Source organism: Aromatoleum evansii (assembly GCF_012910805.1).
GTDB classification, from domain to species: domain Bacteria; phylum Pseudomonadota; class Gammaproteobacteria; order Burkholderiales; family Rhodocyclaceae; genus Aromatoleum; species Aromatoleum evansii.
Genome location: NZ_WTVK01000001.1, coordinates 111,660 through 168,306, shown reverse-complemented (window position 1 = coordinate 168,306; position 56,647 = coordinate 111,660). Strand labels below are relative to the sequence as shown.

The following is a 56,647-nucleotide window of genomic DNA, read 5'->3' as shown; positions in this document are numbered from 1 at the left end:
ATCGCGATCCGGCAGCTGTCCGGGAGGGTGATCGGCCGGGCGGTAAGGGCGTGCGGACACAGCGGCACGAGGGCGATGCCGCCGACCGTGGGATGCAGGATCGGGCCGTTGGCCGACAAGGCATAGGCGGTGGACCCGGTCGGCGTGGTGATGATCATGCCGTCCGAACGCTGCGTGTAGACATACTCGCCGTCGATCGACAGATCGAACTCGATCATGCGGCCGAAATCGCCCTTGTTCACGACGACGTCGTTGAACGCGAGCGTGTGGAAAACGCGCTGCCCGCCGCGAACGACTTCGGCGTCGAGCATGGTGCGCGCCTCTTCGACAAAACGTCCGTCGAGGATCTCGGCAAGCTTGTTCAAGGCTTCCTTGCGCGGGATATCCGTGAGAAAGCCCAGCCTGCCCTGGTTGATGCCGACGAGTGGCACCGCATGTTCGGACAACCGGCGGGCGGTATTCAGCATCGTGCCGTCGCCCCCGAGGACGACGGCAAGATCGGCCTGGGCGCCGATCTCGTCATAGGTCACGGTGGCGAACTCGCCGACGAGCCCGATGGAACTTGCGGTACCTTGCTCGATCCATACAGCCAGCCCCCTTTCGCGCAGGAAACTGGCTATCGAGAGGACCGCGCCAGCGACATCCGGGCTCTGGTATTTGCCGATCAGGGCAATGGTATTGAAGCTCTGGCTCATGCCGCGGATTAAACCACAATCGCCGAGAACCTTGGCAGAGGCGCCGGCACTTCCATAGAATCGGGGAAATTACTTCTTACCGTCATGAAACCGCTCGACCCGCGCTCCCAGATCCTGCTCAAGACCCTCATCGAACGCTACATCGTGGAAGGGCAGCCGGTGGGCTCGCGTGCGCTTTCGCGCTACTCGGGTCTCGAGCTGTCGCCCGCAACGGTACGCAACGTGATGAGCGACCTCGAGGAAATGGGCTTCATCGCGAGCCCCCACACTTCGGCCGGGCGCATTCCGACGGCACTCGGCTACCGCTTCTTCGTTGACTCGCTGCTGACCGTGCAACCCCTGGAACAGGCGCAGCTGCGCGAACTGAAGGGGCAGCTGCAGCCCGACCAGCCCCAACGCCTGATCAGTTCCGCATCGCACCTGCTGTCGGAGCTCACGCAGTTCGCCGGGGTCGTCGTTTCGCCGCGTCGCGACCTGATCAAGATCCGCCAGATCGAGTTCATCAGCCTGTCGGAAAACCGCATCCTGCTGATCATCGTCACGACGGCAGGGGACGTGCAGAACCGCATCATCCATACCCGGCGCTCGTACTCGCCATCGGAACTGGTGGAAGCAGCCAACTATCTCACCGAACACTGCGCCGGACTGGGATTCGACGACATTCGCACCCGCATCCGGGCCGAGCTGAAGCAGCTGCGCAGCGACATGAGCGAGCTGATGAACGCGGCGGTCGAAACCGGCAGCGCGGCAGTCCAGGACGACAGCTCCCGCTACGTGCTGTCGGGAGAAACCAATCTGCTCGACATCGAGGACCTGTCGTCGAACATGGCGCGGCTGCGCGAGCTGTTCAAGCTGTTCGAGCAGAAGACGGGACTCATCCAGCTCCTCGACCTGTCCAATCGCGCCCAGGGGGTGCAGATCTTCATCGGTGACGAATCGGGACTGTCGCAGCTCGACGGCTGCAGCGTCGTGACCGCCGGCTACGAGGTCAACGGTCGCATCGTCGGATCCGTCGGCGTGATCGGACCGACGCGCATGGCTTATGATCGCGTGATACCCATCGTCGACATCACGGCCCGCCTGCTCTCGAACGCGCTGTCGAACGCCAACTGAGCGGCGCGCAACACTCACACAAGGATCAGCATGGCCCGTTACTGGCCCGAACCCGCCTGGACGCATGGCACACCCGTACGCACCGGCGTCTTGCTCGTCAATCTGGGATCGCCCGCGGCCCCTACTGCCGCAGCCGTTCGCCCGTACCTGAAGCAGTTCCTGTCCGACCCGCGCGTGGTCGAGATCCCGGCGCCGATATGGTGGCCGATCCTCAACGGCATCATCCTGAACACCCGCCCGCGAAAGTCGGCCGCGAAATACGCGACGATCTGGATGGACGAAGGCTCGCCGCTGAAGGTGCATACGGAACGTCAGACGAAGCTGCTTGCGGGCTACCTCGGCCACGCAGGCATCACCGGGCTGCAGGTCGAGTGGGCGATGCGCTACGGTTCGCCATCCGTGCCCGAGATGCTCAACCGCATGAAGGCAGACGGCTGCGATCGCATCCTGATCGTGCCGATGTATCCCCAATATGCCGCAAGCACGACTGCGAGCGTGCTCGACGAAGTCGCGGATTGCCTTGCACACTGGCGCAACCAGCCCGAGATCCGCTACGTGCGCAATTTCCACGACCACCCTGGTTATATCGCGGCACTCGCGCAGAGCGTGCGCGACCACTGGATGAAGAACGGCGAGGGCGACAAGCTGGTGATGAGCTTCCACGGCATCCCGCGGCGATCGCTCGATCTCGGCGATCCCTATCACTGCGAATGCCATGTGACGGCGCGCCTTGTCGCCAGAGAACTCGGACTGACGGATGACCGCTGGCAGCTGACCTTCCAGTCGCGCTTCGGCAAGGCCGAATGGCTGAAACCCTACACCCAGCCGACGCTCGAATCGCTGGCGCGCCAGGGCACGGCACGGGTGGACGTGATGTGCCCGGGTTTTCCGGCAGACTGCCTGGAAACCCTGGAGGAGATCGCGATGGAATGCCGCCATGCGTTCCTGTCCTGCGGCGGAAAGGAATTCCATTACATACCCTGCCTGAACGAACGGGACGACTGGATCACCGCGCTGCGCGACATCGTGCAGGACAACCTCGGCAACTGGCTGACCCGTCCATCAGTCGAGCCGCAGGCACTCGCCGCCAGCGCCCAACGCGCACGCGTCGCCGGTGCCAAGTGCTGACGATGAATCCGCAGTGATGCTCATGCCTGAGCTCATCAACCGCTTGCGGGTCGACCGCCTGGCGGCCGTGCGGGAGAGCATGCGCCGACGTCGATTTTTCTTTTTGCGGACAACCTGAAGTTTTTCGGAAATCTGCCGTTAAAACCTGCACTTAAGCAGCCCGCAGGGGATCGCAATGAAGATTGCATCGGCAGACGTTCAGCTCCAGGCTTCGCACCTATCCTTCCATCGCCGCGAGGTCTCCGAGCGGCTCGAGATGTGGGTCGGCGAACGCCCGGCCGGCGGCATGAACCTTGGCATCGGCGCCCTCGCAGCAGCGGGTGCGCGCCCTGAAGTGGAGATCTCGGCCGATGCCCTCGCCGCCCGCGAGGCCGAGGCTGCCACGGACGAATCGGGCGAAGAGGCTCTCGACCCGCGCTTGCGCTTCCTCAAGCATCTCATCGAGGCGCTTACGGGACGTGCGATCAACACCCTACACCCCGGCGACCTCCGCCTCGACGAGGCGGCTGAGGTAAACATCGGTCAAGCACCCGCCGCAGGCCGCGGCGCGAACGCCACGCAACGCGCCGGATTCGGCGTCGAGTATGAATACCACTCGCTATCCGAGGAATACGAATACACGAACTTCAAAGCGGAAGGCGTGATCAGGACCGCCGACGGGCGCGAAATCCGTTTCGATCTGGAACTCGAGATGGAGCGCAGCTACGTAGAGGCCTCCAGCGTCCAGGTGCGCCTTGGCGACGCACGCGTAAAAGACCCCCTGGTGCTTGATTTTGCCGGCACGTCGGCCCAGCTTTCGGACATGCGCTTCTCCTTCGACCTCGACACCGACGGTCAGGCCGAAAACGTACCAATGCTTGGCGGCGGCCGCGGCTACCTTGCCATCGATCGCAACCAGAACGGACGCATCGACGACGGCCGCGAGCTCTTCGGCCCGACCACCGGGGACGGATTCGCCGAACTGGCAAGCCTCGACACCGACGGCAACGGCTGGATCGATGAAGCCGACGCAAGTTTCGGCGACCTGCGCGCCTGGCTGCCGGCAGCCGACGGCACTGGCAGCGTCATGACGGCAGCTGAAGCCGGGGTCGGCGCCCTCTACCTCGGACGGGTCGCCACGCCGTTCGCGCTGCGCGGCGCGGCGAACGACACGCTGGGCGAGATGCGCTCGACCAGCCTATATCTGCGCGAGGACGGCACAACCGGCACGCTCAGCCAGATCGACCTGAGCGTGTAGGGCGACCTGAACCCGCGCCTCAGTCCTCGACCAGTTGCAGGTCGAGCCCGGAGGCCGTGAACTTGCTGGCCACAGCCGGCTCACCGTCCGCCGAGAGTGCGTGCAGCGCTTCGCCGAGGCGCCGGACGGCAATCGTCGCCAGCATGACCCGGAACAGTTCGCGCAGTTCGTCCGTCGCAAGCGCCAGCGCGGAAGGGTTGACCTCGAGATAGGTGGTCTGACTCACCGAGGTCACCGTCGTCATGTGCCTGTGGCGGACGCTGTCGAGCCATGCGATCTCGCCGAACACCTCGCCCGCACCGAGCAGGCTCACACGGCGCCCGTCGACAGACACTTCGATCTCGCCATCGACGACGACGCCGAAGCGCTGGTCCGCGTCCCCTTCGCGAATCAGGGTCGTCCCGCAGTCGACGACACGCCACGCCGACAGGCGCAACACTTCCCACAGCTCGATATCGTCGAACTCGGTGAAGAACGCCAGCTTGCGCAGCAGCGAAAACCGACTGGTGTCGGGCGGCACGTAGGTGTCGTCCACCAGCTGGTAGCGCACCGCCGACAGCTCCTTCGCGAACTCGGCACCATTCTTGTAGCGCGAATACAGATCCTTTTCGAGCGCCTTGCGGATCACCGCATCCATCTGCTCGGGCAGTTCGGGATTGAGCTGCGAGACGCGCGGCGGATCCGCATTGATGATCTTGTAGATCAGCTGGGCCGGGTTGCTCGCCCGGAACGGCAGGCGCCCGGTGAGCAGGTTGAACAGCACGACCCCGAGCGAATAAAGATCCGTCTTCTGGTTGAGCTGATAGCCCTTGATCTGCTCCGGGCTCATGTAGGCGGGCGAACCGACCCCCATGATGAAGGTCGAGTCCGACTCCACCTTCTTGCTGATGTTCAACGCGAGGCCGAAGTCGGTGATCTTCACGTTGTCCTGATCGTCGACGAGGATGTTCGCGGGCTTGATGTCGCGATGGACGATACCCTGGCGATAGGCGTAATCGAGCGCCATGCAGCACTTGAAGACGATCCCGATCGCCCGGTGGACCGGCAGCATGCGCTCGAAGCTGCAATAGCGCTCGAGCGATTCGCCCGGGAAATACTCCATCACCACATAGGCCTGCTCGGCCTCGATCACGACGTCGTGCACATGGATGATGTGCGGATGATCAAGGCGCGTCGAGACGGCCTTCTCCGCCTTGAGCAGCTTCAGCAGGCGCCGGTTCCACTTCGACTCATCCTTCGACTTGTCATTGAAGCGGATCAGCTTGAGGGCGATCGGTACCGGCCAATCGGCAGATTCCGCCATATAGACGACCGCCGTCGCACCGCGCCCCACCTCCTTCACGATGCGGTACTTCCCGATTGTCAGCGGCATCTCGCTCATGTCTGGTCCGACCCGGCCTCCCGCGCCTCTGTCTGGCACCGCGCGCGGTTGAATCCTGACACACGCGGGCGCGCATCGGCAACCCGGCGAACTATTTGTAACCAAGCCCTTGAAACGACGAGACCCGCCCCCATGTTCCGCCCGTCGAAAGAACATAGGGAGTTCTACCCCATGCAGGAAAACAAGCCCTCCGCCGAGGCCCCCGAAGAGCTGCTGCAGGCCCCCACGGGACAATCCGGCGACGCCCCGCAAGTCGAAGCGGCCGACGAACGCGCGGGCGACTCGATGCCCAGCCTGGAGGAATCTCTGCGGCAGGCGGAGCTCAAGGCCGCCGAACATCACGATGCGTGGCTGCGCGCCAAGGCCGAGGCCGAGAATATCCGTCGTCGCGCACAGGAAGACATTGCCAAGGCATCGAAGTTCGCCGCGGAAAAATTCGCGAATGCCATGCTGCCGGTCAAGGACAGCCTCGAAGCGGCACTTGCGACCGAGAACCAGACCATCGAAAGCCTGCGCGAAGGGGTCCAACTGACCCTGAAGCAGCTCGCATCGGCATTCCAGACCGCAGGCGTGACGGAGGAAAATCCGGTCGGCAGCAAGTTCGACCCCAACCGCCACCAGGCCATCGCGATGATCGAGGCGGAAGGCGAGGCGAACACCGTGGTGAATGTCCTGCAGAAAGGCTATCTGCTGCATGAGCGCGTGCTGCGTCCTGCCATGGTGACCGTTTCCAAGGGCAAGAGCGCCTGAGTTCGCCCCCCTTGAAATCGACGACCTCACCCCTAAATAACTGACAGCGCAATCCGGCAAGCCGGCCCCCGGGCGGAACAAACCGCCCGCCACCCCGGCTTCCCCAAAACGAAAGGAACTGACATGGGCAAGATCATCGGTATCGACCTGGGCACCACCAACAGCTGCGTTTCCGTGATGGAAGGCGGCAAGCCCAAGGTCATCGAGAACTCCGAAGGGGCACGCACGACCCCGTCGATCGTCGCATACGCGGAAGACGGCGAAATCCTCGTCGGAGCGCCGGCCAAGCGCCAGGCCGTCACGAACGCGCGGAACACCCTGTTCGCGGTGAAGCGCCTCATCGGCCGCCGCTTCGAGGAAAAGGAAGTGCAGAAGGACATCGACCTGATGCCCTTCACGATCGCCAAAGCCGACAACGGCGACGCGTGGGTCGAAGTGCGCGGCAAGAAGATCGCCCCGCCGCAGGTTTCGGCCGAAGTGCTGCGCAAGATGAAGAAGACCGCCGAAGACTACCTCGGCGAGGAAGTCACCGAAGCCGTCATCACCGTGCCGGCCTACTTCAACGACAGCCAGCGCCAGGCGACCAAGGACGCCGGCCGCATCGCCGGCCTCGAAGTCAAGCGCATCATCAACGAACCGACGGCCGCTGCGCTCGCCTTCGGCATGGACAAGAAGCCGGGCGACTCGAAAATCGCCGTCTATGACCTCGGCGGCGGTACCTTCGACATCTCGATCATCGAGATCGCCGACATCGACGGCGAACACCAATTCGAAGTGCTGGCGACCAACGGCGACACCTTCCTCGGCGGCGAGGACTTCGACCAGCGCCTGATCGACTACATCGTCACCGAATTCAAGAAGGAACAAGGCGTCGATCTGAAGAACGACGTGCTCGCGCTGCAGCGCCTGAAGGAAGCCGCCGAGAAGGCCAAGATCGAGCTCTCCTCCTCGCAGCAGACCGAGGTGAACCTGCCCTACATCACTGCCGACGCCACCGGTCCGAAGCACCTTGCGATCAAGATCACCCGCGCGAAGTTCGAGTCGCTGGTGGATGACCTCGTCGAGCGCACGATCGAGCCGTGCCGCATCGCACTCAAGGATGCCGGCGTGAAGGTCTCCGACATCGACGACGTTATCCTCGTCGGCGGCATGACGCGCATGCCCAAGGTCCAGGAGAAGGTCAAGGAGTTCTTCGCCAAGGAGCCGCGCAAGGACGTGAACCCGGACGAAGCCGTCGCGGTCGGCGCCTCCATCCAGGGCGGCGTGCTGCAGGGTGAAGTCAAGGACGTGCTGCTGCTCGACGTCACCCCGCTGTCGCTGGGCATCGAGACCCTCGGCGGCGTCATGACGAAGCTGATCCAGAAGAACACCACGATCCCGACCAAGGCCTCGCAGGTGTTCTCGACGGCCGACGACAACCAGAACGCGGTAACGATCCACGTACTCCAGGGCGAACGCGAAATGGCGGCCGGCAACAAGAGCCTCGGCCAGTTCAACCTGTCCGACATTCCGCCGGCGCCGCGCGGCATGCCTCAGATCGAAGTTACCTTCGACATCGACGCGAACGGCATTCTGCACGTCTCGGCCAAGGACAAGGCCACCGGCAAGGAAAACAAGATCAAGATCCAGGCCAACTCGGGCCTCTCGGACGACGAGATCCAGCGCATGGTGCAGGACGCCGCCGCGCACGCCGAAGAGGACAAGAAGGCCCACGAACTGGTCGACGCCCGCAACCAGTGCGACGCGCTGGTGCATTCGGTGAAGAAGTCGCTCACCGAATACGGTGACAAGATCGATGCCGACGAGAAGGCCAAGATCGAAGCTGCGATCAAGGACGCCGAAGAGTCGCTCAAGAGCAACGACAAGGCGACGATCGAAGCCAAGACCCAGGCCCTCGCAATGGCCAGCCAGAAGCTCGGCGAACAGATGTACGCCCAGGCCCAGGGCGCCGAAGCCGGCGCCGCAGGTGCAGCCGGCGGTTCGTCGGGGAGCTCGAAGGCGGCCGATGCCGACGTCGTGGACGCCGAGTTCACCGAAGTAAAAGACAAGAAGTGATCGCTCGCCGGGCGGCGAGATGATGGCCGAGCCGACGCCGGAGCAGCACTTCCGGCAGGCTCGGCCTTTGCATGACAGGGCGGCCCGCGCGGCCGCCCCAGCCTGAGCGACAGGAAATGGCAACGAAACGGGATTACTACGACGTACTTGGCGTCAATCGCGACGCCGCGGACGACGAAATCAAGAAGGCCTACCGCAAGCTGGCCATGAAACACCATCCGGACCGCAATCCGGACAACAAGGAAGCCGAGGAGAAGTTCAAGGAGGCCAAGGAGGCCTACGAGATCCTCTCCGACGCACAGAAGCGCGGCGCATACGACCGTTACGGCCACGCCGGCGTCGATCCCTCAGCCGGGGCCGGTCCGGGCGGCCAGGGCTTTGACGGCTTTGCCGACGCGTTCTCCGACATCTTCGGCGACATCTTCGGCGGAGGCGGTGGTCGCGGCCGCTCGAACGTCTATCGCGGCGCCGACCTGCGCTACAACCTCGAGATCTCGCTCGAGGAGGCCGCACGCGGCGCCGAGAAGACGATCCGCATCCCGACCGTCGAAGAGTGCGATACCTGCCACGGCAGCGGCGCAAAGCCCGGCACGCAACCCAAGCCCTGCCCCACCTGCGGCGGCGCCGGCCAGGTGCGCATCCAGCAGGGCTTCTTCTCGATCCAGCAGACCTGCCCGAAGTGCCACGGCACCGGCCGCATCATCCCCGACCCCTGCCGCGACTGCGGCGGCGCCGGTCGCGTGAAGCGCCAGAAGACGCTGGAAGTGAAGATTCCTGCCGGCATCGACGAAGGCATGCGCCTGCGCCACGCCGGCCACGGCGAGCCCGGCGTCAACGGAGGCCCTCCGGGCGACCTCTACGTCGAGATCCACATCCGGCAGCACGCCGTGTTCCAGCGTGACCACGACGACCTGCTGTGCGAGATGCCGATCAGCTTCACGACGGCCGCACTCGGTGGCGAGATCGAAATTCCGACGCTGGAGGGCATGGCACGCCTCAAGATCCCGGCCGAGACGCAGAGCGGCCGTCTGTTCCGCCTGCGCGGCAAGGGTATCCGCAACGTGCGCTCGCAGGCGCACGGCGACCTGCTGTGCCGGGTCGTCGTCGAAACCCCGGTAAACCTCACCGAGCGCCAGAAGGAACTGCTGCGGGAATTCGAGGAAGTCTCACGCGGGGACGTGGATCGCCACAACCCCAAGGCGAAGTCCTGGATGGACAAGGTTAAGGAGTTCTTCGGCGGCTGACGCCACGCACGGATCGGCCGCGGCGGACAAGCTGCGCTGCGGCCGATCCTGAATCGCCCGAATCCGCCCTGTTGCGCTCCGTAGCGCGGAGAGCAACAGGCTCAGGCGTTCAGGCGCGCCGCCACAGGGTTCCCTGCGGGGTATCCTCGAGTGCGATGCCACGCGCCAGCAGATCGGCACGGATACGGTCCGCCTCGGCAAAATTCCTCGCCTTCTTGGCCTGCGCGCGCTGTTCGATCAAGGCCTCGATCTCGTCGGCCTCGTCTGTCCCTGCCTCCGCAGCCCCCCCCTGGAGGAAGGCCACCGGATCGCGCCCGAGCAAGCCCAGCACCCCGCCCAAGCCCTTCAGCTGCGCCGCCATGGCCGCCGAGCCGCTGCGGTTCGCCTCGTTCGCGAGATCGAACAGTACGGCAACGGCCTCGGCAGTATTGAAGTCGTCATCCATCGCCTCACGGAAGCGCTGGGCGTGCGCCTCCTCCCAGTCGATCGCCACATCCGCCGGCGCGACGTTGCGCAGCGCCGTGTACAGGCGCGTGAGCGACTGGCGCGCATCCTCGAGATGAGCATCCGAGTAATTGAGCGGACTGCGATAGTGCGCGCGGAGGATGAAGAAGCGCACCACTTCCGCGTCGTACTTCTTCAGCACATCACGGATCGTGAAGAAATTTCCGAGCGACTTGGACATCTTCTCGTCGTCGACGCGAACGAAGCCGTTGTGCATCCAGTAGTTGACGAAGGTGTGGCCGTGGGCCCCCTCGGACTGCGCAATCTCGTTCTCGTGATGGGGAAACTGAAGATCCTGCCCGCCGCCATGGATGTCGAAATGATCGCCCAGCAGGTCCGAACTCATTGCGGAGCACTCGATGTGCCAGCCGGGACGCCCCGCGCCCCAAGGCGAGGCCCACTTCACCTCTGCCGGTTCGTCCGTGCGCGCATGCTTCCACAGCACGAAATCGAGCGGATCCTGCTTCTCGCCAGCGATCTCCACGCGCTCCCCTGCGCGCAGCTCGTCGAGCGACTTGCCGGAAAGCTTGCCGTAGCCGTCGAACTTGCGCACCGAATAGCATACGTCGCGATTCTCGGCCACGTATGCGAGGCCCTTTTGGCGAAGGCGCTCGATCAGGGACTGCATCTGCCCCACGTACTCCGTCGCGCGCGGTTCGTGGTCGGGCCGCATCACGCCGAGCGCGTCGGCGTCCTCGTGCATCGCGGCGATGAAGCGGTCCGTCAGCGCACGGATCGACTCGCTATTCTCGCCGGCACGGCGAATGATCTTGTCATCGATGTCGGTAATGTTCCTGACATAAACGAGATCAAATCCGCTCGCGCGCAACCAGCGCGCCACCATGTCGAACACAACCATTACGCGAGCATGGCCGAGGTGGCAAAAATCATACACAGTCATGCCACACACATACATCCGAACCTTTCCGGGCTCGATCGGGGCAAAAATTTCTTTTTTTCGCGTCAATGAGTTGTGAATCTGAAGCATGGCATTTTCCGCAAGGCGGCGCAGAAGGACAGCATTCGACGGGACGCCTGTCCGCTCGCGGCAACACCGCGATCCGGAAAGCACGGGGAACACCCGCAGCGCTCGCACAGCGACCACCGCCCCACCGTGATGCAGCTCCCGTTATTTGATAGAATGTCGCGTTAAATCCGCGTGGATCAACGGAAACCGACCGATTCTAACACAATGAACATGCGTCCCAATTCCGCCCTGGCCGTGATGGCCCTCATCGTCGGTCTCGGCGCGGCTCCGCTGCTGCAGGCAGCCGACAACGTCGCCCAGATTCAAACGCTCGTCAATCAGGGCCAGCATGCGCAGGCGCTGGCGATGGCCGACCGGGTACTTGCCGGCAATGCCAAGGAGCCGCAGGCACGTTTCCTGAAGGGAATCGCGCTCACCGAGCTTAACCGCGCGGACGAAGCGGTCGCGGTATTCCAGAAGCTCACCGAGGACTTCCCCGAACTTCCGGAGCCCTATAACAACCTCGCCGTCCTTTATGCCCAGCAGCGCCAGTACGACAAGGCGCGCTCGGCCCTGGAAATGGCGATTCGCACCCACCCGAGCTATGCGACCGCGCACGAGAACCTCGGCGACGTCTACGCGCGCCTGGCGAGCCAGGCCTATGACAAGGCCCTGCAACTCGACTCGGCCAATACGGCGGCGCAGTCCAAGCTCGCGCTGATCCGCGAGATGATGTCCTCCGGCTCCAGAACCCGCACCGCCGCACAGGGCGCGCCGACGCGCACCGCGGTCGCGTCGGCGCCTGCCGTCACACCCGCACCGGCTCCGGCTCCGGTCACAGCGCCTGCTGCATCCCCTGCGGCTGCCGCGGCGGCAGCTTCCGCGCCAGCCTCCGCCACGGCCGCCCCTGCGGCGAAGCCAGCCACCACTGCCGCGGCTCCAGCCGCTGCGGCGGCGCCGACGCCCCCGGCCGCTTCGCCCGCCCCCATGGCGCCGTCACGCCCCGCAGCGCAGGAGCCGGCGACCGTCGCTGCAGCCGGCACCGAGCACGAAGTGCTGCAGGCGGTGGAAGCCTGGGCCAAGGCGTGGTCACGCAAGGACGTGAAGGCGTATCTCGGCTTCTACGACAAGGAGTTCCGAACCCCGGGAGGAACGTCCCGCAAGGCATGGGAGAACGAGCGCGCACAACGCGTGGGCAAGCCCGGCCGCATTGCCATCGACATCGAGAAGCCCGATGCCAAGGTGGACGGCGAAGTGGCAACGGTGCGCTTCCGCCAGAACTACGAATCCGCCGGCTTCAGCTCCAGCACGACCAAGACGCTCGAGCTCGTCAAGCGTAACGGCTCGTGGCGCATCCGCCAGGAGCGCGTCGGAGGATGAAGGTTCTGACAATCGGACGAGCTGCGTTCGTCCGAATGATCGCAACGCTCGCCGCTGCGGCGCTGCCGCTGGCGGCCGCCGCAGCACCCGCTCCGCGCGGCATTTCCGACTCCGGCCCGGACGCGTCGCTCGAGTACGTTTTCACCGAAATCGAAGCCAACCGGCTCGACGCGGCGCTCCAACGCACCGAGGAACTGCTGCGGGTCTACCCGAACTTCCGCCTGGCCCATCTGATCAAGGGCGACTTGCTGCTGGCGCGTGCCAAGCCGATCGCTACGTTCGGCAACGCATCGGCTCCGGCCGAACGTGTCAACGAACTGCGCGACGAGGCGACCGCGCGCCTGCGTGCATATCGCGAACGCCCCGCCGCAGCCAGCTACATCCCGCGCTACCTGTTGCAGATGGGACCGGACCAGCGCTTCGCGGTCGTCGTGGACACCAAGCGTGCGCGCCTGTACGTGTATGCAAACGAGGGCGGAAAGCCGCGCTTCGTAGCCGACTACTACATCAGCCACGGCAAGGCTGGCGCGGACAAGCGCGTCGAGGGCGACAACAAGACCCCCCTCGGCGTCTACGAAGTGACGTCCTTCATCGAGCAGGCCAAACTTCCCGACCTGTACGGCAGCGGGGCCTTCCCGATCAACTACCCGAACGAATGGGACCGGCGTCTCGGACGCACGGGGCACGGAATCTGGCTGCACGGAACGCCGAGCGACACCTATGCTCGCCCGCCGCTCTCCTCAGAGGGCTGCGTCACGCTCGCGAATCAGGATTTTCTCAAGCTTTCCAACTTCGTCCAGCCGGGGCTCACGCCGGTGATCATCAGCAACGAGATCGAGTGGCTGTCGCTGGACGACTGGCAAGCCGAGCGGCGCAACCTGCAGCTCGCAATCGAGGACTGGCGGCGCGACTGGGAGAAGACCACGGACGTGACCCGTTACCTCTCCCACTATTCGAAGGACTTCCGCAGCGACACTCAGAATCTTGCGGAATGGTCGGAACAGAAACGCAAGATCGCTGCGAGCCGCGATTGGATCAAGGTGCGTCTCGACAAGCTGAGCATGTTCCGCAATCCGGGGCGCGACGACATCGTGGTCGTGACCTTCGAACAGGACTATCGCAGCGACGACCTGTCCGACCGTGTCCGCAAGCGCCAGTACTGGCTCAAGGAAGGCGGTCGCTGGAAGATCGTCTATGAAGGCAAGGCCTGACGGCCGTCCGAAAAGTTAACTCCCCCGAACGGAAGCTAGACATGAAACGCGTTTTCGCAAGCCTCATCCTCTTCGTCTGCTGCGCCGTGGCGCAAGCCGCCAATCCCGTAGTCGAGATGCGCACCAACCAGGGTATCGTCGTACTCGAGTTGTTTGCCGACAAGGCCCCAAAATCTGTCGAGAACTTCCTCGAATACGTGAAAAGCGGCCACTATGACGGCACGATCTTTCATCGGGTCATCGATGGCTTCATGATCCAGGGCGGAGGCTTCGACGGATCGCTGAATCAGAAGCCGACCCGCGCGCCGATCCAGAACGAGGCCAAGAACGGGCTGCGCAACGACGCCGGGACGCTCGCCATGGCACGGACCTCCGACCCCCACTCCGCCACCGCGCAGTTCTTCATCAACCTCGTCGACAACAGCTTCCTCGACTACCCGTCGCGCGACGGCTGGGGCTACACCGTGTTCGGCAAGGTGAGCAGCGGCATGGACGTCGTCCGGAACATCGGCAAGACGCGCACCGGTGTCGTTCGTGGCATGCGCGACGTCCCGACCGAACCGGTCATCATCGAATCGGTCCGCCTCATCGAGGCTGCGAAGACCGGCCAAACCAAGTAACGAATCCCAAGGAGCTCCCAATGGCTGTCAAGCTGCATACGAACCACGGTACGATCACGCTCGAACTGGATGCCGAGAAGGCCCCCGAGACGGTCAAGAACTTCCTCGACTACGTCAGCGCCGGCCACTACGACAACACGATCTTCCATCGCGTGATCAAGAACTTCATGATCCAGGGCGGAGGGTTCGAGCCGGGCATGAAGCAGAAGCCCACCCGCGAGCCGATCAAGAACGAAGCCGACAACGGCCTGAAGAACCTCACGGGCACGATCGCCATGGCGCGCACCCAGGCTCCCCACTCGGCCAGCGCCCAGTTCTTCATCAACGTCGTCGATAACGACTTCCTCAATTTCCGCGCACCGGACATCCAGGGCTGGGGCTACTGCGTGTTCGGCCGCGTCACGGAAGGCATGGATGTCGTGAACAGCATCCGCGCGGTCCGCACCGGCTCGAGCGGCTTCCACCAGGACGTGCCGGTCGAGGACGTCATCATCGAACGCGCAGAGATCGTCTGATCTCGCCGGGCCGACCCGTTTCAACCGTCCAGTCGCACATGTCGGCCCTGTTTATCGCGGATCTGCACCTGTCCGGGAACTGCCCGGACAACACCCGCGCTTTCCTCGACCTGATCGCGGGGAAGGCGCGGGAGCTGGACGCCGTGTACATCCTCGGCGATCTGTTCGAATACTGGGCGGGCGACGACGACCGTGACGCCCCCCTGAACCGGGAGGTCGCGGAGGCCCTTGCCGCACTTGCCGACCATGGCACGCGGGTCGGCTTCGTCGCAGGCAACCGCGATTTCCTCGTCGGCACGGATTTCGCCCGGGCTGCCGGGCTCACCATCCTCCCCGACCCCAGCGAGATCGACCTCGACGGCCGCCGGGTGCTGATCACCCACGGCGACAGCCTATGCACCGACGACCACGCCTATCAGGCGTTTCGGCAGCAGGTGCGCGATCCGCAATGGCAGCGCGCATTTCTAGCCCGCCCCCTTGCGGAACGCAGGCTGGTCATCGAGGGGCTGCGCAAGCACAGCGAAACCGCAAAGCAGGAAAAGGCCGAGGAGATCATGGACGTTAACGCCGCAGCCGTTGACGCCCTCTTGCGCGCTCACGATTACCCGACCCTCATCCACGGCCACACGCATCGGCCGGCGCTCCATCTGCATCGGGTGGACGGACGGCAGTGCGAGCGCTGGGTCCTCTCCGACTGGCGCGGGAGGGCGAGCTGGCTGCAGTGGGACGGGCAGGCCTTCCGCACCGGCCCCTAAGGGAATTACCGGCGCACGTAGGCGAGCACGACGCGCTCGCCTAGGTTGAGCGCTTCAGCCGGCCAGACCGCGCGCGAGATCCGCGCGCAGATCCTCGACCGACTCGAGACCGACGGCGACCCGCAGCAAGCCCTCGGTAATGCCCGCGGCAGCACGCGCTTCGGCGGTGATGCGCCCATGCGTGGTGGACGCCGGATGGGTGATGGTGGTCTTGGTGTCGCCGAGGTTGGCCGTGATCGACATCAAACGCGTCGAATCCACGACCCTCCATGCCCCCTCGCGCCCCCCGGCGACTTCGAAACTCACGATCGCGCCCCCCGACTTCTGCTGACGCATCGCAAGATCGTGCTGCGGATGGGAAACCAGGCCGGGATAATAGACCCTCTCCACGCCTGCCTGCTGCTCGAGCCAGCGCGCCAGCTCGAGGGCAGTGGCAGACTGCGCCTCCATGCGGATGCGCAAGGTTTCCAGCCCCTTGAGAATCACCCACGCGTTGAACGGCGAAATCGAGGGACCGGCCGTGCGCAGGAATTTCAGCACGTCGTCGACGATGACCTTATTGCCCACCACCGCACCACCGAGCACCCGCCCCTGGCCATCCAGGTATTTGGTGGCCGAATGCACGACGACGTCGGCACCCAATTCGAGCGGACGCTGCAGTGCCGGCGTGCAGAAGCAGTTGTCGACGGCGAGGATCGCACCGCATGAATGGGCGATGTCGGCCACCGCGGCGATGTCGATCACCTCGGTGAGGGGATTCGACGGCGTCTCGATGAAAAAGAGCCGCGTGCGCGCCTTGATCGCAGCACGGTACGCGTCCGGGTCGGTCGCGGGCACGAAGCTCGTCTCGATGCCGAATTTGGCCAGGATCGTGCCGAAGAGCTGCTGCGTGGCGCCGAAGAGCCCCATCGACGCGACCACGTGGTCGCCGGCCTGCAATGTAGCCATCGCGAGCGACAGGATCGCCGCCATGCCCGAGGCCGTCGCGACACAGGCTTCGCCCCCTTCCAGCGCAGCAAGGCGCTGCTGCATTGCCGTCACGGTCGGATTGGTGAACCGCGCGTAGACGTTGCCGTCGTCGGCCCCCGAGAAGCGTGCCGCCGCCTGGGCGGCGCTCTCGAAGACGAAGCTCGAGGTCAGATAGAGGGCTTCGCTGTGTTCATTGAACTGGCTGCGCGCAATGCCTGCGCGCACAGCCAGGGTGTCAAACTCGTACTCGCTCATTTCCGCTCGGTCGTTCTGCTCAGTTGTCCTGATTTGCCACCAGGTTCAGGTCGAGCTGGCCGCCTTCACCGTCGTCGCCCGATTTACTCTCGCCGCGCTGGTTCTCGACACCGTTCAGGTACTCGGGAGTGATGTCGCCAGTGACGTAGCAGCCGTCGAAACAGGAGGTCTCGAAGAACTTGATGGCAGGATTGACCGCGCGCACGGCAGCCTTGAGATCGTCGATGTCCTGGTAGATCAGTCCATCCGCGCCGATCACGCGGCAAATCTCGTCCTCGTTGCGGTCAGCAGCGATAAGTTCGGCGCGGGTCGGCATGTCGATACCATAAACGTTGGCATAGCGGACCGGAGGCGCAGCCGACGCGAGATACACCTTCACGGCGCCCGCATCACGGGCCATCGTGACGATCTCGCGGCTCGTGGTGCCGCGAACGATCGAATCGTCGACCAGCAGAACCTTCTTGCCCCTGAACTCCTGCGGGATGGTGTTGAGCTTCTGGCGCACCGACTTACGCCGGGTGGCCTGGCCGGGCATGATGAAGGTGCGCCCGATATAGCGGTTCTTGACGAAGCCTTCGCGATAAGGGAGACCCAGTCGGTGCGCCATCTCCATCGCAGCGGGGCGGCTGGAGTCCGGGATGGGGATCACCACGTCGATATCGGCGTGGGGCACCACGCGCTTGAGCTTGTCGGCGAGGAACTCGCCCATCTTCACGCGCGACTCGTATACCGACACTCCGTCGATCACCGAGTCGGGACGCGCCAGATAGACGAACTCGAACATGCAGGGCGCTTCGACGGTCCGTTCGGCGCACTGGCGGCTACGGAAATTGCCTTCGGTATCGATGAGGATCGCTTCACCGGGCGCCACGTCGCGCAATGTCTTGAATCCGAGCACATCCATCGCGACCGACTCGGAGGCCACGAGCCACTCATGACCGCCGTCGACGTCATTGCGCCCCACGACCAGGGGTCGTATGCCATACGGATCACGGAAGGCCAGCAGGCCGAAACCCGCGATCATCACGACGACCGCGTACGCGCCACGACAGCGGCGATGCACGCCCGCCACGGCGCGAAAGACTGCGTCTTCGTCGAGCTTGAAGCCCTTGGCTGCAGCCTGCAGCTCGTGCGCGAGCACGTTCAGCAGCACCTCCGAGTCGGAGTTGGTGTTGATGTGACGCAGATCCGACAGGAACATCTCGCGCTTCAGTTCCTCGGAATTCGTCAGATTGCCGTTGTGGGCCAACAGCAGGCCGAACGGCGAATTCACATAGAACGGCTGCGCTTCGGCGGGATTGCATGCCGAGCCTGCGGTCGGGTAGCGGACGTGGCCGATACCCCAGTTGCCGACCAGATTGCGCATGTTGCGGGTGCGGAACACATCACGCACGAGCCCAGGCCCCTTGTGCATGAGGAAGCGCCCGCCCTCCGACGTCGCGATGCCTGCCGCATCCTGTCCGCGGTGCTGCAGCACCTGCAGGCCGTCATAGAGCAACTGATTGACCGGGGATTTCGCAACGACCCCAATGATTCCGCACATGGAATAGCACCTATCTGAATCGAATCTTTGTGGCCACCACATCGGGCAGCCACGGTTTGGCAGCAATCACCGCCGTCTCCAGCGGTGGAGCGAACATTGCGTTCGACCACCACGGTTCGCGCGCAATCCCGATCAGGCCGCCCAGCAGCACCACCGCGAGGGCGATGGCGACACCGCGGGCGACGCCGAACAGCGCGCCGAACACCCGGTCGGCGGTACCCAGCCCCACCGCCTTGAGCAGTTCGCGCAGCAAGAAACGCAACAAGGCTGCAAGCATCAACACCGCGACGAAGATCAGCGCAAATGCGGCGATCTGGCGCCAGGCGGGATCGAGAATCATGTCGGCGAGCAGCACCGCCGCGTCGCCCGCATAGCGCCAGGCCGCGAAGAGCGCAACCGCCCACGCGAGCAACGCGATCACTTCGCTCACCAAACCGCGCCACATGCCGACCGCCGCCGACAAAGCGAGAACGGCAAGGAATACGTAATCGAATACCGTCATCGAAGGAGTCGGCTCGCGCTCATTTCGGCACGACCGAACCGCTCAATCCACTCGCCCGCACGCGCTGGGCGGCTTTGTCGGCGTCGTCGCGCCCACCAAACGGCCCGATCCGCACGCGCGTCATCGCCCCAACCTTCTCAGTGTAGGCTGCAAAGCCCCTTCTCTTGAGGTCCGCCGCAATGGAAGCGGCCTTGGCTCCATCACCGAAGGCACCGATCTGGACGACGAAACTGTTTCCCGCAGCGGGCGCGGAAGGTAGCGCCGCTTTGCCGTCGAGAATCGCCTGGGCGCGGGCGCTGTCGGATATCGTGTTCGTTGGAGCCGGTGCAAGGGCGGACTTCGACGGCTCGACCGCCGCCGATGTCGCGGGGCCGCCCTTGGGGGCGCCCTCCTGCGTTGGGGCAGGGCGTGGCGGAGACGGTACGTTCGTCGCGATTTCCTGCCGCGGCGCCTCTGAGGAGGCAGGGGTGGGCGGCTGCTCCTCGGGTGGAGGCGCGAGCTGCGGCTCGGGATCGCGTGTCGGGCGGCCGGCAATCGGGCGCGACAACGCATTGTCGGCCTCACGGTCGGGAATCGTGACCTGAATATCCTGCGCCGGAGCGCTCGGCTCCTGGTCCATCACCATGGGGAGGACGATGGCGGCGAGCAGCGCCAAGGCAGCGGCCCCAACCAAGCGACGCCTGGCGCGCTTCTTGAGTTCGACGTTGTCGCTATCGGTCACGCGGAGCCTCAATGACGCGCGGCGCGGGCTGCTGCCAGCACATCCGCGACTGTCAGGAATGAGCCAAAGGCTACGATTCTATCACCCTCGCCAGCAGATTTCCGGGCAGCCTCATAGCCCTCCGCGGGGCTTGCGAAACGCCGAATGTCACCACGCACCCCGACGCTGCGCAGCCGCTCTTCGAGCCGCTCGGCGCTGAGCCCGCGAGCCCCGGGGAGACTGACGAGCATCCAGTGATCGATGCGCTCCTGGATTAGCGTCACCACGCCTTCGACGTCCTTGTCCGCGAGCATGCCCAAGACAGCCCAGGTCTCCGGGAAAAAACCCATGTTCGACAGGTTTTCCGACAGCACGCCCGCGGCTTGAGGATTGTGCGCGACGTCGAGCACTATCGAAGGCTTTCCCGGCAGCACCTGGAAGCGGCCGGGTAGCTCCACGAGCATCAGACCCTGGCGCACAGCCTGCATCGACACGGGGATCCGCTGTCGCAGGGTTTCCAGTGCCATCAGCACCGCCGAGGCATTCAGCAGCTGATTGGCACCGCGCAGCGCGGGATAGGCAAGACCGCCGCGGCGGGCGGAGCCCTTGCTCCACCACGCCCACTGCGTGCGGTCACCGCTGTATCCGAAATCCTCGCCGACGAGCTTCAGGTCGGCGCCGATCGCACGCGCATGGTCGACCAAGGTGGCGGGAACCATCGGATCGGAGCAGATCGCCGGGCGGCCGGCGCGGAAAATGCCGGCCTTCTCGAAGCCGATCTTCTCGCGCGTGTCGCCCAGCCAGTCCATATGGTCCATTGCGATGCCGGTCACGATGGCACAGTCGGGGTCGATCGCATTGACCGCATCGAGGCGCCCGCCGAGGCCGACCTCGAGGATGACCACGTCGAGCGGCTCGCGGCAGAATGCCCACCAGGCGGCGAGCGTGCCCTGTTCGAAATAGGTCAGCGGGGTGTCTCCGCGCGCCACCTCGACGGCACGAAAGGCATCCACCAGGACGCGGTCCTCAAGCTCGCGTCCGTCGATGCGCACGCGCTCGTTGTAGCGCAACAGATGGGGCGAGGTGTAGCAGCCGACACGATAGCCGGCGGCGAGCAGGATCGCCTCGAGCATCGCGCAGGTCGAGCCCTTGCCGTTGGTACCGCCGACGGTGATCACCACGGCGTCGCTGCGCACGGCGAGCGCATCGCGCGCGCGCGAGACGCGATCCAGGCCAAGCTGAATCTGCGCCGCATGGCGGCTTTCGAGCAACTCGAGCCAGCCGCTCAGGGTATCGGGAAGTTGCATGAAGCGGAACGGAAATCAGACGCCGATTGCGGGTTGGCGGGTCAAGAGAGTCAGAATTTCGGCAACCTTCGAGCGCATCTCTCGCCGATCGACGATCATGTCGATCGCGCCTTTTTCCAACAGGAATTCGGAGCGCTGGAAGCCTTCCGGCAGGGTTTCCCGCACGGTCTGCTCAATCACGCGCGGGCCGGCAAAACCGATCAGCGCGCCGGGCTCGGCGATCACCACGTCACCCATGAAGGCGAAGCTCGCCGACACGCCGCCCATCGTCGGGTCGGTGAGGATGGTGAGAAACGGCAGCTTGCGCTCGGCAAGTTGCGTGATCGCGGCCGTCGTCTTCGCCATCTGCATGAGCGAAAAGAGCCCCTCCTGCATACGCGCCCCACCTGTGGCGGTGATGCAGATGAAGGGCAGGCGCTGCTCGAGAGCCGCCTTCGCGCCGCGCACGAAGCGCTCGCCGACCACGGAACCCATCGATCCGCCAAGAAACTCGAACTCGAAGCAGGCAACCACGACCGGCACCGTCAGGATGGCCCCCTGCATCACGACCATGGCATCGGCTTCGCCGGTGTCGTCGTTGGCCGCCGACAAGCGCTCCGTGTAGCGCCGCGAGTCCTTGAATTTCAGCGGATCCACCGGCACGACCTCATTGCCGATCTCGAAGCGCCCTTCCGCATCGAGCAGCATGTCAAGCCGGGCACGCGCACGCAGGCGTTGATGGTGGCCGCACTTCGGACACACGCTCTGATTGCTTTCAAGATCGGAACGGTAGAGCACGGCCTCGCAGGCCGGGCACTTGCTCCAAAGACCTTCCGGAATCGATTTGCGCGCAGCGCTCTCTGCGCGCTTGATCTTGGGCGGCAGCAGTTTCTGAAGCCAACTCATCGCGGAGCTCCTTGGATCTGGTCGAGCGCGGCACGCACTCCTTCAACGAAGTTCTTTACCCGCGCTACGGCCTGATCGCGGGGGCTGTTCTCGATCTCCTCGATGATGCGACTGCCGATCACCACCGCGTCGGCCACCTCGCCGATGCGGCGGGCCGATTCGGCATCGCGGATGCCGAATCCCACGCCAACCGGCATGCCGACACCCTGGCGGATCTGCGGCATGCGCGCTGCGACGTCGTTGAAATCGAGTGCGCCCGAGCCGGTCACTCCTTTGAGCGATACGTAGTAGATGTAGCCGCTGCCGATCGTCGCGACTTCCCGGATGCGCTGCTCGGTGGAAGTCGGCGCGAGCAGGAAGATCGGATCCATGCCGCCCGCCTTGAGCGTGCGTGCAAACGCTTCGCACTCCTCCGGCGGGTAGTCGACGACAAGGGCCCCGTCCACCCCGGCTGCGCCGGCTGCGGCGACGAAACGCTCGACGCCCATGGCCTCGATCGGATTCGCATAGCCCATGAGGACGACCGGGGTGCTGGCGTTCGTCGTGCGGAACTCGGACACCAGCGCGAGCACCTTGCGCAGGCTCATTCCGTTGATGAGCGCACGCTCCGAAGCGCGCTGGATAGTCGGGCCGTCCGCCATCGGGTCGGAGAACGGAACACCCAGTTCGATGATGTCTGCCCCGCCTTCAACGAGCGCATGCATCAGCGGCACGGTGAGTTCGGGAGCGGGATCGCCTGCGGTGATGAAGGGGATCAGAGCCCGCCGCCCGGAGGCTTGCAGGCTCTGAAAAACTGACTGGATTCTGGACATAAGCGGTATCGGGATGCGCGGGCCGTCAATGGCCCGCGGAGTCAGAACTGGATGCCGGATTTTTCGGCGACGGTGTGCATGTCCTTGTCGCCACGACCGGAGAGATTGACCAGCAGGATCTTGTCGCGCGGCAGGGTCGGTGCCAGCTTCGCAGCATACGCGATGGCGTGGGACGACTCGAGCGCAGGAATGATGCCTTCGAGGTGGCACAGATTGTGGAATGCAGCCAGCGCCTCCTCGTCGGTAACCCCGACATATTCGGCGCGATCGCTGTCCTTGAGCCAGGCATGCTCCGGCCCAACCCCGGGATAGTCGAGACCCGCCGATATCGAGTGCGTCTCGATGATCTGGCCATCCTCGCTCTGCAGCAGGTAGGTGCGGTTTCCGTGCAGCACGCCCGGGGTGCCGCCGGTGAGACTGGCCGAGTGACGCCCGGAGTCCAAGCCCTCGCCGTAAGCCTCCACTCCAATCAGCCTGACCCCGGGGACATCGATGTAAGGGTAGAAGATACCCATCGCATTCGATCCGCCGCCGACGCAGGCGATCACGTAATCGGGCTGGCGACCGGTCATTTCCGGCATCTGCACGAGGCATTCCGCTCCGATCACCGCCTGGAAATCGCGCACCATCATCGGGTAGGGATGAGGACCGGCAACCGTGCCGATGATGTAGAAGGTGTTATGGATGTTCGTGACCCAATCGCGCATCGCCTCGTTGAGGGCGTCCTTCAGCGTCCTGGAGCCGGACTCCACTGGAACGACCTTCGCCCCGAGGAGCTTCATGCGATACACGTTGGCGGCCTGGCGCTTGACGTCCTCGGCCCCCATGTACACCACGCACTCCATGCCGTAGCGCGCAGCCACGGTCGCCGTGGCGACACCGTGCTGCCCCGCCCCGGTCTCCGCGATCACCCGCGGCTTGCCCATGTAGCGCGCAACGAGCGCCTGGCCGATGCAGTTGTTCACCTTGTGCGCGCCGGTATGATTCAGATCCTCGCGCTTGAGATAGATCTGCGCACCGCCGAGCGAATCCGACATGCGCTTCGCGTGGTAGATGGGGCTCGGCCGACCGACGTAATGCTTGAGCTCGTATTCGAACTCGGCCATGAACGCCGGGTTGTTCCGGCATGCCTCGTAGGCAGCGTTGAGCTCGTCAAGCGCGGGAATCAGCGTCTCGGCAACAAAGACGCCACCGTACGGCCCGAAATGGCCGCGCGAATCAGGAAACCGGTATGGCTTGTCAGCCGTCTGCATTGCGTACTCCAGCGACGAACGCGGCAATCCGCGCCGCATCCTTGATACCCTTTCCCGATTCCACGCCGCTGGACACATCGACAGCCCACGGTCTTACGCGGCGGACTGCCTCGGCGACGTTGTCGGGATCCAGACCACCGGAAAGGATCAGCGGTCGCCCGAGGCGCTCGGGAATCAGGGACCAATCGAATACCTTGCCTCCGCCGCCATAGCCGTCGACGAACGCATCGAGCAGCAATCCGGAAGCGGACGGGTGGGAAGCGGAGAATTCTACCAGATCGATCCCGGGGCGCACTCGCGCAGCCTTGATCCAGGGACGACCGAACGCCGCGCACTGGGCCTCGCTCTCGTCGCCGTGAAACTGCAGGAGTTGCAAGGGCACCTGAGCAAGCGCCTGCCGCACGTATGCAGGATCGGGATTCACGAACAGGCCCACCGTGGTGACGAAGGGTGGCACCAGCGCTGCCAGCTCCGCGGCACGCTCGAACGCGACAAAACGCGGACTCGGTGGATAGAAAACCAGTCCGATCGCATCCGCGCCAGCCTCGACGGCAGCGAGCACGTCTTCGGCGCGGGTCAGGCCGCAGATCTTGATTCGGGTTCTGGACACTCAGACGAAAGGGATACGCGGGAGCGCGATGATACGCCCTTCATCAGGCAGCGGCCAGTGCGACGGGTACTCGACACCGGCGAGATACAACCCATCGGGAGTGAATGTCATCGCCGCCCGGCTGCGGTCGCACGACTGCAGCACTTCCGCCATCCACCCCGCAGGGAAATGCCCCTTGCCGACATACAGCAGCGACCCGACGAGGTTACGCACCATGTGGTGCAGGAAGGCATTCGCCCAGAAATCGAAGACGATGTAGTCGCCGTCGCGCCTGACCTCGGCCTCGTGCATGAGCTTTATCGGCGACTTCGCCTGGCAGCCCGCAGCGCGGAAGGCCGAAAAGTCGTGCCAGCCGATGAGCGAACGCGCCGCCTCCGCCATCGCGGATTCATCGAGCGGGGGGTGAAACCAGCCCACGCGACCGGCAAGGAGAGCCGGCCGTACCGGCGAGTTGTACAGGATGTAGCGGTAACGGCGCGAGACGGCGCAGAAGCGTGCATGAAAATCGTCGGCAACTTCCACCGCCCAGCGTACCGAAACCGGGCCCTTCAACCTCGCATTCGTGCCGCGAACCCAACTGTAGGGTTCGCGCACGGAGGGCGTGTCGAAATGCACCACCTGCGCTGTCGCGTGAACGCCCGCATCGGTCCGCCCGGCGCAGTGGAGCCGTACCGGATGACCGGCCATCCCGGAAAGTGCCGCCTCGAGATGATCCTGCACGGTCCGCCCGTGGGATTGGCTTTGCCAGCCCTGAAATGCATCGCCGGCATATTCGACACCAAGTGCGATTCTCATCGCGCCACTCCGAACCACAGCACTGCCACGACAAACATCGCGAGCAGGAGTGTCCATTCCCGCCACGCCAAAAGCTCGCGCGCAAATACGATCTTCTCGGTACCGTTGCCGCCGCTACCATCGCTGGTCAACCACTCGCGCCAGGAGGCCGGAGGCGCCGACTCGACATAGCGCAGGACAAGCATGAGGCGCACTGCGAGTCGCTCGGTGGGGAGCCCTACCCGCCCGAGCGGGCTCAACAGGGCATGCAGCCCGCCGACCAGTCGCGACACCGGAAGCCCCTCCATCAACACAGCCACGCACAAAACGACCGCGATCAGCCGCCCGACATGCTCGGCAGCCAATGTCACACCTTCGCGACTCGGACTGAGCCCCGGGAACCCGGACAACAGAGCCTCGCCGGGCGTGAATCCGGCGAACAACACGAGTATCGCAAGAATCAGGAAGCGCACGCGCCGTAGCAGCTTGAGGCTACGCGATGGCGCCAGCCACCACCCCGCGAGCGCACAGAATGCAAGCGCTACGGCCAAAGCCGGCGGCGACAGGAACTGCAGGACGACGACACACGCCATCCATAATGCGATCAGAAATCCGGAGTGCATGAAAATGAACGGGCCGCCTTGCGGCGGCCCCACGACATCCGCGCAGAAGCAAATTCGGCCGTCAGCCGAGTCGCTGAGCCAGACGAGCCGCCGCCTCCCGCTGTTCGGCCGATCCCTCGCGCAACACCTCCTCGACAAGCTCCCTTGCCCCCTCGGTGTCACCCATTTCCTCATAGGCGCGCGCGAGCTCCAGCTTCGTGTGACCTCTTCGATCACGTCCGCATCGGCCGCCAGCCCACCAGCCGACGCCGCAGCAGCGTCGCCGGCGTCCATCGCTGCGGCTCCGGATGCCAGTGAGGTCGCCTCGAGGTTCAGGTCGATTCCTGCGAGATCGAGCGCCGGCGGCGTCGCCGCCGCCTGGTTCGCCCCGCCGTCGAGGTTGAAGTCGAAATCCAGCAGGCTGCTGTCAAAAGACGTCTTTTCGAGATCCTCTGCTGTCCCCGAGCCACCCGCCGCTGGCGCCCCTTCCGGAGAGATCATGGTCTGATCAAGGCTGACTTCGCCAACCGCCGGCGCCGCAGCAACATCCAACTCCGAAGCCAGATCGAATTCGAGCGCCTGGTCCGCGGCAGCAAAATCCATCCCCTGACCGATCACGGTGGCAAGCATCGGATCGGCCACAGGCGTCGCGACCGGCTCATGTTTGGAAACCTGCTCGGCAACGCCCCCTACGTCAAGATCGAAGGAAGGAGCCTCCTCGCGCATTTGCGCAGCCTCGACGGACGGAACGGCATCGATCTGAGGCATCGGCGTCTCTGCAGTCGCGGCGTCACTACCGAAATCGAGCCCGGCATCGAGATCGAAGTCGAGCGCACCCGCATCCACTTCCGGCAAGGCTTCGATACCGGCATCACCCGGCATCTCGGTCGGCACGGGCTCGCGAGTGGGCGAGGCGGGCGTCTCGAACGATGCAGCAGGAGCGGAGCCTGAATCGCCTCCATGGACGCCTGCAGTCGCAAGGCTGGCGACGGCAGCGGCACCTGCGACGAGCCCGGCGGTCGGGATCCCCCCGCCAGCCGTAGCACGATAAAGGGGATTCTCGGGATCGAGGCGGCGTCCCATCTCGGCGGCCTTGTCCCAATCCCCCCCTTCGCCGCCGGTCCGTGAGTAGAGATCAGTCGCAGTGTTTTCGAACGCCTTGAGGTTCTTGCGCTGGGCGTAGATCTCCAACAGCTTGACGTAGATCGCCATCCTCGAGGCATCGGTCTTCAGGGCGTCGAGCAGGATCTCTTCAGCCTGCGCGTCGCGCCCGTAGGCCATATACACATCGGCTTCGGCGACAGGATCGACGCCCTCATCGGTGTCGATGGCCGACAGCCCGGACTGACTGAAATCGGTATGCAGTACGCTGCTCTCGCCGGTATTGACGCTCTGCCCACCGGTTGCCCCGAAAACCGAATTGGTCGGCGGCGGGAATTCGCTCGCAATGGATTCGACCGCGTGCCCCGCATCCTGCTTGCGGCGCTGACGCGCCTTGATGCCGGCATAGGCCAGAAGCAGCGCGAGAATCCCCCCGCCTCCAGCCAATACGGCCGGATCGCCGAGCAGCCCCTGGACGAAGCCGGGCTCCTCGACCGGCTCGGGCGCGGGCTTCGGTGCAGGCGCCGGCTTGGGAGTCGCCACGGGAGCGGGCGCTTCCTCCTTGGCCGGCGCGGCCTGCTGCGGCTCGGCGGCCAACGGCTGTTGCGAGGGCGCCGCCGGCGCGGCGGCAGGCTCCTGCGCCGGTGCCGGTGCCGGTGCCGAGCTTGCCTGCTGCTGCAACTGCGCCATGCTTTCGCTGCGCAGGTTCAGCAACTCCTGCATCTGTTTGACACTGGCCTCCAGGGCGGCGACTCGCTCGTTCGCCTCCTGCAGCGCCTTGTCGCGCGCAACGAGCTCTTCCTCAAGCGCCTGCAGCCGGGCGAGACGGGCGCTGTCGGCGCCCTTCGCTGCACCTTGCTCGGCTGGTGCACCGGAAACCTTGACCTGATCACCGGCGGCCGGTCGCGCGGGTTCGTCGACCTTCGGCACGATCGTGCCGGCATCGCTGCGCGACGGAGCCGACTCCGGGGCGGCCGGCCGCGCGGCGACGGCTCCGGCGAGCTTCCTGCGATAGGCGGCAAAATCGGCGGACTGCGCCTGGACTTCACGACGCGCCTGGACGGGATCGATCTCGCGAACGCGCGCATCGGACGGAACCGTCACAATCGAACCGGTGCGCAGGCGGTTGATGTTATTTCCTTCAAATGCGTCGGGGTTTTCGCGAAACAGGGCGATCAGCATCTGATCGAGGCTCGCGCCCTCGGGTCGGTTCGCCTCGGCGATGCGGTGCAGCGTATCGCCCTTCTTGATCTCATGGCGCTCGCCACCGGCCGTCTGGGCGACCGCCGGCGCTGGGCTCACCGCCGGCGTCTTGCGCTGGGCTGACGTTGCCGGAGCCCCAAGCGGCGCAGCAACCGGAGCTGCCCCACGCCCGACGGCAGGCGCGGCAGGCCCCGCTGGCACGGGGTCGAGCAGGAAGGTGTATTCGCGCACCAACCGTCCGGAGGCCCAGTTCAGTTCGATGAGGAGATCGACGAACGGATCGTTGAACGGCCGGTCGCTGGTAATCTTGACCACGGAGCGGCTGCCCCTGCGCTCGACCGCGAAGCGAAGCCCGGAAATTGCAACGGTATATTGAAGGCTGGCCTGACGGAAGGCTTCGGGGGGAGCGACGCGCGCCGAAAGCGACTGCAGCTCCTCATTGCTCGCGTTCAGCTCCACCTCTGCCCTGAGCGGCTGTCCGATACCGCTGAAAACATGGATCGAACCGAGTCCTGCGGCATTGCTGCCAAAGGGGAGCATGGCGATCGCCGTCGCGATCAGGGAGGCCTTGATCGATGTTTTCATCATTGTCTTATCATCCGCACCCTAGTCTGGGTACCAAACTGCGTGGAATATGGACGTCGCGGACGCAGCCGGGCATCCGTCATGCCCCGGCAATCTAACATTTTGTTTAAGTCTTGGCAGCAATTCTTTAATTGCGCAGACTATTTTCCACGGCATGAACGCCGCCATCCTGCCTCGAGGACCGCGGCATAGGACATCGGAAACGGCTGAACGACCGCCGTTTCCTCATGTCATGGCGATCAACGATCGAGAAGGATGCGCAGCATGCGACGCAGGGGTTCGGCGGCCCCCCACAGCAGCTGGTCGCCGACGGTGAAGGCGCCGAGGTACTCCGGCCCCATCGCCATCTTGTGCAGACGCCCGACCGGAACGGCAAGGGTGCCGGTGACGGCCGCCGGGGTCAGTTCGCGCTCGGTAATCTCGCGCTCGTTCGGCACGACCTTCACCCAGTCGTTTGCATTCGCGATGATGTCGCTAAGCTCGTCGAGTGGCACGTCCTTGCGCAGCTTTATCGTGAGCCCCTGCGAGTGGCAGCGCATCGCGCCGATGCGCACGCACAGCCCGTCGATGGGGATGCTGCCGGGGCTGCGGAATGCGGGGCGGCCCAGGATTTTGTTGCACTCGGCGCCACCCTTCCATTCTTCCTTCGACTGTCCGTTATCGACGGGCACGTCGATCCACGGGATCAGGCTGCCCGCCAGTGCGGCGCCGCGGAAGTTTTTCACCGGGAAATCGGCGGAGCGCATGGTCGCAGCGACCTTGCGGTCGATGTCGAGGATCGCCGACGCGGGATCTGCGAGTTCCGCCTTCACGGCGTCGTGCAGGGCGCCCATCTGGGCGAGCAGCTCGCGCATGTTCTGTGCGCCAGCGCCAGAGGCGGCCTGGTAGGTCATCGCTGAGACCCACTCGACGAGGTCGTGCCTGAACAGGCCACCGAGGCCCATCAGCATCAGGGAGACGGTGCAGTTACCGCCAATCCAGTCACGACCGCCCTTCACGAGCGAATCCTTGATCACGTTCATGTTGACCGGATCCAGGATGATCACCGCATTGTCTTCCATGCGCAGCGCGCTCGCGGCGTCGATCCAGTGTCCCTTCCAGCCCGCTGCGCGCAACTGCGGATAGACGGCCTTGGTGTAGTCGCCGCCCTGGCAGGTAATCACGATGTCCATCTGCTTGAGCATGTCGATGTTCGACGCGTCCTGCAGCGGCAGCGCTGCTTCCTTGCCACCGAAGGCAGGCGCCTTGCCGCCCGCGGCGGACGTCGAGAAATACACCGGCTCGATGTGGGCGAAGTCGCCCTCCTCGACCATGCGCTGCATCAGCACGGAACCGACCATGCCACGCCAACCGACCAGACCAACCTTGTTCATTTGCTATACCTCGAATTGCCAAAAATCTCAGAGCGCAGCCAGAACTGCATCGCCCATCTGCTTCGTGCCCACCTTCGTCGTACCCGGCTCATAGATGTCGCCGGTGCGATACCCCTGAGCGAGCACCTTCTTCACGGCCGTCTCGACGCGGGCAGCGGCGGCCTCGTTATTGAACGTATAGCGCAGCATCATCGCCGCCGAAAGGATGGTCGCGAGCGGGTTCGCGACGCCCTTGCCGGCGATGTCGGGGGCGGAGCCGTGCGACGGCTCGTAGAGGCCCTTATTGTTCGCGTCGAGCGAGGCCGACGGCAACATCCCGATCGAGCCGGTCAGCATCGAGGCCTCATCCGACAGGATGTCCCCGAACATGTTGCCCGTGACCATCACGTCGAACTGCTTGGGTGCACGGACGAGCTGCATCGCGGCGTTGTCGACCAGCATGTGGGTGAGCTCGACATCCGGATATTCCGGCGCAAGTTCGGTCATCACGTCGCGCCACAGCTGCGTCGTTTCCAGCACGTTCATCTTGTCGACCGAGCACAGGCGCTTGTTGCGCTTGCGGGCGGCCTCGAAGGCGACGCGGCCTATGCGACGGATCTCGGACTCGGTGTAGTGCATTGTGTTGAAGCCGTAGCGCTCGCCGTCACGATTCTCGATGCCGCGCGGCTGGCCGAAATAGATATCGCCGGTCAGTTCGCGCACGATCAGGATGTCCAGGCCGGACACGACCTCGGGTTTGAGCGTGGAAGCATTCGCGAGCTCGGGGTAGAGGATCGCCGGACGCAGGTTGGCGAACAGCCCGAGATCCTTGCGGATGCCCAGCAGGCCACGCTCGGGGCGCTGTTCGCGCGGCAGGCTGTCCCACTTCGGGCCACCGACCGCACCGAGCAGCACGGCGTCGGCTTCGCGCGCGAGCTTGCGCGTCGCTTCCGGATACGGGTCGCCGGTTGCATCGACCGCGGCGCCGCCCAGCAGTCCCTCTTCGAGTTCGAACTTCAGGTCCAGCGCCTGAATCACGCGAACGGCTTCAGCCATGATTTCCGGACCGATCCCGTCGCCCGGCAGAACGCAAATCTTCATCAGCAGTTTTCTCCTGGTGCCCTCGCAGCGCTGCTCAGGCGAAATAATAGGGGTGATCGGCGCGGCGCTTTTCCTCGAAAGCGCGGATCTTGTCGGCGTGGCGCAGCGTCAGGCCGATGTCGTCCCAGCCGTTGAGCAGGCATTCCTTGCGGAACGGATCCACATCGAAGCTGATGCGGGCTCCGTCCGGACGGGTGATCGTCTGCGCCGCCAGATCGACGACCAGGCGATATCCCTCGGCCGCCTCGCATTGACGGAAGAGCTCGTCAACCTGCGCCGACGGTAACACAATGGGCAGCACGCCGTTCTTGAAGCAGTTGTTGAAGAAGATGTCGGCGAAGCTCGTGCCGATCAGCACGCGAAAGCCGTAATCCTCCAGCGCCCACGGCGCATGTTCGCGCGAACTGCCGCAGCCGAAGTTGTCACGGGTGAGCAGGATCTGCGCGCCCTGGTAGCGCGCCTTGTTCAGCACGAAGTCCGGATTCTGCGGACGGCCGCTGCAATCCTGCCCCGGTTCGCCGTGATCGAGGTAACGCCATTCGTCGAAGAGGTTCGGGCCGAAGCCGCTGCGCTTGATCGACTTCAGGAACTGCTTGGGGATGATCGCGTCGGTGTCGACATTCGCACGATCGAGCGGCACGGCCAGCGCGTCGAGTGTGGTAAACGGTTTCATTCTTTCACTACCCTCTGGATGGCTCGGCCATCCCTGTCAATATCGGTCGTCGGCGCATCGTCGCGCCAGCTGCGTTCAGGCCAGTTCGCGGACATCCACGAAGCGTCCGGTGACGGCCGCAGCAGCGGCCATCGCGGGACTGACGAGATGGGTGCGTCCGCCCGCCCCCTGCCGCCCCTCGAAATTGCGGTTCGAGGTCGAGGCGCAGTGCTCGCCGGGCTCGAGACGGTCGGCGTTCATCGCGAGACACATCGAGCATCCCGGCTCACGCCACTCGAAGCCGGCGTCGATGAAGACCTTGTCGAGGCCTTCCGCCTCGGCCTCGCGCTTCACCAGCCCCGATCCGGGAACGACCAGCACACGCTTGACGCTCGCCGCCTTCTTGCGGCCCTTGGCGACCGCGGCGGCTTCGCGCAGGTCTTCGATGCGCGAGTTGGTGCACGAGCCGATGAACACCTGATCCACGGGAATTTCGCTGATCGGCGTGTTCGGGGCGAGCCCCATGTACTTGAGGGCGCGCTCGACGCCTTCGCGCTTGACCGGATCGGCGATCTTCGCCGGATCGGGCACGCGGCCGGCCACCGTCTCGACCATCTCGGGAGAGGTCCCCCAGGTGACCTGCGGCAGGATCTCGGCAGCGTCGAGTTCGACGACGCGATCGAAACGCGCCCCCTCATCTGACTTCAGGGTGCGCCAATACGCCACGGCCTTGTCCCACAGTTCGCCCTTGGGCGCGAAGGGCTTGTCACGCAGGTAGGTGATGGTGTTGTCGTCGACGCCGACCAGGCCCGCACGCGCACCCGCCTCGATCGCCATGTTGCACAGGGTCATGCGCCCTTCCATCGTCAGCGCGCGGATCGCGCTGCCGCCGAACTCGATCGCGTACCCCGTACCGCCGGCCGTGCCGATACGGCCGATCACGGCAAGGGCGATGTCCTTGGCGTACACCCCACGCCCGAGTTGCCCCTCGACCTTCACGAGCATGGTCTTGGACTTCTTCTGCAGCAGGCACTGCGTCGCCATTACGTGCTCGACCTCGGACGTGCCGATGCCGTGCGCGAGACAGGCGAACGCGCCATGCGTGGAGGTATGCGAGTCGCCACAAACCACCGTCATGCCGGGCAACGTGACGCCGTTTTCCGGCCCGATCACGTGCACGATGCCCTGGCGCGCGTCCTTGAACGGGAAATAGGCCAGCGCGCCAACTTCGCGGATGTTGGCGTCCAGTGTCTCGACCTGTTGGCGCGAGACCGGATCCACGATACCCCGCTCCCAGTGATCGGTCGGCGTATTGTGATCGGCGGTCGCAACGATCGAGCTCACGCGCCACGGCTTGCGCCCGGCGAGCTTGAGCCCTTCGAAAGCCTGCGGGCTGGTTACCTCGTGTACCAGGTGGCGGTCGATGTAAATCAGTGCAGTGCCGTCGGCCTCTTCATGGACGACGTGACTGGACCACAACTTTTCGTACAGCGTCTGGGCTTCCATCCGATATATCCCGCGGAAAGACAAGGAAAAGATTTTGATTATTTCACACGCGTCGCCGACTGGATAGGCAGCGAGCCGCTCAGCGGCGCGCCTGCTCGTAGAGCGGCATCACCCGCTGGGCGTACTCGCCCAGATCCCTGCGCCGACTATCGTGCCCGGGGTGAGTCGAAAGCCACTGTGGCGGGCCGCCGTTCGAGCGCGCCCCCATCTTGTCCCAGAGGCTGATGGCCGCTCGCGGGTCGTAGCCTGCGCGCGCCGCAAGCTCGACGCCGATGCGATCGGCCTCGGTTTCGTGCAGCCGCGAATTCGGCAGTTCGAAGGTCACCTTGCCGACCATGCCCATCAGATCCGTTCCGAGCTGGCCCACCCCCAGGATCGCACCGGCAACGGAAGCCCCGACGCTCGTCACCATTGCCTTGGAAATCTGCTCGCGCGAATGCTCCCGCAGGGCATGCGCGATCTCATGGCCCATCACGGCGGCAAGTTCATCATCGGTGAGTTTCAGCTGCTCGATGAGACCGGAGTAGACTGCCATCTTGCCTCCCGCCATGCACCAGGCGTTGAGCTCATCGGAGCGGATCACATTGACCTCCCACTGCCATTGCAGAGCATCGCGCCGGAACGCCACGGTCTGCGGGATCAGGCGATTGGAAATCGCGCGCACGCGCGCGAGCTGCGCCGGGTCGCGATTGAGCACGCCCTTCTGGCGCGCCTCCCCGATCACCTGCTGGTACTGCTTGCCGGACGCCTGCTCCACCTCGGCCGCCGACACCATCATCATCTGGCCGCGATCGACGCCCACCGCACCGCCCCCGGTCGTCTGCACGGTCTGACAGGCAGACACGAGCCAGGCTGCCGCGGCAACCCCGACCATCTTCGCAAATCGACTCTTCATCCGATCCCTCCTTCCGCCTTCGACCCGGCTCCGCTGCGCCAGCCGAGCACCAGCCACGCAAGGCCCGCCAGCGCGAACAGCGACCCCAGAGTATAGGTCCACGCCGCCCCCACCGATTCCCACGTATAGCCGCTCACCAGCCCACCGAGCATCCCGCCCGCACCGAACGAAATACTGCCGTAGAGGGCCTGTCCACGCGATTGCAGCCTGCCCCGGAACCATTGATTCACTGCCGCGATCGCTGCCGAATGGTAAGCCCCGAACGTTGCTCCGTGCAGCAGCTGGGCAAACACCAGCACGGCAAACGAGCCCACGCCCCAGCCTATCGCCACGAATCGCACAACTGCGCAGGCAAACGCAAAGATCAGGATTGCACGCATCGAATATCGGCGCAGCACCCGCGGCATGAACATGAAGACGACAATCTCCGCGACCACGCCAAGCGACCACATCCAGCCGACGACCGACTTGTCGTAGCCGTGCTCGACGAGGAAGATCGAATAAAACACATACAAGGCGCCGTGCGCCGCCGACATCAGGAAGCAGGCAACCAGGAGCGCCCGCACCTCCGGACGCCGCAGCGTCTCATGCAGGCTCGCGCTTTCCCGATGGGCAAGCGGTCTCGCCGCTTCGGGCAACACCGCCGCGCTCAAGGCGATCGCCGCGAGGATCGCGGCGGTGATCCACAACACCGAATCGAGCGGGAGGAAGTCGAGCAGGTAACCCAGCCCGAGCACCGCCGCGATGAATCCGACGGACCCCCACACACGGATGCTTCCGTAACGCCCCGCCTGGTCGCCCAGATGGGCGAACGTCAGACTTTCGACCAGAGGCAGGGCGGCGCTCCAGAAAAACGCCATCAAGGCCATCGCCAGGAACAGGCCTTCGAAACGCGTCGTGAAGAAAAAGACGCTGAAGCCGACAAGACTCGCCCAGGCAGACAAGCGGATGATCGTGAGCCGCCGGCCTAGATGCTCGGCCAGCCAACCCCACATACCCGGAGCAAGCACGCGCATGACCTGCATCAGGGACATCAGCAGCGCGATGTCGGTCGCCGACAGCGCGATCGACTGCAGGTACAGCGTGAAATAAGGCGAAAAGGCGCCGACGAACGCGAAATAGGAAAAGTAGTAGGCAGAGAGCCGCCAGTATGGAACCACTGCGACGCCTGGCTGCAATTCAGGCTCTCACGCCCCGACGACCGGCGACGGCACGCGACGAAAAACCGGCCCGCTCACGCGCGCGGCGGCGGGACACGCTGCACGCCCTGCGGCGCCAGCCGTGCAATCCGGGGCGTGTCGGTCATCACGTCGCCGCATTGCGCGCGGTGGCGCAACGCATGATCCATCACCACGATTGCGAGCATCGCCTCGGCGATCGGTGTTGCCCGGATGCCGACACAGGGGTCGTGACGCCCGTGCGTGTTCACGATCACGGGCTTGCCCTGCTTGTCGATCGAGCGGCGATCGAGGCGGATGCTGGAGGTGGGTTTGACCGCCATGCTCACGATGATGTCCTGGCCGCTGGAAATTCCGCCGAGCACACCGCCCGCGTTATTCGTCAGGTACCCCTCGGGCGTCATCTCGTCCGAGTGTTCCGTGCCGTGCTGCGTCACGCACTCGAAACCGGCACCGATCTCCACCCCCTTGACCGCGTTGATGCCCATCATCGCGTACGCAATGTCGGCATCGAGCCGGTCATAGACGGGCTCCCCCCACCCCACCGGGACACCCGTCGCGACAACGTCGATACGCGCACCGATCGAATCCCCGGACTTGCGCAACTCGTCCATGTAGGCCTCGAGCTGCGGAACGATTCCCGCGTTGGGCGCGAAGAAGGGGTTGCGCGAAACCTCGTCCCAGCTCTCGAAGGGAATCGGGATGGGGCCGAGCTGCGACATGAAGCCGCGGATCACGATGCCGTAGCGCTCCTTCAACCACTTCCGCGCGATCGCGCCAGCCGCCACCCGCACCGCTGTCTCGCGCGCGGAGGAGCGCCCGCCGCCGCGATAGTCGCGAATCCCGTATTTCTGCCAGTATTCGTAGTCGGCATGCCCCGGACGGAAAGTCTCGGAGATATTGCCGTAGTCACGCGATCGCTGGTCCTGGTTGCGGATCAGGAGCGCGATCGGCGTACCGGTCGTCACCCCCTCGAACACACCCGACAGGATCTCCACCTCGTCCGGCTCGCGGCGCTGGGTAACGTGACGCGAAGTGCCCGGCTTGCGACGGTCGAGCTCCACCTGGATCTCTTGCGCCGATATCGGCAGCCCCGGCGGGCACCCATCCACAACGCATCCGATCGCCGGGCCGTGGGACTCACCGAAGGAGGTGACACAAAAGAGTTTGCCTAGGGCGTTGCCGGACATCGCAATCTCGACCAGAACGTGAATCGGAAGGAGCTGTGCAGTTTAACACAGCGTCAGCCAGCCCCTTCCGGGCGACCGGGCCCGCGCCCGGCCCTGGGTCAATCGAAGAACTTCTCGAGACGCTCGAATACCTCGTGCTCGGCACCGTGACGACGCACCGACAGCACATCGACCAGCTTCTCCACCTGCAGCACCATCTGCTCGAGCCGCTGATCCTCGAACACCAGCAGCCAGATGCGGCTGCGACTCGTATCCGACATCGGCATGCACAGGATGCCCTCGACGTTGAACGCCCTGCGCGCAAACAGGTTGCAGATGTGACTCATCACGCCGGGATGGTTGTTGACCTCCAACTCCAGGACCACCTTGGCGAAACCTTGATGCTGCAAGGGCTCGGCGACTTGTTCGATCATGTTCAACCTCCGATCATTTCAGTATTTGCAGCACCCGGCGGCACCATCGGGTACACGAATTCCTCGCGGCTGATCGACGCATGGATCAGGCACGGCCCACGGCTTTGCAGCGCCTGCGCGAGCACCGCACGCGGGTTCGGCGAACTGTCCAGATCGACCGCCGCAATTCCGAAGCCTTCGGCGATCTTGAGGAAGTCAGGTTCGCCGCGATACTTCGAGGCAAACACGCGTTTGCCGTAGAACAGGCTCTGCTGCTGGTACACCAGACCGAGCGAGTTGTTGTTCATCAGCACGATCTTGACGTTCAGCCCCTCCTCGGCGAGCGTCGCGAGCTCCTGGATGTTCATCTTGAAGCTGCCATCGCCGGTGAAGCACACCACGGTACGATCGGGCTCCGCCAGCGCGGCGCCGATCGCGGCCGGCACCCCGAAACCCATCGTCCCGAGGCCGCCCGACGTCAACCACTGGCGCGGCCGTCTGAACGGATATGCCTGGGCGACCCACATCTGATGCTGCCCCACGTCCGTAGCAATGACGGCCTCGTCATCAAGCGCGGCGGCAACGGCATGCACCAGCCCGTAGTGCGTGCGCGGATCGTCGCACCCCGGCATCGCCATCGGGAAACGCGACTTCAGACTGTCCACGTGCGCCAGCCAGCGCTTGCGCAGGCTTTGCTTCACACGCGGCAGCAGGGCCTCCAGAACGGTCGACACATCGCCGTTGATCGCCACGTGAGCGGTCTTGATTTTATGCAACTCGGCGGGGTCGATGTCGATATGGATGATCCGCGCATTGGGACAGAACTGCGCCGCCTTGCCGATCGCACGATCGTCGAAACGCGCCCCCACGCAGATCAGCAGATCCGACTCCTCGAGAATGAAATTCGTATAGCGCGCGGCATGCATACCGAGCATGCCGATGGACAAGGGGTGATCGACCGGCATCGTGCCCAACGCCATCAGCGTCATCGTCGTCGGCAGCCCCGCCTGCTCGGCCAGCGTCACAGCCAGCCGCGAGGCCCCCGAATGCACCACGCCCCCGCCGAGGTACAACACCGGACGCTCGGCCTCGTCGATCATCTTCGCCGCCGACTCGATCGCCGCCATGTCCAGCGTCGGCGCCGGATCCGGCACTGCCGGCTCGGGATAGGCCTCGAAACTCACCAACTGATTCTGCACATCCTTCGGAACGTCGACGAGTACCGGCCCGGGACGACCCGACATCGCGATCCGGAATGCCTGCGGGACAACCTCCAGCAACTCCGCGGCGGAGCGGACGAGGAAGTTGTGCTTGGTGATCGGCACGGTCATGCCGTAGATATCGACTTCCTGGAACGCATCGGTGCCGATCATCGAAAGCGGCACCTGGCCCGTAATCGCGACCATCGGAATCGAATCGAGGCGAGCGTCCGCGATCGCCGTCACCAGGTTCGTGGCACCCGGCCCACTCGACGCGAAACACACCTCGGGACGTCCGGACACCCGCGCCATGCCTTGCGCGATGAAACCCGCCCCCTGCTCGTGACGAGCGAGCACGTGGCGTATGACGTCGCTACCCGACAAGGCGTCGTACAAGGGCAGGATCGCTCCCCCCGGGATTCCTGCAACGGTACGAATACCCTGCCGTTCAAGCAGGCGCACGATCAACTCGGCGCCAGTCATCTGCATCATCTTGCGCTCCTTCGGTTTGGTGTCGGGCATCAAGACCGGCGGCGCAAAAAACAAAACCCCCGCCGGGCTTGCGCGCCGGCGGGGGTTGGAATCTGTTGCTTGCTTCTGCCCTTACCCTCGAGACGCGCGACCGCCTACGCCTACTACTACGCGTACGGACAGGGCTACTACGACGAGGGCGCGAACCAGATTGGTCATCGGGACAAAAATAAACTGTTAGCGAACGAATCTAAACACACGGGCGCATGAAACACAAGCAGAAACCCTCACGCCTGCCCGTCCCGCAACAGGCGACGCAGGATCTTGCCGACATTCGTCTTCGGCAACTCCTCGCGAAACTCCACCAGGTGCGGCACCTTGTATGCCGTCAGGTTCGTCCGGCAATGCGCGATGACGTCCTCCTTCGTCAGGCCCGGATCCTTGCGCACCACGAACACCTTCACCGCCTCGCCGGTCCGCTCGTCGGGAACACCCACCGCCGCCACCTCGAGCACCCCCGGATGACTCGCGATGACGTCCTCGACCTCGTTCGGGAAAACATTGAAGCCGGACACGAGAATCATGTCCTTCTTGCGATCGACGATGCGGACGAAACCACGCTCGTCGATCGTCGCCACATCGCCGGTACGCAGGAAACCGTCCGCGGTGAAGGCATTGGCCGTCTCCTCCGGCCGCTGCCAGTATCCGCGCGTAACTTGCGGGCCGCGGACGCAGAGCTCACCGGGCTGCCCCAGCGGCACCTCCTCGCCGCTGTCGCCGCGGATGCTGACCTCGGTGGACGAAACCGGCAGGCCGATGGAGTGGTTGAACTGCGGCAAGTCGAGCGGATTGATCGTCACCGCCGGTGACGTCTCCGTCAGGCCGTATGCCTCCACGAGCGGCCGACCGGTCACGCGCCGCCACTTCTCCGCCACCGCCTGCTGCACGGCCATCCCGCCGCCCAGCGTGATGTGCAGGGACGAAAAATCCAGCTTGCTGAAATCCTCGTTGTTCAAAAGCGCGTTGAACAGCGTGTTCACACCGGTGATCGCTGTAAATCGATACTTCGCCAACTCCTTGACGAACCCCGGAATATCCCGCGGATTGGTGATCAGCACGTTCAACGCGCCGACCCTGAAAAACGTCAGGCAATTCGCCGTCAGGGAGAAGATGTGATATAGCGGCAGGGCCGTGATGATGATCTCACCCTCCTTGCGCAGGTAAGGCTTGATCCACGCATGCGCCTGCTGCAGGTTCGCGACGATGTTGCCGTGCGTCAGGACGGCCCCCTTCGCCACGCCTGTCGTGCCACCGGTGTACTGGAGATAGGCGATGTCGTCTTGACCGATCGCCACCGCCTGCAGCAGATGTCTTCCGCCCGCGGCCAAGGCGCCAGAAAATCGCACGGAACCGGGGATATTCCACGATGGCACCAACTTCTTGACATGGCGCACGACGAAATCGACCAGCATGTTCTTGGGGAAGCCGAGAAGCTCCCCGAGACTGGTCACCACCACATTGCGCACCTTTAAGCGCTGCAGTACATCCTCGAGCGTGCGCGCAAAATTCTCCACGATGACGATCGTGTCCGCCCCCGAATCCCGAAGTTGATGTTCGAGCTCCCGCGCCGTGTAGAGCGGGTTGACGTTCACGACCGTATAGCCGGCACGCAAGGCACCGAACATCGCAATCGGGTACTGCAGGAGATTGGGCATCATCAGCGCCACCCGCGAACCGCGCGGCAGCTTCAACTCGCCCTGCAGGTAACCCGCAAACTGCGCCGACAGCCGGTCCAGCTCCGCGTACGTGATGGTCTTTCCCATATTCACGTAGGCGGGACGATCGGCGAACTGACGCACGCCCTGAGAAAAGACGTCGGCAAGCGACGAAAACTCGTTTACGTCGATTTCCGCCGGGATCCCGGGGGGATAGCTCTTCAGCCAGATCTTTTCCACAGCACTCCTCCAACAGTTGGAATTGGCGCCGGACCAGCGACTTCCGGCGGAGCCCTCCCGAGGCATCACCGGCAACACCATGTCGGCGCGACCGGCTTCCAGCTGCATGCCTCCGTCTCGACGGACGAAGGTCGTCTTGTGCCTTGCCCCTCGCACCTCTCGACGCGAGGATGGAACCGCGGCAGGCCTCGCCTGCCCTGACTCAGGCCTCTTCGCCCGGCTCCTGCGGCCAGTTCCGGATGTAATTCTTGAGCATGCGGTTCTCGAAGCTCTGCTCTTCGAGCACCCCCTTCGCCACATCGTGGAAAGAAACGACCCCGAGCAGCGTCGTGCCGTCCATCACGGGCAGATAGCGCTGACGATGCTCCACCATGAGACGCCGCAGCTCGTCCATTTCCATGTTCGGCGACGCGGCGATCGGACCCGACAACATTGCCTGTTCGATCGTCATTGCCCCCCATTCGGCGCCGCCCTTATGCACCGCCCGCAATACTTCGCGGAAGGTCAGCATGCCGACCATGTGGCCGTGAGAAAAGACCACGAGCGAACCGACGTCCTGCTCGGTCATGATCTCGACCGCCTCGGCAAGGCTCTTGTTGGGCGCTATGGTGTAGAGCACCTTGCCCTTGATCGCAAGAATCTCGCTCACCAGCATGCCAATCCCCTTTCCAAATTCATATCAACTTACCCAAGTGCATCATATTGCATAGCACCGATCAGGAAAAGACCGCGTCCACGCACAATCGCGCCACCGCCCGACGCCTCGCGCGTGCCGGACTCAGCGCTTCAGCTCGCCCAGCTTGTCCTTCCGTGCTGCCCATTCGTCGGCATCCGACAAAGGGTCCTTGCGCTCGACGATCGGCTTCCATTCCTTGGCGAGCTCTGCATTCAGTGCGATGAACTGGCGCTGCCCTTCGGGCACGTCGTCCTCGGCGTAAATCGCCTCGACCGGACATTCAGCCACACAGAGGGTGCAATCGATACATTCGGTCGGATCGATCACGAGAAAATTCGCCCCCTCGCGGAAACAGTCCACGGGGCACACATCCACACAGTCTGTGTACTTGCAGCGGATGCAGGCTTCTGTCACTACGTAGGCCATCGTCTTTGACTCCAGTTGATCAGGCCGGCACGCACCGCCCCGGGCGCGCCTGCTTTTCCGACAATATAGCCGAGACCTTCTCCGTTTTGTCACAGGGACGGGCAAACGCCGACCGCACAAGCGGCAAAAAAGGGCGAAACGCTTGACGGGCGGGACGGCTTGGCATAACTTTTCCCGACACTCTGAAGTGGCGGGCCTCCCCCCGCCATTCTCCCCGAGGGCCGTACCGGCCCGACTCCCAATCCGAAAGACAGCAAGACCTTGATGCGAGGAATCATGAGCGAGCACATCCATTACGTCACCGACGGCAACTTTGAAGCCGAGGTGCTCCAGGCACAAACCCCGGTGCTGGTCGATTACTGGGCCGAATGGTGCGGTCCGTGCAAAATGATCGCGCCGATCCTCGACGACATCGCTAAGGAATATGCGGGCAAGCTCAAGGTCGCGAAACTGAACATCGACGAGAATCAGGAAACCCCGGCCAAGTTCGGTATTCGCGGCATCCCGACGCTGATGCTGTTCAAGGGCGGCAATGTCGAAGCCACCAAAGTCGGCGCACTGTCCAAGTCGCAACTCACCGCCTTCATTGACAGCAATATCTGACCAGGGCTAAAGTCCAGCCCTGCCTGCGCGGCGCCCCCGCTCAAGAAGCCGGCCTTCCGGCGCCGCAGCAGCATCTTCTCCCGCAGCATCCCCCTCATCGGTTTCATCCATCTGCGCCCCGTCGCGCCCCTTCGCCATGCAATTATCGGAGCTCAAGTCCCTCCACGTCAGCCAGCTGCTGGAGATGGCCATCGAAAACGAAATCGATGGCGCCAACCGCTTGCGCAAGCAGGAACTGGTCTTTGCCCTGCTCAAGAACCGCGCCAAGAAAGGGGAACCCATATACGGTGACGGGGCGCTCGAAGTGCTTCCCGACGGCTTCGGCTTCCTGCGCTCGCCGGACATCTCCTACTTGGCCGGCACCGACGACATCTACGTCTCGCCGTCGCAGATCCGCCGCTTCAACCTGCACACCGGCGACACCATCGAGGGCGAGATCCGCACCCCGAAGGACGGCGAACGCTACTTCGCCCTCGTCAAACTCGACAAGATCAACGGCGAGCCGCCCGAGAACTGCAAGCACAAGATCCTGTTCGAGAACCTCACCCCCCTCCACCCCAACGAGTGCCTGAAGCTTGAGCGCGACATTCGCGGCGAGGAGAACATCACCAGCCGCATCATCGACATGATCGCGCCGATCGGCAAGGGACAGCGGGGTCTGCTGGTGGCGCCGCCGAAGAGCGGCAAGACCGTGATGCTGCAGCACATTGCCCACGCCATCTCGGCCAATCACCCTGACGTCGCCCTCATCGTCCTTCTCATCGACGAACGTCCCGAAGAAGTCACCGAAATGCAGCGCTCGGTCAAAGGCGAGGTGGTGGCGTCCACTTTCGACGAACCCGCTTCGCGCCACGTGCAGGTCGCCGAGATGGTCATCGAAAAGGCCAAACGACTCACGGAACACAAGAAGGACGTCGTCATCCTGCTCGATTCCCTCACGCGGCTCGCGCGGGCGTACAACACCGTGGTACCGGCCTCCGGCAAGGTCCTGACCGGCGGCGTGGATGCCAACGCCCTGCAGAAGCCCAAGCGTTTCTTCGGCGCAGCACGGAATATCGAGGAAGGCGGCTCGCTGACCATCATCGCGACGGCCCTGATCGACACTGGAAGCCGCATGGACGAAGTGATCTATGAGGAATTCAAGGGCACCGGCAACATGGAGTTGCATCTCGATCGCCGCATGGCGGAGAAACGCGTGTATCCCGCCATCAATGTCAACCGCTCGGGGACTCGCCGCGAGGAGTTGCTGATGAAGGCGGACGTGCTGCAAAAAGTGTGGGTGTTGCGCAAGCTGCTGTACGGCATGGATGACATCGACGCGATGGAATTCCTGATGGACAAGGTCAAGGCGACCAAGAGCAACGCGGAGTTCTTCGACGCGATGCGGCGCGGCTGATCCGGACGCCCCGGACATGGAAACGCCACCTTGTCGGTGGCGTTTTTGTTTTGTGCGCAGCAAAATGAGGCCCGCAAGCCTCGACAGGCTTACTTGTACTCGTAGAATCCCTTGCCTGACTTGCGGCCGAGATAGCCCGCCTCGACCATCTCGACGAGCAGGGGCGCCGGACGGTACTTCGGGTCCTTGAAGCCCTCGAACAGCACCTGCATCACTGCCAATTCGACATCGAGGCCGATCATGTCGGCGAGGGCCAGGGGCCCGATCGGGTGATTGCATCCGAGCTTCATCGCCTCGTCGATCTCGGCGGCCGTCGCAAGCCCTTCTCCAAGCGCAAAGATCGCCTCGTTGATCATCGGGCAAAGCAGTCGATTGACGACAAAACCCGGGCTGTTGCGCACTTGGACGGGCGTCTTGCCGATCGCCTGCGCGACCGCCTCGACCGCGGCATAGGTCGCGTCGGACGTCTGCAGGCCGCGAATCAGCTCGACGAGCGCCATCATTGGCACCGGATTGAAGAAGTGCATGCCGACAACCTTGTCGGCGCGCTTTGTCGACGCAGCGAGCTTGGTAATCGAAATCGAGGAGGTGTTCGACGCCAGAACCGCGTCCGCCTTCACCATCGCATCAAGCTGCGCGAAGATCTTCAGCTTCAGTTCGAGATTCTCGGTTGCCGCTTCGATCACCAGATCACAATCCGCGAGAGCTCCCACGTCGCTGGCCGTGGCGACGCGCGCAAGCGCCTCCGCCTTCTGTTCGGCGGTCATCTTTTCCTTCTTGATCAGGCGATCGAGGCTCGCCGTCAGGGTGGCCATGCCACGCTGCACCGCCGCCTTGGCAACATCCATCATCACCACGTCGAACCCGGCCACCGCAAAGGCCTGCGTAATGCCGTTACCCATCGTGCCGGCGCCTACGACGCCGATCTTCTTCAGACTCATCGTTTCCCGCTCCCTTGGTAAGCAACGCTCCGGCCCATCTGCGGCCGACACCATACCGATGCGTATGGAACTATAACGCATTGTCGGGACGGGAACCAGCGCGCGGTCGCGACGGCTCGATACCCGACACACCTGGGCCATGGCGACAAGCGGAGAAAGGGAGGAGAAAAGGCAAAAAAAATGGGAGCCCGAAGGCTCCCATTTCATATGTTGGCGGAGTGGACGGGGCTCGAACCCGCGACCCCCGGCGTGACAGGCCGGTATTCTAACCAACTGAACTACCACTCCGCGCTGACCAGTTGCCGGCAACTTTTCCGGCTGCAACTCGTCTTCTCGACGCCTTGCATTATATGGCGTCCCCACGGGGATTCGAACCCCGGTTATCGCCGTGAAAGGGCGGTGTCCTAGGCCTCTAGACGATGGGGACAACGTCTTTGTGCTTCATTGGTGGAGGTAAGCGGGATCGAACCGCTGACCTCTTGCATGCCATGCAAGCGCTCTCCCAGCTGAGCTATACCCCCAACAGAGCTGCGCATTCTAGCTTCTGGCGCTACCAACCGCAAGCACTTTAAAACTTACTGCTACTTCACCCGGGCATATTGCCCGAGATGTTGATGGCGGAGTGGACGGGGCTCGAACCCGCGACCCCCGGCGTGACAGGCCGGTATTCTAACCAACTGAACTACCACTCCGCGCTGACCTTTTGCCCGGCTTTACCGACCGGCTTGCGACTCGTCATTATACCTCGACGCCTCGCTGCATATTGGCGTCCCCACGGGGATTCGAACCCCGGTTATCGCCGTGAAAGGGCGGTGTCCTAGGCCTCTAGACGATGGGGACTGCAATTCTTTCGACTGGTGGAGGTAAGCGGGATCGAACCGCTGACCTCTTGCATGCCATGCAAGCGCTCTCCCAGCTGAGCTATACCCCCGACGGCGAAAGAGCGCGCATTATAGGGTGCTCCTCACAGGCTGTAAACCCCGAATTTCGACTTTTTCGCAGCTCAGACGACTTTCCCCGGATTCATCAGTCCATGCGGGTCGAGGGCACGCTTCACCGTGCGCATCAGATCGAGTTCGACCTCGGACTTGTAGCGGGCATTCTCCTCGCGCTTCAACTGGCCGATGCCGTGCTCGGCCGAGATCGATCCATTCAGCGCGGCGACCCGATCATGGACGATGCGATTGACGTCTTGCGTCCGGGCCACGAATTCGGCGTTGTCGACAGCGCCGAGCTTGGAGAGGTTGTAATGCAGGTTTCCATCGCCGAGGTGGCCGAAGGCGACAATACGCACGTCGGGCCACAAGGCCATGAGCGCCTGCTGCGTCTGCTGCAGGAAATCGGGGATGGCGCTGACCGGTACGGAAATGTCGTGCTTGATGCTGACCCCCTCGATCTTCTGCGCTTCCGAGATGTTCTCCCGCAACGCCCAGAAGGCACGGGCCTGCGCAATATTTGCAGCGACTGCGGCATCGACTGCCAGCCCGCTGTCGATCGCCGCGGCGATTGTCCGTTCGAGCATGCCATCCAGAGCCTCGCCATCGAACGCGTCAGCCAGCTCGACGAGGACATGCCAGTCGTGGGCGCCGGCGAGCGGAGCACGCATGGCCGGAATATGCTTTAAAACGAGGTCGAGCGCCGACCGACCGACGAGTTCGAAGGCAGTGGCGCGCTCCCCGCAACAATCACGCAACAGCGATAGCAGATCGACGGCGGCTCGCGCATCGGGAACGGCAACCCAGGCCGTCGCTGTTGCCTGCGGGCGGGGAAAGAGCTTGAGGGCGGCCGCGGTGACAATACCCAGGGTTCCCTCGGCGCCGATGAAAAGTTGCTTGAGGTCGTAGCCGGTGTTGTCCTTGCGCAGAGAGCGCAGCCCGTTCCAGACACGCCCGTCGGGAAGCACCACTTCGACACCGAGCACGAGTTCGCGCATGTTCCCGTAGCGCAGCACCTGGACCCCACCTGCGTTCGTGGAGATATTGCCCCCGACCAGGCAGCTGCCCTCGGACGCGAGCGAGAGCGGAAACAGCCTGTCGCCACCCTCGGCCGCCTGCTGGACCGCCGCGAGCGTGCACCCCGCTTCCGCCACGAGCGCGTTGTTTGCGGCATCGACCGTCCGGATGCGGTTCATGCGCGCCATGCTGACGAGGACGGAGTCGCCATCGGGAAGCGGCGTCGCGCCCCCGCACAGCCCGGTATTGCCGCCCTGCGGCACCATGGGAACGCGCGCGGAAGCACAGATGCGCACGATGTCCGCCGTTTCCTGGGTGCTTCCAGGCCGCACGACGGCCATTGCGCGGCCGGTATAACGGCCGCGCCAGTCCGTGAGGTAGGGTGCCATCGAGGCAGAGTCGTGCATGACATACTGCGCCCCGACGACGTTCGCCAGCGCCGCAACCACGTCGTTCATGCGCCACCTCCGGGAGCCGCTTGTCCAAGCACGTAGCGCAGGGCCGGCAACATGCCCGTGACAGCAGCTTCGCCCTCCGCGATCGCCTCACGTGCGCGATGGAAATCCATCGTGCCGATGTGCGCCAGCCGCGGCGAGATCTGGACATCGGCGGGTTCGCCCGCAAGGCGGCTGCGCGCGATGCGCACCTGCATGATGTTGATACTGGACGTGAGCACGGTCATCAGGGACGGCAGGGAAGTCACGGCGCCACCTTCCTGGGAGCCGCGTCCATTGCCATTGGTCGGCAGGCCGAGACGCGCGAAGAGCCGCTCGGTCCAGCCTTCCGAGGTCTCTTCGACATCTTCCACCGGGGCGGCACGCCACGCCTTGCCGATCATGTCCGAACCGAGGTCGACTGCGATCACGACATCGGCCCCCATCGCGCGACACAAGGATACCGGCACCGGATTCACGAGCCCGCCGTCAACGAGCAGACGCCCGTCGCGCACGATGGGCGTAAACAACCCGGGCAGCGCGATCGAGGCGCGCACCGCCTCCGCGACACTTCCCTCGCGCAGCCAGACCTCGCGCCCGGTTTCGAGTTCGGTCGCGACGCACGCAAACCGGCGATCGAGCTGCGAGAAGTCGCGGTCGACGAAGTTGCGCTCGAAAAACTGAATGAGCTTCTCGCCCTTGATGAGCCCACCGCGCAGGCTCACATCGAGCAGCGAGACGACATCCTGCCACTTGAGCGCCTCTGCCCACTGGGTGAGCTTCCCGAGGTCGCCAGAGGCCATCGCTGCGCCGACGAAGGCACCGATGGAGCAGCCGCAGATGATCTGCGGCTCGATCCCTTCGCGCGCAAGCGCGCGCAGCACTCCGAGGTGCGCCCAACCGCGCGCAGCACCACTGCCAAGCGCCAATCCGATGACGGGGCCGGACCTGCCAGTTTTCTGCGGCGTCGGCTCGAACATCGGCAGCCCTGCCCGTCAGGCGATCGGTTCGGCGTACAGGTCGTGCACGTCGCAGTCGGTGATGCGTACCCGGGCGAACTCGCCAGGCTCCAGCCCCTCGCCATCGGGAATGATGACCAGGCCGTCGATCTCGGGCGCATCGCCCGGAGAGCGCGCGATCGCGCCATCTTCCTCGATGTCGTCGACCAGGACGGTCATCTCGCGGCCGATCCAGCGCTCGAGACGCTGGGTCGAGATGTCTTCCTGGAACTCCATCAGGCGCATGCGCCGCTCCTCGCGAACCTCGTCGGGAACTGCGCCAGGCAGCTGGTTTGCCTCGGCGCCCTCGACCGGGGAATACGCGAACGCACCGACGCGGTCGAGCTGCGCCTCCTCGAGGAACTGCAGCAAGAGCTCGAAGTCCTCGTCGGTCTCGCCGGGGAAGCCGGTGATGAAGGTCGAGCGGATCGTGAGGTCCGGGCAGATGCTGCGCCAGGAGCGAATGCGCTCGAGCACGTTCTCGGCGTTCGCGGGGCGCCGCATGGCCTTGAGGATGCGCGGGCTGGCATGCTGGAACGGGATGTCCAGGTAGGGAAGGATCTTGCCTTCGGCCATCAGCGGGATGAGTTCGTCCACGCTCGGGTAGGGGTAGACGTAGTGCATGCGGACCCACACGCCGAGTTCGCCCAGTGCCTTCGCGAGATCGAACAGGCGGGTCTTGATGGGGCGCCCGTTCCAGAAGCCGGTCCGGTACTTGGTGTCGACTCCGTATGCGCTGGTATCCTGGGAGATGATCAGGAGTTCCTTCACCCCCGCGTCCACCAGCGATTCGGCCTCGCGCATCACTTCATGGATCGGGCGCGACACGAGATCGCCGCGCAGCGACGGAATAATGCAGAAGGTGCAACGGTGGTTGCAGCCTTCGGAAATCTTGAGGTACGCGTAGTGGTTCGGAGTGAGGCGGATGCCCTGCGGCGGCACGAGGTCGGTGAAGGGGTCGTGCGGCTTGGGCAGATGCTGGTGAACCGCCTTCATGACCGCATCGGTCGCATGCGGACCGGTCACGGCGAGTACCTGGGGATGTGCCGCCATCACGACATCGTCCTTGGCACCCAGGCAACCGGTCACGATGACCTTGCCGTTCTCGGCCAGCGCCTCGCCGATGGCGTCGAGGGACTCCTCGACGGCGGCGTCGATGAAGCCGCAGGTATTGACAACCACTAGGTCGGCGTCGTCATAGCTGCCGGAGATTTCGTACCCCTCGCCTCGCAGGCGCGTGAGGATATGCTCGGAATCGACGGTCGCCTTGGGGCAGCCGAGGGAGACGAAACCGACTCGCGGTACGCCTGGGGTCTTGTTCTGGGTCATGCTCTGAAGGGGGGATGCCGGCCGGGATCCGGAATGGCCCCGGCCTGGATGTTATTTCTGGCTCGAACGGCTGCCTTTGGGGGCAGGCGCTTCGGGTTTCGCTTCCTTGGCGGCCTGCGTGGCGGCCTGCTCTTCCTTGGCAGCGGGAGCGTAATTCGGGAACGGGAAGCCGGTGAAGATGCTGCGCGTCTGGTTCTCGATCTGCTCCTGCATTTGCGAGAACATCTTCTTGCTCTGATCGACGTAAGTGCCCATCACGCTCTGCAGCGCGGGTCCCTGGAAGTTGAGGAATTGGGCCCACAGATCCTGGCTGATCGGGCTGTTCTCGCCGTAGATCGCCTGCGCCTGCTCCTGCAGCTTCGCCTGCATCTCGGTGAAGGCCTTGATGTTGTTCTCGAGGTACTTGCCCATCATCCCTTGCGTGGCGTTGCCGTAGAAGCGGATCATGTGCGCGAGCAGGTCGCTGGTGAACATGGGGGCACCGCCCGCCTCTTCCTCGAGGATGATCTGGAGAAGAATGCTGCGCGTGAGATCTTCGCCGGTCTTGGCATCGACAACCTGAAATTCCTCCCGCCCCAATACGAGCTCCTTCACATCGGCCAGCGTGATGTAGGAACTGGTCCTCGTATCGTACAGACGGCGATTGGGATACTTCTTGATAAGTCGCGACTGCTCAGCCATCAATACCTCTCCTCGTCGGCGGTGAATTCCGCTCTCCACGTTCAATAAAATTATACCGCGGTGCAGAAATAAAAACCCCGCCGTTCGGCGGGGTCTCGCAGCGATCCGCCGAGGCGGAATACTGCATCAGCACATGTGCAGGCCGCCGTTGATGTTGATCGTGGCACCGGTCACATAGCCGGCCAGCTCGGACGCGAGATAGGAGCACAGCGCACCGATTTCCTCCGGCTTGCCGAGACGCTTCATCGGGACGGTATCGATAATCCCCTGGCGGATGTCCTCGCGGATCGCCATGACCATTTCAGTGCCGATGTAGCCCGGAGCGATCGCATTGACGGTCACGCCCTTGGTGGCCAGTTCGGCGGCAAGCGCCTTGGTGAAGCCCAGCACGCCGGCCTTGGCCGTGGAGTAGTTGGTCTGGCCTGCCTGACCCTTGACGCCATTGACCGAGGAGATGTTGATGATCCGCCCCCAGCCGCGCTCGGCCATCTTCGGCGAGACGTGATGCGTGACGTTGAACAGGCTGTTGAGGTTGGTATTGATCACCGCATCCCACTGGCCCTTCTCCATCTTGGGGAAGAACTTGTCGCGAGTGATGCCCGCGTTGTTCACCAGGACCTCGATCACGCCGACGTCGGCTTCGATCTTGGCGACCATTGCCTTGCAGGATTCGTAATCGGACACGTCACCTTCGGCGGGGATGAACTCGAAGCCGAGTTCCTTCTGCTTGGCGAGCCACTCGTCCTTCTGCGGAAAACCCGGCAGACAGTTGGCGACAACCTTCAGGCCATCCTTGGCGAGGGCCTGGCAGATCGCAGTGCCCAAACCGCCCATGGCGCCGGTAACGAGTGCGACTTTCTGAGTCATGGTGCAATCCTCTTGCAGATTGGTGAAGGGAAGCGAGTGCGGCTGCGCCACCAGCGTCCGCAAGCGCCTCCTCTGACAACCGTGCGGCAGTGCATTACCGCAAAGCCGGTAAATTATAGGGACTTTTCGGAGAGCTTGCTGCACTGCAAAAGGAAAATAAAACGGCGCGCCCTTGTCGGAAACGCGCCGCTACCGAACCGGATGTGGTCCCGGTCAGAACATGTGCTGCCCGCCGTTGATGGAGATGTTGGCGCCGGTCACGAACGCGGCCTCCTCAGACGCGAGATAGGCCACCAGGCCGGCAATTTCCTCGGGCTTGCCCAGACGCGACACGGGAATCTGCGGCAGGATCTTGGATTCAAGGATTTCCTGCGGGATGGCCGTCACCATCTTGGTGCCGATGTATCCCGGCGAGATGGTATTGACGGTGACTCCGCTTCGCGCGACTTCCAGTGCGAGCGCCTTGGTAAAACCATGCATCCCCGCCTTCGCTGCGGAGTAGTTGGTCTGGCCGAATGCACCTTTCTGGCCATTGACCGACGATACGTTGATGACGCGTCCCCACTTGCGCTCGACCATGCCGTCCATGACCTGCTTGGTCATGTTGAACACGCTGTCGAGGTTGGTGGAGATGACGGCATCCCAGTCGGCCTTGGTCATCTTCTTGAAGGTCATGTCGCGGGTGATCCCGGCGTTATTCACCAGCACATCGACGGGGCCCACTTCCCGGGTGACAGTCTCGACACAGGTCTTGCACGAATCGAAATCCGAGACATCGCAGGGATAGGCCTTGAAGCCGTAGCCCATGTTGTTCATGGGCAGCCATTCAGTGGCCTTGGTGTTGCCCGGGGAATGTGTCGTCACGACCTTGTAGCCCAGCGCGGCGAGCTTGATGCACACCGCTTCGCCCAGGCCACCCATGCCACCGGTCACTAGTGCGACTCTTGCCATAAACTTCCTCCTCTCCCGTTGATCGATCCACAAGGGGTTTCCAGACACTTCCGGCAGCGCCCCCGTGTCCGCTGCCGCTGGACAATTCCGGTTCCGGACCGGCGTGTACGCGTCAAGCCTTTTCCTTCACGTAACACCCGGGTGCGGGTTCGATCGGTGCGTACTTGGCATTGCCGAGGCGGCCTCGTGCCGCAACCTGCTTGCCTCCGTATGGCCTGAGCCATTCGATCCAGTTCAACCACCAGCTACCCTTCTGCTCGACCGCACCGTCCAGCCATTCGTCCGGGTCGGCGGCGCCGGAGGCGTTCACCCAGTAGCTGCGACGGTTCTTCGACGCCGGATTGATCGCCCCGGCGATGTGACCGCTCGCGCCCAGCACGAAGGTCGTTTCACCACCCAAGAGTCCGCGCGAAAGATAGGCCCCCTTCCACGGGACGATATGATCCTCGCGCGTAGCGAGCAGATATGCCGGCGCGTCGACCTTGCCGAGATCGACCTTTGCACCGAGCATTTTGAGCTTGCCCGGCATCCGCAGGTTATTTTCCAGATACATGTTACGCAAATACCACGTCAGGAACGGCCCCGGCAGATTCGTGCTATCGGAATTCCAGTACAGCAGGTCGAATGCCTGCGGTTTGTTGCCCTTCAGGTAGTTGCCGACGACGTACTGCCAGATGAGGTCGTTGGCACGCAGCGCGGAAAACACATTCGCGAGTTCCTGCCCGGGTAACAGCCCCCCTTTTCCAATTGCGGCTTCGCGGGCAGTCACACTGGCCTCATCGACCAGACAGCCGAGCTCGCCCGCATCCGCGAAATCGAGCAAGGTCGTCATCAGCGTCAGGCTCGCCACAGGATCTTCGCCACGCGCACGCGCCACGCCGAGAGCCGATGTCAATATCGTGCCACCAACGCAGAAGCCGAGCACGTTCGGTTTCTTCACGCGCGTGACGGTACGCACGACTTCGAGCGCTTTGAGCGGGCCCTTCTCGAGGTAATCATCCCAGGTCGCGGTGGACTCCGCTGCCTTGGGGTTCTTCCACGAGACGAGGAAGACGGTGAAGCCCTGCTCCACAGCGAAACGCACCAGCGAGTTGTCCGGCTGCAGATCGAGGACGTAGAACTTGTTGATGCAGGGCGGCACGATCAGCAGCGGCGCCTGGGCGACCTTGTCGGTGAGCGGCGCGTACTGGATGAGCTGCATCAGCTCGTTCTGGTAGATAACCGCCCCTGGCGACACGGCGATGTTGCGCCCGACCTCGAAAGCCTCGTCATCGGTCATCGACACGCGACCCTTCTCGAGATCGGCGATCAGGTTCTTGATCCCGCGCGTGATGCTCTCACCTTCGGTGTCGAGGGCGGTCTTGATGAATTCGGGATTCGTGGCGGCGAAATTCGACGGCGCGAGCGCATCGACGTATTGCCGGGTCAGGAACTGAAGGCGCGACTTGGCCCGACCATCAGCCATCGGCAACTCGTCGGAAACCTGGTTGAGAAAGCTCGCGTTCAGCAGGTAGGCCTGGCGGATGTAGTCGAAGACGGGGCTCTCGCTCCATTCGGGCGCCGTAAACCGCCGGTCTCCCGGCTCGGGGGCAATGACGGGGGCCGCCTTCTCGCCTGGCTTCAGCTGCAGCATCGACGACCACAGCGCAACGTGGCGCGCGGCGAAGTCCTGCTGCAGGCGCGCAATCGCTTCGTTTTCCGGCAGGCTGATGGCCGGCGCAGCGTCTCCGCTGCTGTCCTGCATGACCGCATGCTGGCGCGCGATCGCCTGAAAAAAATTCTGGGCCATCGCCTGGCCGAACTGCAGCATGCCCTCGATTGCGGGATTGCCCTGTTTGTTGTCGGATTCGGACATCAGCCCCTCCTGAGGCGCAGGTTCGGACACATGCGGAATTCGCTGGTCAACTTGATTCTCCCCGGACCGCTCACGGTCCGCGGCGCCGCACCCGCACTGCCGCGGGTAAAATCGGCGCCATGTACATTATTGCAATCGCCTGGCTGTACGTCGTGCTGATCGCGGCGATCTCGGACACCACGGTCGTCGGCGGCGTGCTCACCTTCGTATTCTGGGGACTAGGCCCAATGGCCCTGTTCCTGTGGCTGGCCGGGACGCCGGCTCGCCGCCGCGCGGCCGCCCGCCGCGAAAACCCGGACGAGACACCGACGAACGATAGAACCGAATCGGATATCGATCAATAGTCGGAAGGGCTGCCCGTCAATCGGAGAGCCACACGAGGGAGGCCAGGCGCCCCGTCACGCCGTCGCGCCGATAGGAAAACCAGCGCAAGGGGTCGGAAAATGTGCAGACGTCGCCCCCGTAGACCCGATCGACCCCGATCGCTCGCAGGCGCCGGCGTGCGAGCTCGAACAGGTCCGCATACCATTTGCCGGGCAGCTCCGCCGGCTGGAACGCACGCGCGGCACCAGCGTCGGCAGTAACGAAGCGCTCGCGCACCTCGCCGCCGACCTCGAAGGCATCCGCGCCGATGGCCGGGCCCATCCAGGCAATGATCCGTGCAGGCGGTATGTTCATGCGTGCGACCGTCGCATCGAGAATGCCCGACGCGAGCCCGCGCCATCCCGCATGGGCTGCGGCCACGACCGCCCCCTCGTCATCGCAGAACAGCACCGGCAGGCAGTCCGCGGTCATCACGACGCACACGGCGCCTGCAGCGCGCGCGATCGACGCGTCGGCACGCGGCGGAACGGGGTCGCCCCCCACTGCTGCCGCATCGCACACTTCAATGCCATGCACCTGATCCAGCCAACACGGCTCGGACGGCACCACAGCGCGCAGGATGGCCCGATTGCGGGCGACGGCCAGCGGCGAGTCGCCAACGTGGCCACCGAGATTCATGCTCGCCCACGGCCCCTCGCTGACACCACCGTGCCGTGTCGTGACGAGGGCGCGCACGCGCTCCGGAGCAGGCCAGTCGGGCTCGAACCAGTCGGGACTCATGCGGGCGTCTCCGCGCGGATGGATGCAAGCAGGCTCTCGAAATCTTCGGGCAATGGCGACTCCCACACCATTTCCTCGCCAGTAGCCGGGTGAAGGAGCCCCAGGCGGAAGGCGTGCAGCGCCTGCCGCGGGAAGGCGTCCAGGGTCGCGCAGCCGCTGCGCCGTCGCCCGTAGGTCGCATCGCCCACCAGCGGATGGCCGATGTGCGCCATGTGGACGCGGATCTGATGCGTGCGACCGGTTTCGAGCCGACACTCGACGAGTGTCGCGCGGGCGAAGTGCTCGCGCACGGAATAGCGCGTGACTGCCGCGCGACCGCCCGAATGGACGGCCATCTTCGTGCGCTGCGAGGGGTGCCGGCCGATAGAGGCATCGACTACGCCGGGGCCGGTGACCATCCCGTGCACCAGCGCGAGATAGTGTCGCTTGACGCTACGCGCCTGGAGCTGCCGCACCAGGTCCGTCTGCGCCTCGAGGGTGCGGGCGACCACCATCAGTCCGCTGGTGTCCTTGTCGAGACGGTGCACGATGCCGGCGCGCGGGATGTTGGCGAGTTCCGGAGCGTGGTGCAGCAGTGCATTGAGAAGCGTCCCGCTCCAGTTGCCGCTACCGGGATGCACGACGAGACCGACCGGCTTGTCGATAACAAGGATGTGGGCATCCTCGTAGGCGATGTCGAGCGGGATGTCCTCGGGTGCCTCGGCAACCTCTTCGGGCACCGGCGCCGCATCGACTTCCAGGGCTTCGCCGCCCCAGACCTTGAACTTTGCATCATGGAGGCTGCCGTTGAGGCTGACACGCCCGGACTTGAGCCAGGCCTGCAGGCGACTGCGCGAGTGGGCGGGGAAAAGGCGCGCAAGGGCCTGGTCGAGCCGCAGGCCGGCACAGTCGGCAGGTATCGTCAGCCGGTGGTGCGAAGCAGCCTCTCCCAGTGGGCTATAATCGTCCGGTTCATTCACGCGAGTTTTTTCGATGGCCAGGTTCACCCTTGGAAGTTTAGCGGTTATCGGTGCATTGCTGCTCGGCGGATGCGGCCTGTTGCCGGAACAGATCGACGAGACGGCGGGCTGGAATGCCCAGAAGCTGTACTCCGAAGCGAAGAACTACATGGCCGAGGGTTCCTACGAGCAAGCCATCAAGCTCTTCGAAAAGCTCGAGGCGCGCTTCCCTTACGGCCGCTACGCGCAACAGGCTCAGATCGAGGTCGCTTACGCGCATTACAAGTCGTACGAGCCGGCGCTTGCCATCGCTGCGGCAGACCGCTTCATCAAGCTGCACCCCAACCATCCCAACGCGGATTACATGTACTACCTGAAGGGCCTCGCGACCTTCAACGAAGACCTCGGCCTGCTCGCAGGCCTGTCGAACCAGGATCTCTCCGAGCGTGACCCGAAGGCTGCCCAGGAGTCCTTCGACACCTTCGGCCAGCTCGTGAGCCGTTTTCCGGGCAGCCGCTACGCCGAAGACGCACGACAGCGCATGCAATACCTGGTGAACTCGCTCGCCCAGCACGAGGTGCATGTCGCCCGCTATTACTACAAGCGCGGCGCCTACGTGGCCACCATCAACCGGGCACAGGCCACGATCAAGACCTACCCGAACGCCCCGGCGACGGAAGAGGCGCTGTTCATGCTGGTCAAGAGCTACGACGCGCTGGGCATGAGCGACCTGCGTGACGACGCCGAGCGGGTGATGCGCAAGAACTTCCCGAACAGCGTGTATTACGCGGGCGGGCCGAAGGACGGCCGTCCGTGGTGGCAGCTCTGGTAATCGAAAGTCGCCACACCCTTCTGCCGGACGGGCGCGAGCCCCGTCCGGTAACGCCCCCTTGCTACTTGCGACCGTAGGTATCCTCGAAGCGGACGATATCGTCTTCGCCCAGATAGC

At 64.0% G+C, this 56,647-nt stretch carries 52 protein-coding genes and 6 tRNA genes (2 of these 58 only partly in view); 15 read left to right on the top strand and 43 right to left on the bottom strand.

The annotated features are described in order from the left end of the window. Nucleotides 1-695, bottom strand: the 5' portion of a protein-coding gene (locus GO615_RS00870) for an NAD kinase (RefSeq protein ID WP_169125146.1). 190 nt of this gene lie to the left of the window's left edge; only the first 695 of its 885 coding nucleotides appear in the window; its start codon is at nt 693-695; its stop codon lies beyond the left edge, outside the window. 84 nt (nt 696-779) lie between these two features. Between GO615_RS00870 and hrcA the strand changes: the two genes are divergently transcribed. The 3 genes from hrcA to GO615_RS00855 all read left to right on the top strand — a co-directional run bounded on the left by hrcA (nt 780) and on the right by GO615_RS00855 (nt 4,173). Then, entirely contained in the window at nt 780-1,808 is a 1,029-nt protein-coding gene (hrcA, locus tag GO615_RS00865) for a heat-inducible transcriptional repressor HrcA (RefSeq protein WP_169125145.1), read from the top strand. A gap of 30 nt (nt 1,809-1,838) precedes the next feature. Then, entirely contained in the window at nt 1,839-2,936 is a 1,098-nt protein-coding gene (hemH, locus tag GO615_RS00860) for a ferrochelatase (protein ID WP_169125144.1), read from the top strand. Nucleotides 2,937-3,111: 175 nt separating this feature from the next. Then, nucleotides 3,112-4,173, top strand: a complete 1,062-nt coding sequence (locus GO615_RS00855) for an SPM autocatalytic domain-containing protein (RefSeq protein ID WP_169125143.1) — start codon at nt 3,112-3,114, stop codon at nt 4,171-4,173. Between the two features lie 19 nt (nt 4,174-4,192). On the opposite strand, the gene GO615_RS00850 is transcribed toward GO615_RS00855, so the two are convergent. Next, nucleotides 4,193-5,554 (bottom strand): serine/threonine-protein kinase, encoded by a 1,362-nt coding sequence (locus tag GO615_RS00850; protein WP_169125142.1) that lies wholly within the window; start codon nt 5,552-5,554, stop codon nt 4,193-4,195. Between the two features lie 171 nt (nt 5,555-5,725). Between GO615_RS00850 and grpE the strand changes: the two genes are divergently transcribed. The 3 genes from grpE to dnaJ all read left to right on the top strand — a co-directional run bounded on the left by grpE (nt 5,726) and on the right by dnaJ (nt 9,603). Next, the gene (gene grpE / locus GO615_RS00845) at nt 5,726-6,304 is read left to right on the top strand and encodes a nucleotide exchange factor GrpE (protein ID WP_169125141.1); all 579 of its coding nucleotides are present in this window, start codon (nt 5,726-5,728) and stop codon (nt 6,302-6,304) included. A gap of 123 nt (nt 6,305-6,427) precedes the next feature. Continuing rightward, nucleotides 6,428-8,359, top strand: coding sequence for a molecular chaperone DnaK (dnaK, locus tag GO615_RS00840; protein WP_169125140.1), 1,932 nt, complete (start codon nt 6,428-6,430; stop codon nt 8,357-8,359). Nucleotides 8,360-8,475: 116 nt separating this feature from the next. Continuing rightward, nucleotides 8,476-9,603, top strand: coding sequence for a molecular chaperone DnaJ (gene dnaJ / locus GO615_RS00835; protein WP_169125139.1), 1,128 nt, complete (start codon nt 8,476-8,478; stop codon nt 9,601-9,603). Nucleotides 9,604-9,712: 109 nt separating this feature from the next. Here the strand turns inward: dnaJ and cysS are convergent, their stop codons facing one another. Further along, nucleotides 9,713-11,095 carry a cysteine--tRNA ligase gene (gene cysS, locus GO615_RS00830; protein ID WP_169125138.1) on the bottom strand — a complete coding sequence of 461 codons (1,383 nt, stop codon included), beginning with the start codon at nt 11,093-11,095 and terminating at the stop codon, nt 9,713-9,715. Between the two features lie 204 nt (nt 11,096-11,299). Between cysS and GO615_RS00825 the strand changes: the two genes are divergently transcribed. From GO615_RS00825 to GO615_RS00805, 5 genes are read left to right on the top strand one after another with little or no spacing between them, the layout of a single operon-like run. Further along, a complete protein-coding gene (locus tag GO615_RS00825; RefSeq protein WP_169125137.1) occupies nt 11,300-12,454 on the top strand; it encodes a nuclear transport factor 2 family protein in 1,155 nt (384 codons plus the stop codon). After that, nucleotides 12,451-13,665 carry a L,D-transpeptidase family protein gene (locus tag GO615_RS00820; RefSeq protein WP_169125136.1) on the top strand — a complete coding sequence of 405 codons (1,215 nt, stop codon included), beginning with the start codon at nt 12,451-12,453 and terminating at the stop codon, nt 13,663-13,665. The genes GO615_RS00825 and GO615_RS00820 overlap by 4 nt, the downstream gene beginning before the upstream one ends. A gap of 41 nt (nt 13,666-13,706) precedes the next feature. Continuing rightward, entirely contained in the window at nt 13,707-14,285 is a 579-nt protein-coding gene (locus tag GO615_RS00815) for a peptidylprolyl isomerase (RefSeq protein ID WP_169125135.1), read from the top strand. 20 nt (nt 14,286-14,305) lie between these two features. Next, on the top strand, nt 14,306-14,800 hold the full coding sequence (locus GO615_RS00810; RefSeq protein ID WP_169125134.1) for a peptidylprolyl isomerase: 495 nt from the start codon (nt 14,306-14,308) through the stop codon (nt 14,798-14,800). A 38-nt stretch (nt 14,801-14,838) separates the two neighbouring features. Continuing rightward, nucleotides 14,839-15,555, top strand: coding sequence for a UDP-2,3-diacylglucosamine diphosphatase (locus GO615_RS00805; protein ID WP_169125133.1), 717 nt, complete (start codon nt 14,839-14,841; stop codon nt 15,553-15,555). 54 nt (nt 15,556-15,609) lie between these two features. Here GO615_RS00805 and GO615_RS00800 read toward each other — a convergent pair whose 3' ends face one another. The 23 genes from GO615_RS00800 to fdxA all read right to left on the bottom strand — a co-directional run bounded on the left by GO615_RS00800 (nt 15,610) and on the right by fdxA (nt 41,649). Further along, nucleotides 15,610-16,779, bottom strand: coding sequence for an O-succinylhomoserine sulfhydrylase (locus GO615_RS00800; RefSeq protein ID WP_169125132.1), 1,170 nt, complete (start codon nt 16,777-16,779; stop codon nt 15,610-15,612). 19 nt (nt 16,780-16,798) lie between these two features. Then, nucleotides 16,799-18,322, bottom strand: a complete 1,524-nt coding sequence (purF, locus tag GO615_RS00795) for an amidophosphoribosyltransferase (RefSeq protein ID WP_169125131.1) — start codon at nt 18,320-18,322, stop codon at nt 16,799-16,801. 10 nt (nt 18,323-18,332) lie between these two features. Continuing rightward, a complete protein-coding gene (locus GO615_RS00790; RefSeq protein ID WP_169125130.1) occupies nt 18,333-18,824 on the bottom strand; it encodes a CvpA family protein in 492 nt (163 codons plus the stop codon). Nucleotides 18,825-18,843: 19 nt separating this feature from the next. After that, on the bottom strand, nt 18,844-19,545 hold the full coding sequence (locus GO615_RS00785) for an SPOR domain-containing protein (RefSeq protein WP_169125129.1): 702 nt from the start codon (nt 19,543-19,545) through the stop codon (nt 18,844-18,846). An 8-nt stretch (nt 19,546-19,553) separates the two neighbouring features. After that, nucleotides 19,554-20,831 carry a bifunctional tetrahydrofolate synthase/dihydrofolate synthase gene (gene folC / locus GO615_RS00780; RefSeq protein ID WP_169125128.1) on the bottom strand — a complete coding sequence of 426 codons (1,278 nt, stop codon included), beginning with the start codon at nt 20,829-20,831 and terminating at the stop codon, nt 19,554-19,556. A 15-nt stretch (nt 20,832-20,846) separates the two neighbouring features. Further along, on the bottom strand, nt 20,847-21,716 hold the full coding sequence (gene accD / locus GO615_RS00775) for an acetyl-CoA carboxylase, carboxyltransferase subunit beta (RefSeq protein ID WP_169125127.1): 870 nt from the start codon (nt 21,714-21,716) through the stop codon (nt 20,847-20,849). Beyond that, nucleotides 21,713-22,528: a tryptophan synthase subunit alpha gene (trpA, locus tag GO615_RS00770; RefSeq protein ID WP_169125126.1), complete on the bottom strand. Its 816-nt coding sequence runs from the start codon at nt 22,526-22,528 to the stop codon at nt 21,713-21,715. Before trpA ends, accD begins: the two co-directional genes overlap by 4 nt. Nucleotides 22,529-22,569: 41 nt before the next feature. Then, on the bottom strand, nt 22,570-23,781 hold the full coding sequence (trpB, locus tag GO615_RS00765; RefSeq protein WP_169125125.1) for a tryptophan synthase subunit beta: 1,212 nt from the start codon (nt 23,779-23,781) through the stop codon (nt 22,570-22,572). Continuing rightward, nucleotides 23,768-24,391, bottom strand: coding sequence for a phosphoribosylanthranilate isomerase (locus GO615_RS00760; protein ID WP_169125124.1), 624 nt, complete (start codon nt 24,389-24,391; stop codon nt 23,768-23,770). Before GO615_RS00760 ends, trpB begins: the two co-directional genes overlap by 14 nt. Further along, nucleotides 24,392-25,186, bottom strand: a complete 795-nt coding sequence (gene truA, locus GO615_RS00755) for a tRNA pseudouridine(38-40) synthase TruA (protein ID WP_169125123.1) — start codon at nt 25,184-25,186, stop codon at nt 24,392-24,394. It lies immediately after the preceding gene. Continuing rightward, entirely contained in the window at nt 25,183-28,656 is a 3,474-nt protein-coding gene (locus tag GO615_RS29640; protein WP_422614270.1) for a FimV/HubP family polar landmark protein, read from the bottom strand. Before GO615_RS29640 ends, truA begins: the two co-directional genes overlap by 4 nt. Nucleotides 28,657-28,895: 239 nt before the next feature. After that, nucleotides 28,896-30,029, bottom strand: coding sequence for an aspartate-semialdehyde dehydrogenase (gene asd / locus GO615_RS00740; RefSeq protein ID WP_169125121.1), 1,134 nt, complete (start codon nt 30,027-30,029; stop codon nt 28,896-28,898). 27 nt (nt 30,030-30,056) lie between these two features. Beyond that, entirely contained in the window at nt 30,057-31,109 is a 1,053-nt protein-coding gene (gene leuB, locus GO615_RS00735; protein ID WP_169125120.1) for a 3-isopropylmalate dehydrogenase, read from the bottom strand. A gap of 34 nt (nt 31,110-31,143) precedes the next feature. Further along, nucleotides 31,144-31,782 carry a 3-isopropylmalate dehydratase small subunit gene (gene leuD, locus GO615_RS00730; RefSeq protein ID WP_169125119.1) on the bottom strand — a complete coding sequence of 213 codons (639 nt, stop codon included), beginning with the start codon at nt 31,780-31,782 and terminating at the stop codon, nt 31,144-31,146. Nucleotides 31,783-31,857: 75 nt separating this feature from the next. After that, entirely contained in the window at nt 31,858-33,267 is a 1,410-nt protein-coding gene (leuC, locus tag GO615_RS00725) for a 3-isopropylmalate dehydratase large subunit (protein ID WP_169125118.1), read from the bottom strand. A 79-nt stretch (nt 33,268-33,346) separates the two neighbouring features. Then, nucleotides 33,347-34,162, bottom strand: a complete 816-nt coding sequence (locus tag GO615_RS00720; RefSeq protein ID WP_169125117.1) for a M48 family metallopeptidase — start codon at nt 34,160-34,162, stop codon at nt 33,347-33,349. Next, nucleotides 34,159-35,322 carry an MFS transporter gene (locus GO615_RS00715; protein WP_169125197.1) on the bottom strand — a complete coding sequence of 388 codons (1,164 nt, stop codon included), beginning with the start codon at nt 35,320-35,322 and terminating at the stop codon, nt 34,159-34,161. The genes GO615_RS00720 and GO615_RS00715 overlap by 4 nt, the downstream gene beginning before the upstream one ends. A gap of 74 nt (nt 35,323-35,396) precedes the next feature. Next, complete coding sequence (gene aroC, locus GO615_RS00710; RefSeq protein WP_169125116.1) at nt 35,397-36,530, bottom strand: chorismate synthase; 1,134 nt, start codon at nt 36,528-36,530, stop codon at nt 35,397-35,399. 98 nt (nt 36,531-36,628) lie between these two features. After that, nucleotides 36,629-36,943, bottom strand: coding sequence for an acetolactate synthase small subunit (gene ilvN, locus GO615_RS00705; protein ID WP_169125115.1), 315 nt, complete (start codon nt 36,941-36,943; stop codon nt 36,629-36,631). Between the two features lie 2 nt (nt 36,944-36,945). Further along, complete coding sequence (ilvB, locus tag GO615_RS00700; RefSeq protein WP_169125114.1) at nt 36,946-38,613, bottom strand: acetolactate synthase large subunit; 1,668 nt, start codon at nt 38,611-38,613, stop codon at nt 36,946-36,948. A 266-nt stretch (nt 38,614-38,879) separates the two neighbouring features. Beyond that, nucleotides 38,880-40,547, bottom strand: a complete 1,668-nt coding sequence (locus GO615_RS00695; protein ID WP_169125196.1) for a long-chain-fatty-acid--CoA ligase — start codon at nt 40,545-40,547, stop codon at nt 38,880-38,882. A gap of 202 nt (nt 40,548-40,749) precedes the next feature. Further along, nucleotides 40,750-41,202: a CBS domain-containing protein gene (locus GO615_RS00690; protein ID WP_169125113.1), complete on the bottom strand. Its 453-nt coding sequence runs from the start codon at nt 41,200-41,202 to the stop codon at nt 40,750-40,752. Between the two features lie 123 nt (nt 41,203-41,325). Further along, a complete protein-coding gene (gene fdxA, locus GO615_RS00685; protein ID WP_169125112.1) occupies nt 41,326-41,649 on the bottom strand; it encodes a ferredoxin FdxA in 324 nt (107 codons plus the stop codon). A gap of 276 nt (nt 41,650-41,925) precedes the next feature. On the opposite strand from fdxA, the gene trxA reads away from it, so the two are divergent. Both trxA and rho read left to right on the top strand, forming a co-directional pair. After that, entirely contained in the window at nt 41,926-42,252 is a 327-nt protein-coding gene (trxA, locus tag GO615_RS00680) for a thioredoxin TrxA (RefSeq protein ID WP_169125111.1), read from the top strand. A gap of 136 nt (nt 42,253-42,388) precedes the next feature. Beyond that, the gene (gene rho, locus GO615_RS00675; protein ID WP_169125110.1) at nt 42,389-43,648 is read left to right on the top strand and encodes a transcription termination factor Rho; all 1,260 of its coding nucleotides are present in this window, start codon (nt 42,389-42,391) and stop codon (nt 43,646-43,648) included. Nucleotides 43,649-43,737: 89 nt separating this feature from the next. Here the strand turns inward: rho and GO615_RS00670 are convergent, their stop codons facing one another. The 14 genes from GO615_RS00670 to phaC form a co-directional block, all read right to left on the bottom strand. Then, a complete protein-coding gene (locus tag GO615_RS00670; RefSeq protein WP_169125109.1) occupies nt 43,738-44,589 on the bottom strand; it encodes a 3-hydroxybutyryl-CoA dehydrogenase in 852 nt (283 codons plus the stop codon). 211 nt (nt 44,590-44,800) lie between these two features. After that, nucleotides 44,801-44,877 (bottom strand) — tRNA-Asp (locus tag GO615_RS00665). A 63-nt stretch (nt 44,878-44,940) separates the two neighbouring features. Then, a tRNA-Glu gene (locus GO615_RS00660) sits at nt 44,941-45,016 on the bottom strand. Nucleotides 45,017-45,034: 18 nt separating this feature from the next. Beyond that, nucleotides 45,035-45,110: transfer RNA gene (locus GO615_RS00655), tRNA-Ala, on the bottom strand. A 94-nt stretch (nt 45,111-45,204) separates the two neighbouring features. After that, a tRNA-Asp gene (locus GO615_RS00650) sits at nt 45,205-45,281 on the bottom strand. Between the two features lie 72 nt (nt 45,282-45,353). Beyond that, a tRNA-Glu gene (locus GO615_RS00645) sits at nt 45,354-45,429 on the bottom strand. Nucleotides 45,430-45,444: 15 nt separating this feature from the next. After that, nucleotides 45,445-45,520 (bottom strand) — tRNA-Ala (locus GO615_RS00640). Between the two features lie 72 nt (nt 45,521-45,592). Next, the gene (locus GO615_RS00635) at nt 45,593-46,999 is read right to left on the bottom strand and encodes an FAD-binding oxidoreductase (RefSeq protein ID WP_169125108.1); all 1,407 of its coding nucleotides are present in this window, start codon (nt 46,997-46,999) and stop codon (nt 45,593-45,595) included. After that, the gene (gene rssA, locus GO615_RS00630; RefSeq protein ID WP_169125107.1) at nt 46,996-47,955 is read right to left on the bottom strand and encodes a patatin-like phospholipase RssA; all 960 of its coding nucleotides are present in this window, start codon (nt 47,953-47,955) and stop codon (nt 46,996-46,998) included. Before rssA ends, GO615_RS00635 begins: the two co-directional genes overlap by 4 nt. A 15-nt stretch (nt 47,956-47,970) precedes the next feature. Continuing rightward, nucleotides 47,971-49,302 (bottom strand): 30S ribosomal protein S12 methylthiotransferase RimO, encoded by a 1,332-nt coding sequence (rimO, locus tag GO615_RS00625; protein ID WP_169125106.1) that lies wholly within the window; start codon nt 49,300-49,302, stop codon nt 47,971-47,973. A 51-nt stretch (nt 49,303-49,353) separates the two neighbouring features. After that, nucleotides 49,354-49,983: a polyhydroxyalkanoate synthesis repressor PhaR gene (gene phaR, locus GO615_RS00620; RefSeq protein WP_169125105.1), complete on the bottom strand. Its 630-nt coding sequence runs from the start codon at nt 49,981-49,983 to the stop codon at nt 49,354-49,356. Between the two features lie 126 nt (nt 49,984-50,109). Further along, a complete protein-coding gene (locus GO615_RS00615) occupies nt 50,110-50,850 on the bottom strand; it encodes a beta-ketoacyl-ACP reductase (RefSeq protein ID WP_169125104.1) in 741 nt (246 codons plus the stop codon). 213 nt (nt 50,851-51,063) lie between these two features. Further along, nucleotides 51,064-51,801, bottom strand: coding sequence for an acetoacetyl-CoA reductase (phbB, locus tag GO615_RS00610; protein WP_169125103.1), 738 nt, complete (start codon nt 51,799-51,801; stop codon nt 51,064-51,066). Between the two features lie 112 nt (nt 51,802-51,913). Then, on the bottom strand, nt 51,914-53,656 hold the full coding sequence (gene phaC, locus GO615_RS00605) for a class I poly(R)-hydroxyalkanoic acid synthase (RefSeq protein ID WP_169125102.1): 1,743 nt from the start codon (nt 53,654-53,656) through the stop codon (nt 51,914-51,916). A 119-nt stretch (nt 53,657-53,775) separates the two neighbouring features. On the opposite strand from phaC, the gene GO615_RS00600 reads away from it, so the two are divergent. Continuing rightward, complete coding sequence (locus GO615_RS00600) at nt 53,776-54,000, top strand: hypothetical protein (protein ID WP_169125101.1); 225 nt, start codon at nt 53,776-53,778, stop codon at nt 53,998-54,000. Between the two features lie 16 nt (nt 54,001-54,016). Here GO615_RS00600 and pgeF read toward each other — a convergent pair whose 3' ends face one another. Further along, on the bottom strand, nt 54,017-54,760 hold the full coding sequence (pgeF, locus tag GO615_RS00595; protein ID WP_169125100.1) for a peptidoglycan editing factor PgeF: 744 nt from the start codon (nt 54,758-54,760) through the stop codon (nt 54,017-54,019). Continuing rightward, on the bottom strand, nt 54,757-55,719 hold the full coding sequence (gene rluD, locus GO615_RS00590) for a 23S rRNA pseudouridine(1911/1915/1917) synthase RluD (protein WP_339380012.1): 963 nt from the start codon (nt 55,717-55,719) through the stop codon (nt 54,757-54,759). The genes pgeF and rluD overlap by 4 nt, the downstream gene beginning before the upstream one ends. 13 nt (nt 55,720-55,732) lie before the next feature. Here rluD and GO615_RS00585 point away from each other — a divergent pair, with 13 nt between their 5' ends. Next, on the top strand, nt 55,733-56,530 hold the full coding sequence (locus tag GO615_RS00585) for an outer membrane protein assembly factor BamD (RefSeq protein WP_169125098.1): 798 nt from the start codon (nt 55,733-55,735) through the stop codon (nt 56,528-56,530). 61 nt (nt 56,531-56,591) lie between these two features. On the opposite strand, the gene GO615_RS00580 is transcribed toward GO615_RS00585, so the two are convergent. Then, a protein-coding gene (locus GO615_RS00580) for a mannose-1-phosphate guanylyltransferase/mannose-6-phosphate isomerase (RefSeq protein WP_169125097.1) crosses the window boundary here: on the bottom strand, nt 56,592-56,647 show its final stretch. Its footprint extends 1,390 nt past the window's final position; 56 of the gene's 1,446 nt are visible here — the last part of the coding sequence; the start codon falls outside the window, past its right edge; it ends in the stop codon at nt 56,592-56,594.

Excerpts from the sequence above, each read along its gene's own strand:
- cysS (WP_169125138.1), bottom strand. The coding sequence starts at position 11,095 with ATGCTTCAGATTCACAACTCATTGACGCGAAAAAAAGAAATTTTTGCC.
- phaR (WP_169125105.1), bottom strand. The coding sequence starts at position 49,983 with ATGGCTGAGCAGTCGCGACTTATCAAGAAGTATCCCAATCGCCGTCTG.
- aroC (WP_169125116.1), bottom strand. The coding sequence starts at position 36,530 with ATGTCCGGCAACGCCCTAGGCAAACTCTTTTGTGTCACCTCCTTCGGT.
- GO615_RS00670 (WP_169125109.1), bottom strand. The coding sequence starts at position 44,589 with ATGAGTCTGAAGAAGATCGGCGTCGTAGGCGCCGGCACGATGGGTAAC.
- fdxA (WP_169125112.1), bottom strand. The coding sequence starts at position 41,649 with ATGGCCTACGTAGTGACAGAAGCCTGCATCCGCTGCAAGTACACAGAC.
- purF (WP_169125131.1), bottom strand. The coding sequence starts at position 18,322 with ATGTGCGGAATCATTGGGGTCGTTGCGAAATCCCCGGTCAATCAGTTG.
- ilvN (WP_169125115.1), bottom strand. The coding sequence starts at position 36,943 with ATGATCGAACAAGTCGCCGAGCCCTTGCAGCATCAAGGTTTCGCCAAG.
- GO615_RS29640 (WP_422614270.1), bottom strand. The coding sequence starts at position 28,656 with ATGAAAACATCGATCAAGGCCTCCCTGATCGCGACGGCGATCGCCATG.
- GO615_RS00850 (WP_169125142.1), bottom strand. The coding sequence starts at position 5,554 with ATGAGCGAGATGCCGCTGACAATCGGGAAGTACCGCATCGTGAAGGAG.
- GO615_RS00825 (WP_169125137.1), top strand. The coding sequence starts at position 11,300 with ATGAACATGCGTCCCAATTCCGCCCTGGCCGTGATGGCCCTCATCGTC.
- phbB (WP_169125103.1), bottom strand. The coding sequence starts at position 51,801 with ATGGCAAGAGTCGCACTAGTGACCGGTGGCATGGGTGGCCTGGGCGAA.
- asd (WP_169125121.1), bottom strand. The coding sequence starts at position 30,029 with ATGAACAAGGTTGGTCTGGTCGGTTGGCGTGGCATGGTCGGTTCCGTG.
- grpE (WP_169125141.1), top strand. The coding sequence starts at position 5,726 with ATGCAGGAAAACAAGCCCTCCGCCGAGGCCCCCGAAGAGCTGCTGCAG.
- GO615_RS00690 (WP_169125113.1), bottom strand. The coding sequence starts at position 41,202 with ATGCTGGTGAGCGAGATTCTTGCGATCAAGGGCAAGGTGCTCTACACC.
- leuC (WP_169125118.1), bottom strand. The coding sequence starts at position 33,267 with ATGGAAGCCCAGACGCTGTACGAAAAGTTGTGGTCCAGTCACGTCGTC.
- rssA (WP_169125107.1), bottom strand. The coding sequence starts at position 47,955 with ATGTTCGAGCCGACGCCGCAGAAAACTGGCAGGTCCGGCCCCGTCATC.
- trpB (WP_169125125.1), bottom strand. The coding sequence starts at position 23,781 with ATGCAGACGGCTGACAAGCCATACCGGTTTCCTGATTCGCGCGGCCAT.
- GO615_RS00585 (WP_169125098.1), top strand. The coding sequence starts at position 55,733 with ATGGCCAGGTTCACCCTTGGAAGTTTAGCGGTTATCGGTGCATTGCTG.
- GO615_RS00810 (WP_169125134.1), top strand. The coding sequence starts at position 14,306 with ATGGCTGTCAAGCTGCATACGAACCACGGTACGATCACGCTCGAACTG.
- accD (WP_169125127.1), bottom strand. The coding sequence starts at position 21,716 with ATGAGTTGGCTTCAGAAACTGCTGCCGCCCAAGATCAAGCGCGCAGAG.
- GO615_RS00615 (WP_169125104.1), bottom strand. The coding sequence starts at position 50,850 with ATGACTCAGAAAGTCGCACTCGTTACCGGCGCCATGGGCGGTTTGGGC.
- truA (WP_169125123.1), bottom strand. The coding sequence starts at position 25,186 with ATGAGAATCGCACTTGGTGTCGAATATGCCGGCGATGCATTTCAGGGC.
- folC (WP_169125128.1), bottom strand. The coding sequence starts at position 20,831 with ATGCAACTTCCCGATACCCTGAGCGGCTGGCTCGAGTTGCTCGAAAGC.
- rimO (WP_169125106.1), bottom strand. The coding sequence starts at position 49,302 with ATGACCCAGAACAAGACCCCAGGCGTACCGCGAGTCGGTTTCGTCTCC.
- dnaJ (WP_169125139.1), top strand. The coding sequence starts at position 8,476 with ATGGCAACGAAACGGGATTACTACGACGTACTTGGCGTCAATCGCGAC.
- GO615_RS00600 (WP_169125101.1), top strand. The coding sequence starts at position 53,776 with ATGTACATTATTGCAATCGCCTGGCTGTACGTCGTGCTGATCGCGGCG.
- hemH (WP_169125144.1), top strand. The coding sequence starts at position 1,839 with ATGGCCCGTTACTGGCCCGAACCCGCCTGGACGCATGGCACACCCGTA.
- trpA (WP_169125126.1), bottom strand. The coding sequence starts at position 22,528 with ATGTCCAGAATCCAGTCAGTTTTTCAGAGCCTGCAAGCCTCCGGGCGG.
- leuB (WP_169125120.1), bottom strand. The coding sequence starts at position 31,109 with ATGAAGATTTGCGTTCTGCCGGGCGACGGGATCGGTCCGGAAATCATG.
- phaC (WP_169125102.1), bottom strand. The coding sequence starts at position 53,656 with ATGTCCGAATCCGACAACAAACAGGGCAATCCCGCAATCGAGGGCATG.
- trxA (WP_169125111.1), top strand. The coding sequence starts at position 41,926 with ATGAGCGAGCACATCCATTACGTCACCGACGGCAACTTTGAAGCCGAG.
- pgeF (WP_169125100.1), bottom strand. The coding sequence starts at position 54,760 with ATGAGTCCCGACTGGTTCGAGCCCGACTGGCCTGCTCCGGAGCGCGTG.
- GO615_RS00820 (WP_169125136.1), top strand. The coding sequence starts at position 12,451 with ATGAAGGTTCTGACAATCGGACGAGCTGCGTTCGTCCGAATGATCGCA.
- GO615_RS00815 (WP_169125135.1), top strand. The coding sequence starts at position 13,707 with ATGAAACGCGTTTTCGCAAGCCTCATCCTCTTCGTCTGCTGCGCCGTG.
- GO615_RS00855 (WP_169125143.1), top strand. The coding sequence starts at position 3,112 with ATGAAGATTGCATCGGCAGACGTTCAGCTCCAGGCTTCGCACCTATCC.
- leuD (WP_169125119.1), bottom strand. The coding sequence starts at position 31,782 with ATGAAACCGTTTACCACACTCGACGCGCTGGCCGTGCCGCTCGATCGT.
- ilvB (WP_169125114.1), bottom strand. The coding sequence starts at position 38,613 with ATGATGCAGATGACTGGCGCCGAGTTGATCGTGCGCCTGCTTGAACGG.
- GO615_RS00635 (WP_169125108.1), bottom strand. The coding sequence starts at position 46,999 with ATGAACGACGTGGTTGCGGCGCTGGCGAACGTCGTCGGGGCGCAGTAT.
- GO615_RS00790 (WP_169125130.1), bottom strand. The coding sequence starts at position 18,824 with ATGACGGTATTCGATTACGTATTCCTTGCCGTTCTCGCTTTGTCGGCG.
- GO615_RS00805 (WP_169125133.1), top strand. The coding sequence starts at position 14,839 with ATGTCGGCCCTGTTTATCGCGGATCTGCACCTGTCCGGGAACTGCCCG.
- GO615_RS00720 (WP_169125117.1), bottom strand. The coding sequence starts at position 34,162 with ATGAAGAGTCGATTTGCGAAGATGGTCGGGGTTGCCGCGGCAGCCTGG.
- hrcA (WP_169125145.1), top strand. The coding sequence starts at position 780 with ATGAAACCGCTCGACCCGCGCTCCCAGATCCTGCTCAAGACCCTCATC.
- dnaK (WP_169125140.1), top strand. The coding sequence starts at position 6,428 with ATGGGCAAGATCATCGGTATCGACCTGGGCACCACCAACAGCTGCGTT.
- rho (WP_169125110.1), top strand. The coding sequence starts at position 42,389 with ATGCAATTATCGGAGCTCAAGTCCCTCCACGTCAGCCAGCTGCTGGAG.
- GO615_RS00800 (WP_169125132.1), bottom strand. The coding sequence starts at position 16,779 with ATGAGCGAGTACGAGTTTGACACCCTGGCTGTGCGCGCAGGCATTGCG.